The organism is Stenotrophomonas sp. Bg11-02 (assembly GCF_002836635.1).
Lineage (GTDB): Bacteria > Pseudomonadota > Gammaproteobacteria > Xanthomonadales > Xanthomonadaceae > Stenotrophomonas > Stenotrophomonas lacuserhaii.
The window spans coordinates 115,343-161,947 of the sequence record NZ_PJAY01000067.1 but is presented as its reverse complement, the minus strand read 5'-3'; the positions used below and the strand labels follow the sequence as shown (position 1 = coordinate 161,947).

Here is a 46,605-nt window from a genome sequence, read left to right as displayed (position 1 = left end):
GGGCGTTGAGCGCCATGGATGGCGCGAAACGAGGCCCGCATGGACGCAGTTTTTGCCGTCCCCCGACCAGCCCCACCGCCCGGCCCAGACCAAGGCTGTTGCACTGGAGCCACCCGCGAGGGGGTCCCACCCGTTCGACCAACCGGATTCAGACCGCCGTAGAAGAACGCAGCGCGGCAATCCGCTCATCCAGCGGCGGATGGCTCATCATCAGCTTGCGCAGGCCCTGCCCCATGCCGCCGGCAATACCGAACGCAGCGACCTGGCTCGGCAGCGTGCTCTGCCCATGGTTGACCTTCAGCCGCTCCAGCGCGGCAATCATCTTCTGCCGCCCGGCAAGCTGCGCACCGCCGGTATCAGCGCGGAACTCACGGTGACGCGAGAACCACATCGCGATCATGGTGGCGAAGATGCCGAACACCATTTCCAACACGAACACGATCACGAAATAACCGATACCCCGCCCGCCGCCTTCGCGGTTGCCGGACATAGCACTGTCGATCACCCCGCCAACCACCCGGGCCAGCACGATGACGAAGGTATTGAGCACGCCCTGAAGCAGCGCCATGGTGATCATGTCGCCGTTGGCGACGTGGGCGATTTCATGGCCCAGCACCGCTTCGGCCTCGTCTTCGCTCATGTGGTGCAGCAGGCCGGTGGACACCGCGACCAGCGCCTTGTTGCGGTTGGCACCGGTGGCGAATGCGTTGATTTCCGGGCCGTCGTACACCGCGACCTCCGGCATGCCGATACCCGCTTCGCGCGCCTGGCGCTCAACGGTCTTCAACAACCAGCGCTCGGTATCGTTGCGCGGCTCGGTGATCACCACCGCGCCGGTGGAACGCTTGGCCATCCACTTGGACAGCAGCAGCGAGATGAAAGAGCCTCCGAAACCAAAGATCGCCGCCATGACCAGCAGGCCGCTCATCTGGCCGGGATTGACCCCCAGCACCGACATCACGATACCGGCAAGGACCAGCACCGCAAGGTTGGTAAGAAGGAACAGGGCTATGCGACTGAACATGGGGAAAGTTGGCTCTGGAGAGGGTAACGTTGCTAAATCTGCGGTGACTTCAGCTTGAATTCAAGCGCCAACCTGACCGACGATTCAGCCAGCATGACGTCCCCCATTCATTGCGGCCGGTTCGCGCCCTCGCCCACCGGTCCGCTGCACGCTGGCTCCCTGCTCGCCGCCTTCGCGAGTTGGCTGTCCGCCCGTCACCACGGCGGGCGCTGGCTGCTGCGCGTGGAGGACGTGGATCCGCCGCGCACCGTCCCCGGTGCAGCGCAGTCACAGCTCGCCCTGCTGCGCCACCTGGGCCTGCACCCGGATGGCCCGGTGCTGTGGCAGAGCCAGCGCGAGGACGCCTACCAACACGCGCTGGATGCCCTGCTGGCCAGCGGCCAGGCGTTCGCCTGCCATTGCAGCCGGAGTGAGCTGGCTGCCAGCGGCGGCATCCACCACCGCTGCGTTGCACGCCATGCGCGCCCGGATCCTGCCATCCGCCTTCGCGTAGCACCCGCCAGCGTGGTGTCGTTCGAGGACATGCTGCGTGGCCCACAGCAGCAGGACGTCCATGCCGATGTCGGTGATTTCGTCCTGCGCCGCGCCGATGGCTGCTGGGCGTATCAGATGGCCGTGGTGGTGGACGATGCCGCGCAGGGCATCACCGAGGTGGTGCGCGGGGCGGACCTGCTCGATTCGACCGCGCGTCAGATCCTGCTGCAGCGGGCACTCGGGCTGCCCACCCCCACCTATGGCCACCTGCCGCTGTTGCTGGGTGCCGACGGCCGAAAACTGTCCAAGTCCGAAGCGGCGCAGACGGTGCACGAAGGCGACCCGATGGCCGTGCTGCGGCAGCTCTGGCAACTGCTGGGACAGCCCGCCGCTGCACTGGCCGGCGCGGCCACGCAGGCCGACCTGCTGCAGCGGGCTGCGGCGGCATTTGATCGCAGCAGGGTGCCCTTGCATGACATTTCATCGCGGCAGGCGCACAGCAGCCCGTGATGTTGCAGAATCCCCCTTCCCCCCACGTTTACGGAAACGCAGCATGACTCCACGCGTCGCACTGGTCACCGGCGGCACCGGCGGCATCGGTACCGCCATCTGCCAACGCCTGGCCGACCAGGGTCACCGGGTTGCCACCAACTACCGTGACCACGCCAAGGCGCTGGCCTGGCAGCAGGCCATGGCAGCTCGCGGCTTGGCGATCGCGATCTTCCCCGGCGATGTGTCCAGCCCGGAAAGTGCCGAGGCGATGGTGCGTGCCGTGGAAGCCGAGCTGGGACCGGTGGAGATCCTGGTCAACAACGCCGGCATCACCCGCGACACCACCTTCCATCGGATGCGCGCCGAGCAATGGCATGAGGTGATCAACACCAACCTCAACTCGGTCTTCAACGTGACCCGTCCGGTGATCGAGGGCATGCGCCGCCGCGGCTGGGGGCGGGTGATCCAGATCAGCTCGATCAACGGCCTGAAGGGCCAGTACGGGCAGGCCAACTATGCGGCGGCCAAGGCCGGCATGCACGGCTTCACCATCTCCCTGGCGCGCGAGAATGCCGGCTTCGGGATCACCGTCAACACCATTTCCCCGGGTTACGTGGCCACCGACATGGTCATGGCGGTGCCGGAGGAAGTACGCGCCAAGATCATCGCCGATATCCCGACCGGGCGGCTCGGAAAGCCGGAGGAAATCGCTTACGGCGTGTCCTTCCTGGTCAACGACGAAGCGGCCTGGATCACCGGCAGCAACCTGGACATCAACGGCGGCCACCACATGGGCTGGTGACCACCGCCCTGACTGCCCGCGCAGTGTGGCGCTCGCCGCACGCGCGGGGCCCGACAGGCCGTACCGCAGCGAAAATGCTGCGCAACATGAAAAGCCTTGCTGCGCAACATGATCGGCCCCGCAGGGCCCGCCACAAGGGCTTCCGGGCGTTGCAACGGGTGCTGCGCTGCGCCATGCTGGGCGTCTACTGTGACGAGTGCTTGCTTCATGGCTGCTACCCGCATCATCAAGAAGTATCCCAACCGCCGTCTGTACGACACCGAGATCTCCAGCTACATCACGATAGAGGATGTGCGCCAGTTGATCCTGGACGGCGAAGACTTCGAGGTCCGCGACGCCAAGAGCGGCGATGACCTGACCCGCTCGGTCCTGCTGCAGATCATCGCCGACCAGGAACAGGACGGCGAGCCGATGCTCTCCACCCAGCTGCTCAGCCAGCTGATCCGCTTCTATGGCGATTCCCTGCAGGGCTTCATGGGCAATTACCTGGAGCGCAGCATGCAGGTGTTCCTGGACCAGCAGCAGCAGTTCCGGCAGCAGATGGGCAACCTGCTCGGGCAGACGCCGTGGGCGATGATGAACCAGCTGACAGAACGCAACATGGAGCTGTGGCAGGAGTTCCAGCGCAGCATGGGAAGTGGCTTCGGGCCGCGCCCGGGCGGCACCTCCACCGGGACCGGTCCGCGGCCGGGCAGCGCGCCGGGCGGTGCCGCGCCGCGTTCGGGCAGCGGTCCCGGCGCTGCGCACAAGCCGACCGAAACCGCCGGCGGCACCGGCGGCAAGGGCCGCACGCGCTGATCCCGGCGCGGCCGCTGGCCTGATGCAGAACGGCGCGCCCTTGCGGACGCGCCGTTTTTCGTTACCGCACCAGCAGCCGGCGCTCAGCGCTTGGCGCGCACCCGCTCCACCTTGTAGCCCTTGGCCTTCAGCTTCTCCACCACGCCATCGCTGCCCAGCAGGTGCAGCGCGCCCACCACCACCAGCGTGCCGCCCTGCCCGGCCTGCAGGTGCGGCTCCAGCTTCGGCAGCCAGGCATCGTTGCGGTCGCTGTTGATGCGCTGATAGAGCTGCGGATACTGCCGCTTCATGTCCACCGCCATGCGGTTCCACATCAGCACGTCGTCGCCGCGCCGCCACGCATCGTGCAGCGCGCGGATCTCGGCATCGCCCTTGTCGGATTGTTCCAGCGCTTCTTCCACCATCTGCCGCTGTTCGGCGATGCTCATGCCGGCCAGCACGCCGATCTGTGTATTGATGGTTTCCAGGCCAAGGATCGGTTTTCCCGCCTTGGCGGCCCGGTCCATGAAGTGTTTGTCCAGCCCGAGCGCGGGGTCCAGCCCCATTTTCTGCATCTGCGCGATGCTGATGCTCAGCCCGACGAACCACGGCTTGAGACCCTGCATCTGCGCCAGCGGCAGCGGATTCTTCGTGGCGTATTCCTGCAGCCTGGCCCAGGTGGCATCGCCGAGGTCACGGCGCAGTTCGCTGCCATCGGTGCGCATTGCCGCCTGCACCATCCTGCCGGCCAGCTCCGGTGATTCCATGTCCTGCGCCGACAGTTCGAACACCACGCGCTGCGCTGCGTCGAAGGCGTTTTCAGCCTCGGCGGCCAGCGGGTAATCCTCCGGTCGCAGCAGGTGGAACGAGCCCAGCAGATAGACGCGGGCATCACCGGCACCGGTCACCTTCCACAGCAGCGGCACCGGTGCGGTGCGCGTGGCCGCCGGCTTGGGCGCGGCCACCGGCGTTGCCGCGATGGTGCTGAAGGCCGCAGCGAGCAGCAGCAGCGGGGCGATCATCCAGCGGGAGACGGAACGCTTCATGGCGCACTTTCCTTGGGCGGGTGGTAGGCGCGTTCGCCGGCCTCGATGCGCAGGTCCAGCCGGTTTTCCGGCGGTGCCAGCGGGCAGGTCGCGAACGGAGTGAACGCGCAGGGAGGATTGTAGGCGTGGTTGAAATCCACCAGCACATGGCCGTCGGCGCCGGGCGGGTCGGTGTCCAGGTAGCGTCCGGCCGGGTAGCTGCCGTGGCCGCTGGTGCGGTCGGCAAAGATCAGGAACAGTGGTGCACCGGGCTCGGCAATGGCCTCGACCCGGTAGGTCGTACCGTCATGCTTGAACTCCACCAGCCCGGCGTTGGGCATGGCGGTGGTCAGGCCGGTGATATCCACGATCGGCAGCGTTTTCCCGGCCGGGTGCGGCAGGAAGCGCGCGCGCACCTGCCACTGCGGTCCTCCCGGCCAGTAGTCCAGCCCGGTGAATCCGCTGCGCGAGGTGGCGTCGGCATGCTTGATGCGCAGCGCGAAGCGCTGTCCGCGCTGCAGCAGGCTGAGCTGCCCCTTGCCGTCATCGAAGGCGATGCGGGTGGGCTGCGGGTCGTGGTCGCTGTTGAACGCGATCGGTCCGGTCACCGCCGCCCCGTCCACGCTCAGCGGCACGCCGCGTTCGGGAGTGAACGACCAGCGCTGCCCCTGTCGGCTGACCATGCCCAGCTTGTCCGGCCCTGCGGCCAGGCGGATGCCACTGCCCGGCCCACGCCCGATGTAATGCGCCTTGTGCTCCAGCCAATGCAGGCCGACCAGCGCGGTCCAGCCATCCGGCGCGGTCAGCTCCTGATAGCGCTGCATCCGCCACTGCTGCTGTTGCCGTGCAAAGACCGGATCTTCCTGCACAGCCGGCGCCGCCGCGGGTGCCTTGCCATCACAGCCGCTCATCGCCAGTGCCAGCATCAGTCCGGCGCTGCTGTACCCCTTCCCCATGATCATCCCCTTCACCGTCCGCGCAGGAACCAGCGGTCGATCTCCGCCAGCGAAAAACGTGCCCAGGTCGGGCGCCCGTGGTTGCACTGGCCGGAGCGCTCGGTGATTTCCATGTCGCGCAGCAGCGCGTTCATTTCGGGCACCGTCAATCGCCGGTTGGCGCGCACCGCGCCGTGGCAGGCCATGGTGGACAGCAGTTCATCGCGCGCGGTGGCCACGCGCCGCGACTGGCCGTGTTCGCGCAGGTCGCCCAGTACGTCGCGCAGCAGGCCTTCCGGCTCGGCGTTGGCGAGCAGTGCCGGGATGCTGCGTACATGTAGCGCGCCGGGGCCGGCACGGGTCACGTCGAAGCCCAGTGCGGTCAAGGTCTCCGCCTCGCGTTCGGCGGTGTCGGCCTCGCGTTCGCCCACCGCCAGGGTGATCGGTACCAGCAGTGGCTGCGCATGCAGGCCGATGCCATCGTGGGCATTCTTCAGCCGTTCGTAGCCGATGCGCTCATGCGCGGCGTGCATGTCCACCACGATCAGGCCTTCGGCATTTTCGGCCAGGATGTAGATGCCATGCAGCTGTGCCACCGCGTAGCCCAGCGGTGGCACCCCGGCATCGGCGCTGGTCACCGGCAACCCACGTTCGGACGGCATCGGCGGCAGCGATTGCTGGCTGCCGGCAGGCCCGGCGTACAGCGCGGCGTAGGCCGCCGGCGCATCGGCCACCTGCAGGCCCAGCGGCGATTGCTGCGCGCCCCAGTTACCGTAGCCTCCACCACCGCCTCCGCTGCCCGGCTGGCCGCTTGACCATGGCGTCATCGCCTGCGGAAGGGCCTGCGCTTCGACACCGGCGCCGATCTCATGTGCGGCCATGCCGGCGCGGGTATCGGCCAGTGCGTCCTTCAGGGTGCGGTAGACGAAGTCATGCACGAGGCGCGAGTCGCGGAAGCGCACCTCGTGTTTGGCCGGGTGCACGTTGACATCCACCCGCGTCGGATCCAGTTCCAGGAACAGCACATACGCCGGCTGCCGGCCATGGAACAACACGTCGCCGTAAGCCATCTTCACTGCGTGCGCCACGCTGCGATCACGCACCGAGCGGCCATTGACGTACAGGTACTGCTGATCGGTGCTGGCGCGCGAATAGTGCGGCTGTGCGATCCAGCCGTGCAGGCGCAGCCCGGCACCGCTGTGGTCCACGCGCACGGCCTGGTTGGCGAAATCCTCGCCCAGCGTTTCCCCCAGGCGCGCATCCGAGTAGAGGTCGCCGGGTTTGTAGCGGCGCGAGGCTTTGCCATTGTGCGAAACGCGCAGTTCCACATCCGGGCGAGCCAGCGCCAACGAGCGCAGCCATTCTTCGATGTGCCCCAGTTCGGTACGCTCGGCGCGCAGGAACTTGCGCCGCGCCGGCACGTTGTAGAACAGTTCGCGGACTTCAACGGTGGTGCCCGGCGCATGCGCGCGCGGCAGCACTTCGCCCAGCTTTCCGCCTTCGATCTGCAACGCCGAGCCGTGCTCGTCCTGCGCGCGCCGGGAGGCGAGCGTGAAGCGGCTGACGGAGGCAATGGACGGCAGGGCCTCACCCCGGAAGCCAAGCGTAGCCACCGCTTCGAGGTCGTCCAGGCTGGCGATCTTGCTGGTGGCGTGGCGGGACACCGCCAGCGGCAACTGCTCGGCAGCGATGCCACTGCCGTTGTCGCGGATCCGGATCAGGCGCACGCCGCCTTCTTCCAGTTCGATATCGACGCGGGTGGCACCGGCATCGATCGCGTTCTCGACCAGTTCCTTGACCACCGAAGCCGGCCGCTCGACGACTTCGCCGGCGGCAATCTGGTTGATCAGGATCTCCGGCAGCGGACGGATGGTAGCGCTCATGCGCGTGCCCGCCTGCAGGCGTGGAGCACAGTGCGGATGGAGTGGGAAACAGAGGCTGACTTCATCCGCCGATGATAGCGGATGGGCGGCTCCGGCCGCGCCGCGCCGGTAGTGACGGCCGCTGTGGGTGACGACCGTTGGTCGTCACCGCTTCGCCGCTGCGCTCGCCGAGCATGGCTCGGCGCTACCGCGGCTACTTGCTGCCGCCGGCGACGGTGCTGGCCGCTTCCATCTCCGCCTGCGCACGCGCGGCGTACAGGGTTCCCGGGGGCGGCTGGCGGGTAAAGAACACATTGACGCCATCCAGCACGGCGGCGGCGATCTTGCGCTGGTACGCCGGATCCATCAGGCGGCGCTCCTCATCCGGATTGGAGATGAAGGCGGTTTCCACCAGCATCGCCGGCATGTCCGAGGTGCGCAGCACCGCGAAGTTCGCCCGTTCGATGTTCGGCTTGTGGTTGTTGCCGATCCGCTTCAGTCCGCCCAGCACATGGCTGGCAGCATCTTCGGAGGCCTTCATGTAACCGCTCTGCGCCAGGTCCAACAGCACGTTGGCCAGCGTGCCCTCGGTGCGCTGCAGGCTGACGCCGCCGATCAGGTCGGCCGCGTTTTCCTTGTCCGCCAGCCAGCGGGCGCGCTGCGATGAGGCGCCCTTGGTGGACAGCACGTACACCGACGAGCCTCGCGCAGCGCGGTTTTCCGCGGCATCGGCGTGGATCGAAATGAAGATGTCCGCCTTCGCCGCACGCGCTTTCTGTGCGCGCATGGGCAGCGGAATGAACACGTCGCTGTCGCGCGTCATGTAGGCCTTCAGGCCCGGCATCGCGTTGACCTGGCGGGCAAGCTCGCGTCCAACGGCCAGGGTGATGTCTTTCTCACGCTTGCCGCTGGGGCCCACGGCACCCGGATCCTGGCCGCCATGGCCGGGATCGATGGCCACCACCAGCGGACGCATGCCCGGCTTCATGCTCACACGCGCCACGTCGCTGGGCATGCTCGGACGCGGCGCGACCGGCGCGGTTTCCGGCGGCTGCGAGGTAGCGCCTGAAGGGGCGGCCGCAGCGCCGGTACGGGTCGGCATGGTGCCGGCGATGGTGGTACGCACCGGCGCCGGGGTCGGCTGGCCGGCCAGGATGGCGGCCGGCGAAGGCGTGGCGGCGCCGGTTCCGGCGCCGGTTCCGGCAACGGTGGCCGTGGTGGTGCTGGGCGGCGTTGCCGGTGCGGCCGGCGCAACGGCGGCAGCCGTGGCCTGCTGCTGGACCTGTGCGGTGAGCAGCGCGGTGGCCCGCGCGGCATCGCTGCGGGTCTGCGCGGCGTTCACTGCCGTGGCCGGCGGCGGGGTGGCCGCTGCCGTAGCTGCCGCAGGGATCGGCGCGCTCGCAGGCGGTGACATGTGGGCTGCCGTGGCCGGCGCATCGCCAGGCCATTCAATGACCAGCTTTGACTGCCCGCCCTGCTGCTGCATCTGCGGCTTGAACGGGGCCACGTTGTCGGCAAGGTCGAACACGACGCGGAAGGTGCCCGGCACCGGCTGGCCGGTACGCACCGCCGTGACCACGCCCTGCGCGACTGGCAGCTTCAGTCCGCGCACTGCCGAGGAGTCCGGAAAATCCACCACCAGGCGGTTCGGACCGGACAGCGCGATGGTCTTGTAGCCACCAGAACCGGCCAGCGAAATCTCGGCGCGGGTGCCGGTCGCACCGGTATCCAGGCGCACCTGGTTGATCTCACCCGCCCACGCGTCGGCACCCGCCAGGGCGAGTCCGGCAGCAGCACAGAGAGCAAGAGTTCGGAAGGGTAAGCGCATGGCTCAGGATTCAATCACTGCGCTGAACAGATTGCAAACCTTTTCCCTTAATAATCCGTAACTTTCATCAGTTTGTTACGGTCGATATACAGAAAGCGAAGCTAACTCGCCAGCTTCATGCAGTCGCTTCACCCAGGCTTCACCGGAATCGCTCAATGGAATGAGACTGGCGCGTCGGCCTTGGCCGGCCATTTCCAGTTCGAGCCGCAGATCCGTCGGCGGCAAGGCTCCTGCCCCGCGCTCCGGCCATTCCACCAGCCACAGCGAGGCGGCGCCCTCGTCCAGGCCCAGGAAGTCCAGTTCGGCCGCTCCACCGATCCGGTACAGGTCCATGTGCCAGGCCTCGCTGCCGTCGGCCAGCGGGTAGCGTTCCACCAGCGTATAGGTGGGACTGCGGATGGCACCGGTCACGCCCAGCGCACGCAACAGCGCGCGTGCGGTGGTCGATTTACCCGCGCCCAGGTCACCCTGCAGTTCAAGCAATGCCTGCGCCGGGCGGGTCGCCGCCAGCGCCTGGCCCAGCAGGTCGGTGTGCTCGGGAGTGGGGAGATGCAGTTCAAGCATGGACAGGATCCGGATTGCAGAGCCGGCGCAACGGCGCCAGCAGGTCGGTGGGAAGCAGGCCGCGCTGGCCGTCGGCAGCAGCGACATCGCCGGCCAGCCCGTGCAGCAGGGCGCCGCCGGCCGCGGCCTCGAACGGCGCCAGACCCTGCGCATGCAGGGCGGCAATGATGCCCGTGAGCAGGTCGCCCATGCCGCCGACCGCCATGCCGGGATTGCCCGCGCCGATTACGGCGGTATGCCCGTCCGGCGCCGCCACCAGGCTGCCCGCACCCTTCAAGACCACTACCGCATGGAAGCGCTCGGCCAGTGCAGTGGCCGCGGTGAAGCGGTCGGCCTGCACCGCAGCGGTGGTGGTCTGCAGCAGTCGCGCGGCCTCGCCGGGATGCGGGGTGAGGATCGCCTGCGGGAGGGCCTGCGGATCGCGCGCCAGCAGGTTCAGCGCATCGGCGTCGACCACCAGCGGCTTGCCGCTGTCGCGGGCATCACGCCACAGAGCCTGCGCCCAGTCGTCCTGCCCCAGCCCCGGCCCGATGGCGACGACGCTGGCCCGCTGCAGCAGCGCCTGCAGGTCCGCGTTGCAGTCCACCGCGTGGCTCATCGCTTCGGGCAGCCGTGCCAGCGCCGCGCCGATATGTTCGCCGCGCGTAGCCAGGCTGGCCAGGCCGGCACCGGCCCGCAGCGCCGCGTGCGCTGTCATCAGCAGGGCACCGCCGCTGCCATGGTTGCCGCCCACGCACAGCACATGTCCGGAGGTTCCTTTGTGGGCGTTGCGGCGACGCGGCGGCAACAATCCAGGCAGGCGGTCGCGCTGCCAGTAGTCGGCGGCCACGTGCACACCGCCCCATGCATCTGCAGGCAGCGGCAAGGTCGCCAGCTCGCACTGGCCGGCATGTTCCAGTCCCTCGCCGGTATGCAGTCCGCGATGGGCCACGATGAACTGCAGCGTCAGCGTGGCGCGCACCACCGCACCCGGCGCACTGCCGCGGTCGGCGTCGATGCCACTGGGCACATCCAGCGCGAATACGGGCGCAGCCTGCGCGTTGATCGCTTCAATGACCGCCTGCGCCGAAGCGCGCGGCGCCTGCCGCAGGCCCAGCCCGAACAGCGCATCGACAATCACATCGGCGCCGGGCAGGTGCCCCTCGAATGGGGTGCTGCATCCACCGGCGCGCGCCAGCTCGGCGGCGGCACGGGCACTCAGCGCGGTGGACGGCGATGTGCCCGGCAGGGTCAGCACGCTGACCTGGCGGCCGGCCTGCAGCGCATGCAGGGCCAGCACGCAGCCATCGCCGCCATTGTTGCCTGCCCCCACCACCACCGCGATGTGCCGGGCATCGGGCCAATGCTGCAGCAGGCACTGCCACGCGGCCTTGCCGGCGGCAGCCATCAACGACCAGCCGCCATCACCGGCCAGCGCGGAAGCGCGCGCATCCAATGAACGGGCGGCAGCGGAATCGAACAGAGCGGAAGGGTCCAGCATGCAGGGATTCTATACTTGCGGGCATGCATCCCGATTCCCCCCCCCTGCCCGCCGGCCTGGATCCGGCGCTCGCCGTCCAGCGCATCCGCGCCCTGGCGCGTGCGCATGGCTTCCAGCGCTGCGGCATCGCCGGGGTGGACCTGGCCGAAGACGAGGCGCACCTGGCGGACTGGCTGGGCCAGGGCCTGTACGGCACGATGGACTGGATGGCGCGGCACGGCACGCTGCGCGCGCGGCCGGCCGAACTGCTGCCCGGCACCGTGCGGGTGATCTCGCTGGGCATGGACTACAGCCACAAGGACGACACCGAAGCCTGGGCCACGCTGGCCGATCCGGGCCGTGCCTACGTCGCGCGCTACGCGCTGGGCCGCGATTACCACAAGCTGATGCGCAACCGGCTGCAGAAGCTGGCCGCGCAGATCAGCGATGAAGTGGCGCCGCTGGGTTTCCGCGTGTTCGTCGACTCCGCGCCGGTGCTGGAACGCGCGCTCGGCCGCGATGCCGGCCTGGGCTGGATCGGCAAGCACACCTGCCTGATCGATCGCCACGGCGGCTCCTGGTTTTTCCTTGGCGAGATCTACATCGACCTGCCGCTGCCGATCGACCAGCCTGCCAGCGCGCACTGCGGCACCTGCACCCGCTGCATCGAGGTGTGCCCCACCCAGGCCATCATCGCTCCACAGCGGCTGGATGCGCGGCGCTGTATTTCCTACCTGACCATCGAACACGACGGTGCCATCCCCGAGCCGATGCGACCGCTTATCGGCAACCGCATCTACGGCTGCGATGACTGCCAGCTGGTGTGCCCCTGGAACAAGTTTGCAAAGCGCACCGACGAAGCCGATTTCCGCGCACGCAACAACCTGGACCGCGCGCGCCTGGACGAGTTGTTCAGCTGGGACGAAGCGGAGTTCCTGCAGCGCACCGAAGGCAGCCCGATCCGCCGCAGTGGCCATGAGCGCTGGCTGCGCAACATCGCCGTGGCGCTGGGCAACGCACCGACCTCACCGCAGGTGGTGGAGGCGCTGGCTACCCGTAGCACGCACGATTCGGCGCTGGTGCGCGAACACGTGCAATGGGCGCTGGGGCAGCACGGCGCGGCGTGATCGCCCGCGTCCGACGTGCGACCATGGTGGCCTGATCCAGAAAGACCCGTTGAGTGCCCATGCAGCAGCGCAGCATCGATGTCCTCACTCCCAGCCAGCTCAACACGCTGGCGCGTGACCTGCTGGAAGGCAGTTTCCCGGCCATCTGGGTGGAGGCCGAACTCGGCAGCGTGGCGCGTCCCTCGTCAGGCCATATCTACTTCACCCTGAAGGACGCACGCGCACAGCTGCGCGCGGCGATGTTCCGGATGAAGGCGTCCACGCTGCGCTTCGTGCCCCGCGAGGGCATGCGCGTGCTGGTGCGCGGCCGGGTCACGCTGTACGACGCACGTGGCGAGTACCAGATGGTGATCGACCACATGGAAGAAGCCGGCGAAGGGGCCCTGCGCCGCGCCTTCGAGGAGCTGAAGGCACGGCTGGAAGCCGAAGGCCTGTTCGACCCGGCGCGCAAGCGCCCGCTGCCCGCCCACGTTCAGCGCCTGGCGGTGATCACCTCGCCTACCGGCGCGGCGGTGCGCGACGTATTGAGCGTGCTCGCCCGGCGCTTCCCGCTGCTCGAGGTCGACCTGCTGCCGTCGCTGGTGCAGGGCGATTCGGCGGCGCCGCAGATCACCCGCCTGCTGCAGGCCGCCGACGTCAGCGGCCGCTACGACGTAATCCTGCTGACCCGCGGTGGCGGCTCGCTGGAAGACCTGTGGGCGTTCAACGATGAAGCGTTGACCCGCGCGGTGGCCGGCAGCCGCACGCCGGTAGTGTCCGCGGTCGGTCACGAAACCGACTTCAGCCTCACTGACTTCGCAGCAGACCTGCGCGCGCCGACCCCGTCGGTGGCCGCCGAACTGCTGGTGCCCGACCAGCAGGACCTGGCCCGCCGCCTGCGGCGTGACGCAGCGCGCCTGCAGCAGCTGCACCGGCATGCGCTGGGCCAGGCGATGCAGCGCGCGGACCGCCTGCTGCTGCGGCTCAATGCCTGCAGCCCACAGGCCCGGCTGCAGCTGCTGCAACGGCGCCATGCCGACCTCGGCCGGCGCCTGCAGGCGGTACGCCAGCAGCAGGGGCAGCAACGTACGGCGCGCCTGCGGCATGCGGCGGCAGTGCTGCGCGGGTTCCATCCGCAGCGCCAGCTGGAAGGCCTGCAGCGCCGTCTGCTGGCCCTGCGCGGTCGCCCGCAGGCCGCAATACAGCGCCAACTGCAGAACGACGCGCTGCGCCTGCGTGGACTGGCCCGTTCCATGGAAGCGGTCAGCCCGCTGGCGACGGTGGCCCGTGGCTACAGCATCCTGACCCGTACCGACGATGGCCAGCTGGTCCGCAGCGTGAGCCAGGTCCAACCCGGCGACGCACTGCAGGCCAAGGTCGGCGATGGGGTCATCGACCTGCAGGTCACACGCACCCGGTCCTGACGGCCGCTGGCCGTCCTCCGCCCTACTGCCCCGCCTGCTCGCAGAACCGCTGGCGGTATTGCATCGCCTTGGGCATCAACGCCTGCAGGTTCTGGATGCGCGTGCCCGGATTGGGATGGGTTGAAGAGAACTCCGGCTGCGACTGCCCGCCGCTGGCCTGGCCCATGCGCTCCCACAGCGGCACTGCCTCGCGCGGATCAAAACACGCCGCCGCAGCCAGCATCAGGCCCACTTCATCGGCCTGCGTTTCATGGCCGCGCGCATACGGCAGCAGGTAGCCGTAGCCCATCGCCGCCATCACCATCTGCTGCTGTTGTGGGTCCATGCCACTGGCCGCACCGGCCATCTGGCCGATCTGGGTCAGCTTCTGCTGGGCCATGCGCTGCGCACCATGGCGCAACAGCGCATGGGCGATTTCATGCCCCATCACCACGGCCATCGCATCGCGCGTCTGCGCCACCGGCACCAGCCCGGTATACACCGCCATTTTGCCGCCCGGCAGGCAGAACGCATTGGCCTGGTCGGACTGGATCACGTTGACTTCCCAATCGAACCCGCGCGAGAAATGTCCCGGCTTCAGCCCATGTTCTTCAGCCAGCGCGGTTTCCACCACGTCGACCTTGGCAATCAGCCGCTGGGCGATCTCACGCACGTCGCGCGACACCTGCGCATTCGGGTCCAGCGGCCGCTCCTGCGCCAGGATCTCCTGGTAGGCCTGCAGGCCCAGCGCCTTTTCCTGATCCACGTCCAGGGTGCTGTCGATCAGCACCGACTCGCCGGTGTATGGATCCACCGACCGGTTGGAAAACCAGTAGAACGCGGCGTAGCCGGCGAAGGCCAGCAGCACCAGCCAACGGACATTGCCGAACAGGCCGCCGCGGCGCGGGCCCTGCTGCGAAGAACGGGAGAACGGATCGTTGCGCATCGATATGCGTCCTGGCCAGGCCCGCCGGGGCCGGCGGGTAACGGCTCATCCTAGCCCAGATGGCGTGCAGCTCAGATGCCGCGCACAAGCCGGAAGCCGATCCGCCCGCTGGTGGTGTCCGAATCCTGCGATTGCCGCCATGCCGCGCGGGTCTGTTCGGGGGCATTGGCCCAGTTGCCACCGCGGATCACCCGCGCGCGGCAGCCCGGATTGAACCAGGCCGCGCCATCGGACGGCGCACGCCGGTAACTGGCGTGCCAGCAGTCGGCGACCCATTCGCTGAGGTTGCCACCCATGTCATGCAGGCCCCAGGCATTGGGCTTGAACATCCCCACCGGCGCGGCGCCCCAGTAACCGTCGCCGTAGCCGATGAAGGCGTTGGCCCAACGCCGCCCGGTGGGCGAAACGTCCAGGCTGCCGGTGAAGTTGCCCGAGTCCGGCGGCGGCACCCCGGCCTCGCCCCAGGGATAACGGCCCGACGCCCCCGCGCGCGCCGCGTATTCGAACTCGGCCTCGCTCGGCAGCCGGTAGGAGCGCCCGGTCTGCTCTGACAGCCAGTTCGCATAGGCTTCGGCGTCACGCACGCTGACATGCATCACCGGCTGGTTGGCCAGCGCACGGCCGCCGTCGTAGTCCGATTGCCAGTCGACCCCGCTGCGGCGGATGAAGTTGCCGCTGCGCTCGTCATAGACAATGGAATGGCCTCGCCGGGTAGCCCGCGGGCGGGCATTGGCGGCCTTCACGAAACGGGCGAAATCGGCCACGGTGATCTCGGTCATCGCCATCGCGAAGCCGCGCTCGAAGCGCACGTAATGGGACGGTCGCTCGGCGTCGCTGGCACCGGGTTCGTGCAGCCCGGCGCCCATCTGGAAGCCACCATGCGGCACCACTTTCATCCGGGGTCCGCGTCCGCCATCGCGCAGCGGATCACTGAACACCTGGCCGGGGCGGAAGCTGCCGTAATGCGTGGCCAGCTCGATGCGCTCGCGCAACAGCGCCACGTCCGCATTGCCCGGCAGGGCGATGCGCATGGCCTGCTCCAGCTTCTCGCCGGCCGCCTTCAGGCCCTGTGGGGTGGCCAGATCCCGCAGCCCCTGCGCACGCAGCGTGGCCAGGGTAGCTGCACGGATCGCCTCGATCCGCTCGAAGGCATCGGCGATGGTCGTGGCGGCATCGCGCACCTTGCTGGCTTCGGCCAGCCAGGTGCCTGCGGCGGCGAAATCCCCGGCCCGTGCGGCGATCTCGGCCCGTCCGATCAGACCACTTTCGGCTGCTGCCAGGCCCTGTCGCGCACGCATGTTGTCGGGGTCCAGAGCGAGCGCTTCGCGGAAGTTGACCAGAGCGCCGTCGCCATCCTCGCCGATCCGCCCGGCGCGCAGGTCGTCTTCGCCGGCACGGTTGAACGCCACCGTGCGCTGGGCCACTTCCACCTGCCGCTGCAACGCACGCGCCTGCTCGCTGTCCGGGGCAATGGTCAGCAGTACCAGTGCGATCTGGGCCGCTTCGGCCAGTGCCATGCGCTGCTGCTGCGGTTGTGCCAGCAAGGTCCTGGCCTGCACCAGCAGTTGCCGCTGCGCGCGCTGCAGGCCATCGCGGGCGCGACGATCCTGCGGATCCTGCTCCAGCAGGGCCAGCCACAGCGGAATGGCCGAATCGCTGGTTTCAAACAGCTGGCCCTCACGCTGGGCCTGCTCGGCCCGGCGGCGCGCATCGGCGCGCTCGGCAGGGTCGATGGTCACAGGCGGCGGCGTCCAGCGCTGCACCGTTTCGGCTTCGTCCTGGCCGCCGATAGTCACCGTAGCTTCGCCACCGGCCTGGGCATCCTGCGCGCGCGGCGCCGGCTCGGCCGCTGTGGCAGCGGGCGCGCGTGGCGCCGGCGACGGCTCACCGCAGCCGGTCACCCCCAGCAGGCACAGGGCGGGCAACAGCAGGTACGGGCGCGGCAGACGCAAAACCAACTCCTTCAGGCCGGGGGTGCGGGCCGACGTTAGGCTATTCTCCCCTTCCTGAGCAAACGCGAGAAGTCGAACGCCCCGTGGCAATCTGGATCAACACCCCCGCAGAACTGCAGGCGCGGCAACAGCTGCGTCCCTCCCGCATCGGCCTGGACACCGAGTTCATCCGCGAGCGCACCTTCTGGCCGCAACTGGCCCTGGTGCAGATGGCCGTCGGCGATGAAGTCCTGCTGATCGATCCGCTGATCCCGGGCATGCCCGAGGCACTGGCGCCGTGGCTGACCGATACCTCCATCATCAAGGTGATGCACAGCGCCAGCGAAGACCTGGTGGCGTTCAAACACACCTGCGGCGTGCTGCCGCGGCCACTGTTCGATACCCAGATCGGCGCTTCGCTGGCGGGAATCGGCGGCGGCATGGGCTACCAGAAGCTGGTGCAGGAAATCACCGGCGTGGCACTGGCGAAGGGTGAAACGCGCTCGGACTGGATGCGCAGGCCGCTGTCGGATGCGCAGCTGCAGTATGCCGCCGACGACGTCGAGCACCTGTTCGCACTGCACGATGCCATCGTGGCGAAGCTGGAAGCGCAGGATCGCCAGCAGTGGCTGGCCGACGATGCCGAGCACCTGCTGGCCAGCGTGGAGCATGACGAAGAGCGCTGGCCCCACCTGGGCATGCGCTCGGCGCAGTTCCTGGATGCACCGGCGCAGCGCCGGCTGCTGCGCCTGCTGCGCTGGCGAGACCAGCAGGCACGTGCCAGCGACCGCCCGCGCAGCTGGATCCTGGACAACGAACTGGCCGCTACCCTCGCCCGCGTCCCGCCGGTGGACGAAGCGGCGCTGGGCAAGGTGTTCGACCAGTTCCCGAAGGCCCCGCGCAAGCTGGCAGGGGCGGTGTGGCAGGCGTTGACCACGCCGTTGGACGATGAAGCCGATGCGCCGCAGCTGCTGCAGGCTACCGATGCCAACAAGCAGGCGTTGAAGAAGCTGCAGGAAGCGGTAGCGCAGGTGAGCCAGTCACTGGGCCTGCCCGATGGCGTGCTGGCTTCGCGCAAGCACCTGGAAAGCTACCTGGGAAGCCGCATCTGGCCGGCCCCGCTGGCCGGCTGGCGGCAGCAGGTGCTGGAGCCGAAGCTGCAGCCGCTGCTGCCCTGACGGACGGTCCCCGGTGGGTGACGACCGCTCCACTGGTGGGTGACGACTACCCCACTGGTGGGTGACGACCGTTGGTCGTCACGCTCTCCGCGCCAGATCCTAAGCGGTGACGACCAACGGTCGTCACCCACTAAGCGAGCGCCACCGCAGCAGGCAATGACGGCCAGCGGCCGTCACTACCGATGCCGCGTTACCAGTTCATGTTCAGCGAAACACCCACGGTGCGCGGTTCGTTGTACACCGCTGCCATGTAGTTCTCGATCACGCCCTTGAGGTTCTTTTCATTGGTGATGTTGCGCGCGAACAGTGCCACCTCGTAGGCGCCGTAGCCGCCGGAGTAGCCCAGTTTCAGGCCGCCTTCGAAATCACCCTTGGAGTTGAATTCGGCCGTGTCGTACAGCACGAAGCTGGTATAGCCCTGCTTGTTCCAGTCAGTCGACACGAATACCGTGCCAGCGTCGCTCACCGGGAAATCGTAGCGGGCCGCCAGGTTGATGCCGTACTTCGGCGCGTTCGGCAGCGGATTGCCGTCGATCTGCGCGAAGGTATTGGCACCGACCTTGATGGTCGGGTCGTTCACGCTGCATACCACCACGCCGTTCAGCGCACACACCTGTGCGTACACCCGGTCATCCTGGATTTCGCTGTGCAGCAGGCTCACGCCCGCACTCAGGGTCAGGTTCGGAACCGGGCGCAGTTCCATGTCCGCCTCCAGGCCGTAGGCGCGTGCCTTGTCCGCATTGAACAGCACCCCATTGCCATCCGAATCGTTGCCGTTGAGCTGGATGTCGTTGACCTGGTAGGTGAAGGCCGTCGCGTTCAAGCGCAGGCGATTGTCCCACAGCGTGCTTTTGACGCCGGCTTCCCAGGACAGGATCGTCTCCGAATCGGCCGTGGTGAAGTCTGAGTTGAACACCGCCGAGCGGCCCTGGATGGTCGGTCCGCGGAAGCCGCGCGCGACCTTGGCATAGACGCCCACCTGGTCGTTGATCTGGTACATCGCGCTCAGGTCCCAGCTCGGCGTGGTGTCGCTCATCTCCACGTCGGTGCGGCCACGGTAGGTCACCGCACCGGCTGCGGTGTCGGCGGTCTTCAGCAGGCGGGTGCGCTTCTCGTCGCGGGTCTGGCGAAGGCCCGCGGTCAGCGTCAGCTGGTCGGTGGCCTTGTAGCTCAGCTGGCCGAAGCCGGCGACAGAGGTATTGGTATTGCGCAGGCGCACCCAGTTGTTGGGATTGCGCGCGGCGCCCTGCAGGAACCAGCCGCGCTGGTAGAAGTCGGTGATATCGCGGCCATCGAAGTAGAACAGGCCTGCCTGCCAGCTCAGGCGATCATCGCCCATGCTGGCCAGGCGCACCTCCTGGGTCCACTGGTCGAGATCGCGCACCTGGCCCATCGACTGGCCGAACCCATTGGGCACGCCATTGACCGGGAAGTTGGCGGCCGCGCCGCCATCGGTGTCGCCGCGGCTGTAGCCGGACGTGGTCTCGTAAGCAGTGATCGAGGTCAGTTCCACCGCGCCGAAATCATAGGTCGCCTTGAGCGAGCCACCGTAGGTCTTGTAGGCCTGCGGGTTGTTGGCGGCCTCGTCGTAGGCTACGCGGTCGCGGGCGGCGATCGGCTGGTTGGAGCCCTTGACCATGCCGCCGCGCAGGAACAGCGTGGAGGTTCCTTCATAGTCCCGCGCATGCGCCGAGGCCAGCACCGAGAGGTTTTCGGTGGGGGTCAGCAGCAGCTGCGCGCGCACGTTGCGATCGTCGAAGCCACCCATCGCATCCTTGCGCGGCGCCATCGTGCCATCGGCGCTGGCGCCGGCGTAGGTGTTGTCCACGTAATCATCGCGATGCTGGTACAGCGCAGACACGCGGAACGCCGCCACCTCGTTGATCGGGCCGCCCAGGCCGGCATCCACGGCGACGCTGTTGTTGGTTCCGTAGCTGGCATTGACCCGGCCGCTGGCGTCCTGGCTCGGCTTGATGCTGTCGAACTTGACGATGCCGGCGGTGGTGTTGCGACCGAACAGCGTGCCCTGCGGTCCACGCAGCACCTCGATCTGGTCCACGTCGAAGACCGGGTTTGACTTCAGCACCACGTGTTCCAGCACCACGTCGTCCTGGATGATGGACACCGGCTGGGAGGCACCCAGGTAGAAATCGATGTTGCCAAGGCCACGGATGTAGAAGCGCGGGAAGATGCGCCCGGTGGTGGTCTCGGCATAGAAGCCCGGCACTCGGCCGGACAGCGCCAACAGGGTGTCATCGCCGCCGGCGGTGTAGTCGCGCAGCTGCTCGCCCTGCACCACGCCGACCGACACCGGCACGTCCTGCAGGTTCTGCTCGCGGCGTTCGGCGGTCACGGTGATGGCATCCAGCGCAGTGGCGCTGGTCGGGGTGGCAGCCTGCTGCGCGAAGGCCGGGGCGACCAGGCCCACGGACAATGCGGCGCATGCCAGCGCCAACGGATGACGACGGAAGATTCGGTGGTTCAGATGCATGTACGGGACTCGAAGGAGCGTCCGTGCGGCCTGCGCGAGCCGGGCGGATGAGGAAATCAAAGCGCGCAGGCGCACAGTATGGCGGCCACGTTTCAATCCCGTGGCAGCCCCTCCCGCGTACCGCCCTGGTTACGCCGCCACCACCGTCCCACGCGCCAGCACGAAGCGCGCTGCGGCTTCGCGCAGCGACGCGGCCTGGGCGGTCATCGACTGCGCCGAGGCCGAGGTTTCCTCCACCAGCGCCGCGTTCTGCTGGGTGACCCCGTCCATCTGCACGATGCTCTGGTTGACCAGTTCGATGCCGGCGGCCTGCTCGCGCGATGCCGACGCAATGCCACCGATCGCCTCACCCAGTTCGCCCACCGCGGTTACCACCTGCTGGATGGTCTCGCCGGCCTGCGCTGCCAGCGCACTGCCGGTGCCGACCTGCTCCACCGATTCGTCGATCAGCCCCTTGATCTCGCGCGCCGCCTGCGCCGAGCGCTGCGCCAGCGTGCGGACTTCACTGGCGACCACGGCAAAACACGCCCTTCCTCACCGGCGCGGGCCGCTTCCACCGCCGCGTTCAGCGCAAGGATATTCGTCTGGAAGGCGATGCCATCGATCACCGTGGTGATGTCGGCGATGCGCCGCGAGGACGCTTCGATAAGGCGCATGGTGCGCTCCACCTCGGCCACCGCGTCACCGCCCCGGGATGCCACGCCGGTGGCCTGCACCGCCAGCTTGTCTGCGCGTACCGCGTGGTCCGCGCTCTGGCGCACCGCTGCGGTCATTTCTTCCATCGATGCGGCCGACTCTTCCAGGTTCGCTGCCTGCTGTTCGGTCCGGCGTGACAGGTCTTCGCTGGCCGAGGCGATTTCCGCCGCCGCCGCCGACACACCATCGGCCGAGCGCTGGATGCCGGCGATGATCGTGCCCAGGCTGGTCACGGTCTGGTTGGCGTCATCGCGCATTTCGGCGAACACGCCCTGGAAATCGCCTTCGATACGGCTGCGCAGGTCGCCCCGCGCCAGGTTGCGCAGCAGGTCGGACAGCGCCGCCAGGTTGTGGTCGGCCGTGGTCATCAGGGTGTTCAGTCCTTCCACCATGAGCCGGAAATCGTTGTCGAATGCTTCAGCGTCACCGCGCGCGCTGAAATCACCGGCTGCAGCAGCCGCGACCAGACGCTTGATCTCGCCGTTGATGGCCTGCAGGCGGGCGCGCACGCCGTTGACCGACGCACTGATCCGGGCCTTCTCGCCGGGCAGTTCCTGCATCGACGCCGACAGGTCACCGGTGGCGTACTCCTGTACCAGCTCGACCATCTCCAGCGTGGTGCGCACGTGGGCATCCACCAGCGCATTGGTGCCTTCCACCATGCTGCGGAATGCTCCCTGGAACGCGTGGGCATCGATGCGGTGGCTGATGGTGCCTTCGGCGTGGTGCTGGGCCATGCGATCCTGTGCGGCGGTAACGCTGCGCAGGGTCGACTGCATCTGCCGCATGGACGAAAGCAGGCGCCCCACTTCATCCGGGCGACGCTGCGGGATCTCGCGGTCCAGCCGGCCCGCTGCCACGTCCAGGGCCACCTGTTCGGCCTGCTGCAGGGGCCGGGCCAGCAACCGGCGCATGGCCAGCACGGTCGCGCCGATCACCGCCAGCAGGGCCAGTGCGGAAATGCCGGCGATCTGCAGCAGCAGCGTGCGCAGCACGTCCTGCAGCACCGACACCGGCTCCATGCCCAGCACCATCCAGCGCCACGGCGCGTGCGCCTGCGCGGAAACGAAGTAGCCGCGGGTGTCCTTGCCATCGGCGCTGCGCACCTGCAGCGTGGCCGATGCCCGGCGTCCTTCCAGCAACGCCTGCAGCAATGGCAGGTCTTCGGCGACCACGCGCTCGCTGATCCTGCCGCCTTCACCGGCGGGTGCGGCGATCACCTTGCCGAAGCCCTCGCCCGGGCGCGTATCGATGGCCATGAAGTAGCCGTCCTTGCCCAGCGTGGAATCATGCAGGCTGGCCTTCAGCGCGGCCAGCCCGGCCGACTGGTCCTGGCCGACGAAGGCGATGCCGACCACCGCACCGGCCGCATCCTTCAGCGGCATGTAGTGGGTCATGTAATCGGTGCCGAACAGGTGCGCCGGGCCACTGAAGGCTTCGCCGGCGATGATCTTCGAATACGCCAGGTGGGCATGGTCCAGCCTGGTGCCCAGCACGCGTTCACCGGCGGCATTGCGCAGCGAGGTCGCCACCCGCACGAAGTCATCACCATCGCGCACGAACACCGTGGCCACACCGCCGGTAGAGGCGGCGAAACGATCCACCGCCGCGTCATCCAGCGCCAGCGGGCTGCCCCCGAACATCAGTTGCGGAGCGACCTGGCCGGCCACCTCCACGCTGCGCGCGGTGTCCACGGCGGCATCGCCGGCCGGCAGCGAGGCACGGAACAGTTCGGCCATGTGCGCGGTGCTCTGGCTGAGGCTGCGGTCGTACAGCGCCACCGAATCCCGCATCAGGCTGGCCGAGGTATCCAGCCCGGCCTGCACGCGCGTCTGGTAGCTGGCGGCGGTCTGCCGGTAGATCAGCAGGGCCAGCAGCACGAAGGCCGCCGCAGTGATGGCTGCAAGCAGGATCGCCAGACGGGAGGAGATGGACAGCGTGGAACCGGTGGCGGCAGAAGTCGTCATCGAGAGGCACTTGATAGGAAGGGGGAACGCGTTGGGCGTCACACTTTTATCGGCACCGAAGTGGTCCTCTTTAGCCCCGGTCTGGCTAAATTTGCGCCATCGTTCAGTATCCAAGCGATTGATTTGCCGCGCATTGGGCGTGTAAGCGGTTACATCACCGGAGGGTCAACACGAGAGGACGACCCGCCCAAAACCGCTCCCGTCGTCCAGCGCGCTGATCGCGTGCAGGTGATCCAGCCGAAGGTCACGCACGCCATCGGCGCATTCCAGGCGCAGGAATTCTTCCTTGGCCGCTGTACTCACGGTGGTCAGCGCGCGCCCCTCCACCTGCGTGCCATCGGCCAGCTCCACCCGCAGGCGAAGGCGGCGCAGGCAGGCGATCTCCAGATGGTCGTGCAGGTCACAGGAAATCGGGCGGTAAGGTTCCATCGAATTTTCCCAGCGGTTGCTGCGCAGGCGCGTCGATGCCCCACTTTCTCTCCGCACGTGCGGGCTTGGCAAGCATCGGGCAGTTGGATAGACTCAGTTCCACTGTGGGGCCATAGCTCAGCTGGGAGAGCGCGTCGTTCGCATCGACGAGGTCAGGAGTTCGATCCTCCTTGGCTCCACCACGAATTGAAACGAAAAGCCCCGGGATCGCTCCCGGGGCTTTTTTTCGTTCAGGCCGGCTCGCCGCTGCCGTCCTTCCGATCGGGCTTCTTGGTGTGGTCATCGCGGACCTTCTGGTCCTGCTGTCCCTGGCGCTGCTTGGCCACGTCGTCCTGGCGCTGGTCCTGCTGGCTTTCCTGTACGCCGGCGCGGTCTTCCTGCTCGTTGTTTTCGGTACCCATTCTGCGTGCCTGCTCGTTGTGGTGTGTCGTGGCACTCCACGCTATCGGCGGCGCCGTGATGTGCAGATCACGAGGCCGTGGCCACCCGTTCAGCGTGGTTGGCGCTGTCACCTGCGCGCGGCACAATGGCGGTCCACACTGGCACAAGGATGTCCCATGCGCTTCGCCCTGCTGCTCCCTGTCCTGCTGCTCAGCGCGGGCTGTGCCCACCGCAGCGTCACCGCCCCGCCGATGACGGCCGCTGGCCTGATCACCCCGGCCGAAGCCGTGCATGCCGCCAACGATGATCCGCGCAACGGTATCAGTGGCACCTTCCTGGTCACCGTGCGCAATATCGACCTCACCGGGCACGGGCTGTACCTCAACAGCGAAACCGACTATCGCCACCAGGCCAACCTCACCGTGTGGCTCGCACCCGACCAGGCCGATGCGCTGCGGGCACAGCTGGACAACCTGCCACTGGAACGCCTGGTCAACCGCCGCCTGCTGGTGCAGGGCACGGCGCGCCGCGCGAAGATCGTCTTCAGCACGGATGGCATCCCCAGCGACAAGTATTACTACCAGACCCAGCTGCGCCTGAACGACCCGCGCCAGGTCCGCTTCGCGCCCTGAAACTGCTCTTTCCAGCTTGACCACCCGCTTGCCGAAGTTGCGTCCCCGCATCGCCAAGGCCTCGGGGTAGTGACGGCCGCTGGCCGTCATTGCCGGTCACGGCCAGCAGCGGCAGCACCGCATCGAAGACCTTGCCGCCCCACTTTTTTCGAGTAGACGTCGATGTCTGCCAGAACGGCTGCACCCATGCATGCTGCCAACAACGAAGGATCAAGCACTTGCGCGCGCAGCCGCGATGCGGAGACACCATTGTGAAGTTTTTTATTCAAAAAGCTTGCCCAAACCGCGTGAGCTCCGTAATATGCGCCTCCTCGGCAGCGACATCGCTGCCAACGAAACAAGTGGCCGAGTAGCTCAGTTGGTAGAGCAGGGGATTGAAAATCCCCGTGTCGGCGGTTCGATTCCGTCCTCGGCCACCATAGTTTTCGAAGGGTCTGCAGAAATGCAGGCCCTTTTTTTCGCCTGTTGCGCCGGCTCTGCGCGGATGGGCAGCGCGGCCTGCATTCAAATGCCGTCACATGGCGTCGTCGCTCAGTGCGCGTTCGTCATCGTAGTGGATCGATCCTGCAGGTAAGCGGCAGCTGCACCACCCGGCATTAATTCGTGCGCGGGCTTTCGAGCTCTCTCAGCCGCCGTTCGAGGCGTTGGAAGCGCCGTGATGCGAGCACGCAAGCGGCCTTGTCAGCCTGCAGGCGTCGCCTTGCAAGGCATATACGCAGCATATACGATTCGTATAACTTCAAAAGAGTTCCCCCCATGGGCATCGTCAACATCGACGACGAACTGCACGACCAGCTTCGCCGCGCCTGCACCGTCAGCCATCGCTCCATCAACGCCCAAGCCAACTTCTGGATCAAGATCGGCATGCTCTGCGAACTGCACCCGGAACTGAGCTACCAGCAGATCGTCGCCGAGCAGCTGCGCAGCGCCGGCGTGCAGACGCCGCGGCTGGCCGAGCGACACACATGAGCAAGTCCGCGCAGGAAATCGAACTGATGGCGCAATCCGGCGCGCTGCTGGCCCAGGTGTTCGACCACCTGGACACGCTGGACCTGCGCGGCCGCAGCACGATGGACATCAACGACCTGGTCGAGCGGATGATCGTCGACGACCTGCAGGCGCGTCCGGCCAGCAAGGGCCAGTACGACTTCCCGTTCGTGCTCAACGCCTCCATCGACGACGTGGTCTGCCATGGCGTGCCTTCTGCCGATGACGTGCTGCGCGAGGGGCAGATCGTCAATCTGGACATCACGCTGGAAAAGAACGGGTTCATCACCGATTCCAGCACCACCTATCTGGTCGGCGAGGTGCCCTACCCGGCCCGGCGGCTGGTGCAGGCTACTTACCAGGCCATGTGGAAAGGCATCGCCGCAGTACGTCCCGGCGCACATACCGGCGATATCGGCCATGCCATCGCCCGTTTCGCGCGCGAACAGGGCTATACCGTGGTCAAGGAATACTGCGGCCATGGCATTGGCCGTGAAATGCACGAAGAACCGCAGATCCTGCATTACGGCCATCGCGGTACCGGCGTGGAGCTGCAGGAAGGCATGGTGTTCACCATCGAACCGATGCTCAACCAGGGCAAGGCCGCGATCCGCCACCAGCCCGAGGCGTGGCCGGTGCATACCCGCGACGGCAAACTCTCCGCCCAGTTCGAACACACCGTGGCGGTTACATCCACCGGCATGCGCGTGCTGACCTTGCGCAAGGGCGAGCGCGCACCGAAGTAACGGCTTCAAGAGGCAGCCCCGCCGGGCCGGTTTCCCGCGTGTCCCCGCCCTGGGCGACGACACGCAGCAGCCTTTGGATCAGGCCGGACCGAACCCGCGGGTGGTCTTCTTCTCGTTCTTGTCCGCCTTCTTTTCCTTGGCGGTCTTGGCAGGTTTCTTCTTCTGCTCTTTCTTCTTGTCCAGACCCTTGCTCATTGCAGACTTCCTTTTGTCGGTAGCGACGGCGCGAGCATGCCACATCTGCCAGCTGCCAAGGCGCCGGGACGCCTTTCGCGACGTGCTTCACGTCACCCTCGGCGCGGCAACCGCTAAGCTCGAGCGGTCGCCACACGAGCCATGCCGATGCCAAACCTGCGTACCCTTCGCCGCGCCTGTGCCCTTGCCCTGCTGCTGCCGCTGGCCAGCCTCGCCCACGGCGCCGAACCGGTGCGCGCGGTGGCCGCGCTGGATATCGACCGCTATGCCGGGCAGTGGCACGAAATCGCCCATCTGCCGGTGTCCTTCCAGAAGAAATGCGTCGGCGACATCACCGCCACCTATGGGCTGCGCAGCGATGGCCGCATCTCGGTGCTCAACGGCTGCCGCGTGGAAGACGGCACACGCATCCAGGCCGAAGGCGTCGCTCGCCCGGTAAAGGGCGAACCAGGTCAGCTGGAGGTCCGCTTCGCCCCGGACTGGCTGTCCTGGGTGCCGCTGGTATGGGCCGATTACTGGGTGATCGCACTGGACCCGGACTACCAATGGGCGGTGGTCGGCGAGCCGGACCGCAAGTACCTGTGGATCCTGTCGCGCTCGCCGAGCATGCAACGCGGGCAGTTCGAAGCGCTCAAGGCGCGCGCCGAAGCGATGGGCTACGACCTGGCCCCGTTGAAGGTGCTCGCGCCACTGCGCTGATCCGCCGGCCGCGCCGCGTGCTGCCCAGGCCCGCCTGACGCCCCCGTGCCCGCACGCTGCCACTGGCAGCGGCGCGCGTTAATCTCTGGCGTTCAGGTGAATGCCTGTGCACGCCACCATACGCCGTAGTATCTTTCTCCCCACGCACCCCTTACGCGAGGACCTGCGCCATGCTCCGCCGCTTCCGTTCCATCCTGATCGTCCTGTCCGTCCTCGCCCTTGCCGCCTGTGGCGAAAAGGTGGTCAAACGCGTTTCCGAACCGGCCAGCAGCCTGCAGCAACTGACCGTCAACGCCGATGGCAGCTGGAAGGTGGCCCTGCGCCTGCAGAACTTCAGCTCCATGCCGATGCGCTTCGATGACATCGCCCTGAAGCTCTCGGTCGGCGATGCCGAGGCCGGCACGCTGAGCGCCAAGCCCGGCGTATCGATCGGCGGCACATCGGCCGATGTGATCGAACTGCAGCTGCAGCCAGCCGCACAGGCCCGCCTGATCGTGGCCGACGCACTGGCCAGCAACCACACCCTGGCCTATACGCTGGAAGGTTCGGTGTCGGCCACGCCGGAAGAGAAGAAGCAACGCACGTTCCAGATCAACAACCGCAGCACCCTCAACCACGCCCCGGGCCTGCCCGGCGTGTTGCGCTGAGGCGAGCACCGTCATCGCCGCGCCACGCCCCCGCCCCCTGATCGAGATGCTTCAACGATGAGCAGCTATACCGCCCCGCTTTCCGACCTGCGTTTCGCCCTGCACGACGTGCTCAAGGTCGAGCCGCTGTTCGCCCGCCTGGGCTTCACCGACGCCACCGCCGACGTAGTGGATGCCGTGCTGGAAGAAGCCGGCCGCTTCAGCGCCTCGGTGCTGGCACCGCTGAACAGCGTGGGCGATGAAGTGGGCTGCGTGCTCGACCAGGCCAGCGGCGAGGTCACCACCCCGCCCGGCTTCAAGGCGGCCTATGACCAGTTCGTGGAAGGCGGCTGGACCGGCCTGACCGCCTCGCCGGAAGTCGGTGGACAGGGCCTGCCGCACACTCTGGGCGTGCCGCTCAACGAGATGATCAACGGCGCCAACCTGGCCTGGGGCAACTTCCCACTGCTCTCGCATGGTGCGATCGAGGCGCTGAAACAGCATGGCGAAGCGTGGCAGCACGAGGCCTTCCTGAAGCCGCTGATCGAAGGCCGCTGGACCGGCACCATGTGCCTGACCGAACCGCACTGCGGCACCGACCTGGGCCTGTTGAAGACCAAGGCCGAGCCGAACCCGGACGGCAGCTACCGCATCACCGGCACCAAGATCTTCATCACCGCCGGCGAGCACGACCTGACCGACAACATCGTGCATCTGGTGCTGGCCAAGCTGCCCGACGCGCCCCCGGGTGCGAAGGGCATTTCGCTGTTCGTCACCCCGAAGTTCAAGGTCGACCGCGAAGGGAACGTCGGCGAGCGCAACGCACTGCGCTGCGGTTCGATCGAACACAAGATGGGCATCAAGGGATCGGTCACCTGCGTGATGAACTTCGACGGCGCCGAAGGTTACCTGGTCGGCCAGCCGCACAAAGGCCTGCAGGCAATGTTCACCATGATGAACACCGCACGCCTGGGGGTGGGCCTGCAGGGCATCGGCCTGTCCGAGCGCGCCTACCAGAACGCGCTGAAGTATTCGCGCGAGCGCCTGCAGTCGCGTTCGCTGAGCGGGGCCAAGTTCCCGGACAAGCCGGCCGACCCGATCCTGGTGCACCCGGACGTGCGCCGCATGCTTCTGACGATCAAATCACTGGTGGAAGGCAGCCGCCTGCTGGCCCTGCACGCGGCGACCCTGATCGACGTGGCGCACAGCGCGCAGGACCCGGCCGAGCGCGAACGCGCAGACACCCTGGTGAGCTTCCTGACGCCTATTTCCAAGGCATGCCAGACCGAATGGGGCATCGAGAACACCTACAACGCGCTGCAGTGCTTTGGTGGCCATGGCTACATCCGCGAACACGGCATGGAGCAGCTGGCCCGCGATGCGCGCATCACCACGTTGTATGAAGGCACCACCGGGATCCAGGCGCTGGACCTGATCGGCCGCAAGACCGCCTCCAGCCAGGGCGCGGGCCTGAAGCTGTTCCTGGCCGAGATCGAAACGTTCGCCAAGGCGCATGAGAGTGATGAGGCGCTGGCGGAGTTCATCGCACCGCTGCGGGCGAAGGCTGCCGAATGGGGTGGGCTGACGATGGACGTGCTGAAACGCGCGGCCGCCAACCCGGATGAGCTGGGTGCCGCCAGCCACGATTACCTGTTCTATTCCGGGTATGTGGTGCTGGCGTACTGGTGGGCCCGCAGCGTGGCCGCAGCCGATGCCAGCAGCCAGACGGCCGCGTTCAAACAGGCCAAGCGGGAGACCGCGCGGTTCTACTTCGCGCGCGTGCTGCCGCGCACGCTGGGCCACGCCGCCGCCATCCAGGCCGGTGCGGATTCGCTGATGGCGATGGACGAGGCGCGCTTCGGCGCCTGAGCGGGGGAAGGGCGTGACGACCAACGGTCGTCACTACCGGGAGCAGTGGTAGCGCCGAGCCATGCTCGGCGAGCGCAGCGGCGTGACGACCAACGGTCGTCACCCACCAGGGCTGGCACTCACCAGAACAGGAGCATGGCGGCCAGCGGCCGTCACTGCCGGGTTCGGCGTCGGGGAATACACAAAATGCAAACATTCGGGTATAAGCTGTTATCCCGATGGAGACAGACACTACACGCTTGGGTCTGATCACTACCGGAGCTGCCTTTCCCGCTCCGGACGCCGGGTCATCGCCCGAGCCCAGCCCCCTGCACCGCCCCGGCAGCGTCCGCCTGCTTTCCCTTGATGCCCATGGCCGGGTCCTTGACTGGATCAACTGGCAGGATGCCTCCTGCCTGTATGCACGTGGCGCAGTGGCCTGGACCCTGGGCGACCCCTGCCTGCACATCCATGGCGGGACCAACCGGCTGAGCGGGCTGCGCAGCGGCCTGGACCTGCATCCGATCATCGCCACGCGTGGCCATGCGCGTTCCCGCGCCCCCGACCCCACCCCCAACCTCACCAACGCCGCGCTGTTCGCGCGGGATGCGCATCTTTGCCTGTACTGCGGCCAACAGCATTCACGACCGGTTCTCACCCGCGACCACGTGATGCCGCTGTCCAAGGGCGGCCTGGACGTCTGGGAAAACGTGGTCACCGCCTGCTTCCACTGCAACTCGCGCAAGAGCAACCGGACCCCGCAGCAGGCGGGAATGCCCTTGCTGGCCGTGCCTTTCCGGCCGAGCTGGATCGAACACCTGATCCTCTCCAACCGCAATATCCTGGCCGACCAGATGACGTTCCTGAAGGCACAGCTGCCGAAGAAGTCCAAGCTTTCCGCGTGAATCCGCGTGCACCAAAACTCACTGCGCGATCACGCGTGTCGGGGTCTGCTTGCTCCACCCCGGTTTGAGCGCGAAAATAGCCGGTCAGCACAAGTACGAACATGATGATCGACTCTGCCCGCTATCCCCGCCTCTCGCGCATCCAGACACCGGAAGAACTGCGCACGTTCGACGAATCCGAACTGAGGGCCATCGCCGACGAATTGCGCGCCTACCTGATCGAATCGGTCGGCCGCAGCGGGGGGCACTTTGCTGCCGGCCTGGGCGTCATCGAACTCACCGTGGCGCTGCACTACCTGTACCAGACGCCGCATGACCAGCTGGTCTGGGATGTAGGCCACCAGACCTACCCGCACAAGATCCTCACCGGCCGCCGCGACCAGATCCACACGGTCAAGCAGAAGGACGGCGTGGCGCCGTTCCCGAAGCGCGAGGAAAGCGAGTTCGACACCTTTGGCGTCGGCCATTCGTCGACCTCCATTTCCGCCGCGCTGGGCATGGCCATCGCACGCCAGCGCGAAGGCGATGACCGTCGCGTGGTGGCGGTGATCGGCGATGGCGCGATGACCGCCGGCATGGCGTTCGAAGCACTGATGCACGCCGGCGGCATGGAACCGGAACCGAACCTGCTGGTGATCCTCAACGACAACAACATGTCGATCTCCGAGGCCGTCGGCGGGCTGACCAAGGTGCTCGGCCGCGCCACCGGCAGCCGCACGCTCAATGCGCTGCGCGAAGGCGGCAAGAAGATCCTCGGTGACAAGCGCAACAACCCGGCGCGGTTCGTCAAACGCTGGGAAGAACACTGGAAGGGCATGTTCGTGCCCTCCACCATGTTCGAAGAGATGGGCTTCCACTACACCGGCCCGATCGACGGCCATGACATGCCGGCCCTGCTGTCCACGCTGAAGACGCTGCGGACGCTGAAAGGCCCGAAGCTGCTGCACGTGCTGACCACCAAGGGCAAGGGCTACGAGCCGGCCGAAGGCGACCAGATCGGCTATCACGCGGTGGGTCCGTTCGACCCGGTGAAGGGCCTGGTGGCCAAGGGCGGGGCGAAGAAGCCGACCTACACCGATGTGTTCAGTGACTGGCTGTGCGACGCCGCTGCCGCCGATCCGCGCATGCACGCCATCACCCCGGCAATGCGCGAAGGCTCCGGCCTGGTGCGCTTCAGCCGCGAGTATCCAGAACGCTACTTCGATGTGGCCATTGCCGAACAACACGCAGTGACGCTGGCCGCCGGCATGGCGACCCAGGGTGCAAAGCCGGTGGTGGCGATCTACTCCACCTTCCTGCAGCGCGCCTACGACCAGCTGGTGCACGACGTGGCGATCCAGAAGCTGGATGTGCTGTTCGCCATCGACCGCGCCGGCGTGGTCGGCCCGGACGGCGCCACCCATGCCGGCAACCTGGACCTGAGCTTCCTGCGCTGCGTGCCGAACATGGTGGTGATGGCCCCGTCAAACGAGGCCGAATGCCGGCAGATGCTCAGCACCGGCCTGCAGTACGCCGGCCCGGCCGCGGTGCGCTACCCGCGCGGCAGCGGCACCGGCGTGGACGCTGGCAGCGATCTGTCCACCCTGCCGATCGGCAAGGGCGAGATCGGCGTGGAAGGCAGCCGCGTGGCCCTGCTGGCCTTCGGCAGCACCGTGCCGGCGGCCGAGGAAGTGGGCCGTGCACTCGGCCTGACCGTGGTCAACATGCGCTTCATCAAGCCACTGGATCGCGAGCTGGTGCTGCAGCTGGCCGCACGCCACGAGGGCTTCGTCACCATCGAAGACAACGTGGTGGCTGGCGGTGCCGGCTCGGCCGTGGCCGAACTGCTGAGCGCCGAGGACGTGCTGAAGTCGATCCTGCACCTGGGCCTGCCCGACAGCTTCCAGCATCACGCCAGCCGCGAAGACCTGCTGGGCGAAGCAGGCATCGATGCGGCGGGTATCCGTGCAGCCGTACTGAAGCGCTGGCCGACCTTGCAGGCCGGCAGCGCGCCGCTGAGCGCGGCGGGCTGACCACGGTACTGACGGCCACTGGCCGTCAGCTGTTGCCGGGTGGGTGACGACCAACAGTCGTCACGCGCTGGCCGCTGCGCTCGCCGAGCATGGCTCGGCGCTACCACGGTACTGACGGCCGCTGGCCGTCAGCTTTTGCCGGGGTGGGTGACGACCGTCGGTCGTCACGCTCTGGCCGCTGCGCGGGCAGACAACCTGCGCGGTCAACGCACCATGAACTGCCCGCGGCAGCCATTGCTGACCCATACGCCGTTGTTATCCCAGCCCCAGCTCTGGCCTTCGATGCAGGCCGTGCCGGACTTCTGCTTCACCAGACGGGCATCCTGGCGGATGGTGACGTTGCACCGGCGCTGGCGACGATCATTGGAATCGCAGTCGATCACCTGGCCGGACGAACCCCAGCCATTGCCGTTGCCATTGCCACCGCCCCAGTTGCCCCCGCCGTGGCCGGGTCGCGACGGACGCCCACGTTCACCGACGAACTCCGCGCGGCAGCCATTGCTGACCCAGACGCCATCGCGCGACTGACCCCAGCTGCGGCCTTCCACGCAGGCGGCACCAGACAGCTGGCGGACCAGCCGTGCGCGGCCGTCCAGACGGCATTCCTGATTGCGGTTCTTGACCGACTCACAGCGGATCGTATTGCCCCCGTCGTAGCCATGGCGATCACCGTCGCGATACTGCGCCTGCGCGGAGCCGGCAACGCCGGCACCAACCAGCAAGGGGAGACAGACGGCCCACAGCATCGAAGGGCGGCGCGAAACAGACAGTTCCTGGGTCATCGTGGTGCGTCCTGGTGTGGCGGATGAGCCGAGCATGGCGCAACCGGAGGGCCGCGCAAAGATGGCCCGCATACCCTCGGTCGCTGCCCATTCAAGTAGGCGAGCGGAAGCTGAACAGGTTCACCCGATCTGCGCGCCGGCACTCTGCGCCCCGGCGTCAACCGTAGCTGACGGTATCGACGAAGGCGTCGCTGACCTCCACGCGCACCGAGCAGGCCTGCCCGGTACGGGTGTGCAGCTCACGGGCCAGCGCATCGGCGAAATCGAACGCCGCACTGCCCTCGTGGAAGGAAATGGCTTCCGGCTTCTGCGGATGCAGCACGCGCCAATGGCGCTGCTCGTTCTGGACGCGGATCAACATAAGGTCTCTCTCTCCATGATCGGACGGAGTGCCAACCAGATCGACGATCGCGGGTAGCAGCCTTGCCACCCCTGTTCTTCGCCTGACCCATGACACCAACGGCCCCCGCCAGTTACGGAGGCTAGGACATATTCGAGTCGCACGGCATCAGGGTTTTCTGAAATTTCAATCGAAGCGGAGTACCTCCACGACCGTGCCAAAGGCAGCCACCTGCACCGTCACCGCTGTGCCGGTCTGGCCGTGATGGTCCAGGGCCAGCGCCGCGGCGGCATCGAAAGCCTCTTTTCCGCAGATGAAATTCCGCGAACGCTCCCAGCTGGGATGCACGACACGCCAGTGGCGGCTGATGTTCTGGACGACGATGACCATGGGCGGGCTCTGGATTGCAGCGGGGGCGCCATAAGCGACAGCGCCATGCATGCAGCCTAGGTCGCCGCCCTTGGACGACCCATCGTTCCGGTCTGAATTGCCCTGCCCTCACATGACTGACGCTGTTCACAAGCCCGCTTCCGCGATGCTTGTCACGGCGCTTTAACCATTTCACACTACGTACACCTTAGGGGGCCCCTTCCACATGCGCACCTTTCTGTACCAGCGTCCTTCCCTGCTCAAGTTCTACTTCGGCGCCAGCTATGTGATCCTCGTCGAGGAGCTGATCCGCGCATCGTTGTTCTGACACGGCGGTGGACGCCGCGCCCGGCGCATTGAACAATCACCGGCTCTCCTGCCTGCGTGAGTGTTCCATGTCCGACCTGCCTGCCCTGCCCGTCCTGCAACCCGGCCGCTACCGCCATTTCAAAGGCGGCCTGTACGAGGTCGTGGACGTGGTCCGCAGCAGTGAGACCCTGCAGCCGATGGTGCTTTACCGCGCACTGTATGGCGAAGGCGGCCTATGGGTGCGCCCCTATGCGATGTTCGTGGAGCAGGTGGACCTCGCCGGCGGTAGCCAGCCGCGTTTCGCCCGCCTCGACGATTGACCGTCAGGCCGACAGCGCCGCATGATCGGCGCATCTTCTGGCGGATGTCCCGATGCGTAGCGCGTGCCTGGCCCTGATGGTTTGTTCCATCCTCTTCGTCAGTGGTGCCGTGCAGGCACAACAGACCGACGAACCGCCGTCGTTTGATCGCCCCGGCATCGGCCTGGGCACCGGCATCGTGCCGCGCGGCGCGCTGGCACTGGAGCTGGGACTTCCCTCCCATGAACGTGATCGCGATGCCGATGGTCTTCGCACCGAACAGCTCTCCGGCGAGGTGACGCTGCGCACCGGCCTGTTTGAACGCTGGGAACTGCAGTTTTCCGGATCGCCCTGGCAGCGCCAGCGCAGCCGTTTACCCGGCATGGCCAGCACGCGCACACAAGGCGGCGGCGATGCACAGCTCGCCCTGAAGTGGGCACCGCCCACCGGTAGCGAGACCGACCGCTGGGCACTGCTGGGGTCGGCCACGGTGGCACGCGGCGATGCGGCGCTCAGCGAGGGGCGCCAGTACGCGCTGGCGGGCAGTTATGAGCATGACTTCAGCGACCACTGGACCGGTGCACTGTATGCCAGCCACAGCCGCGGTGACGGCGAGCGCAGCACGGTGTGGTCGCCCAGCGTATCGCTGGCCCTCACGCCCCGGCTGTCTGCATTCGTGGAGGCTGGGGTGACCAAGGAACACGGCGAGCCACGGGAAACGGTGGCCGGTGGCGGGGTGACCTGGATGTGGACCGATCGGGTCCAGCTTGATGCATCGCTTGATGCCGGACTGGATGCCCACAGCCCGGACCTGCAGGCCGGGCTCGGGATTTCCGCGTACTTCGATTAAGCGTACCGACGAGGGTCAGCACGTCAGCCAGGCTTTACCACGGTGCGAACATGGTGACCCCTACGATGACCAGCACCACGGCCAACGCGATCATCAGGTAATGGCTCTGGCGCCAGGACGGTTTCGGTTTTCCAGGGGTATTCATGGGTAGTGCTCCAATGCGTTGGCTTACCCCCACAGAGTGCGTTACAGCCGGCATCGACGAAGTGCACGCCGCGTGCAGGCCGCGTCAGCATCATGCGCTCCCCGCCTGCACGAAAAAGGCCCGCGCTTCACGGCGCGGGCCTCTCGTTTCTGCCTCACTGCGGCTTTATCTGCGGGTGCCGTCCAGCCAGTTCGGTCCCTTGTTCTTCAGGAAGAAGATGTAGACCACCAGCGACACCGCGATTACCGCGGTGATGTAGATGACGAACTCATTCACCCGACCGGCCTTCAGCGCGCCCTGGTACAGCAGCGGCGCGGTGCCGCCGAACAGCGAGTTGGCCAGCGCGTAGCCCAGGCCGACGCCCAGTGCGCGGATGTGCGCCGGGAACAGTTCAGCCTTCACCACCGCGTTGATCGACGTATAACCGGTCAGGATGACGAAACCGGTGGCCAGGATGAGGAACGCCGACAGCGCCGAGGTCTGCTGCGGCAGTGCGGTGACCAGGTACCAGGTGTACAGCACGCCACCGACACCGAAGAACACCAGCAGGCTCTTGCGACCGATGCGGTCGGACAACAGGCCACCCAGCGGCTGCAGCAGCATCAGGAAGGTCAATACACCCAGGTTGATCAGCGTGCCGGTGATCACATCGTCGCCGGCGAAGGCGGTCTGGATCATCTTCGGGCCGTTGATGGTGTAGGTGTAGAACGCGACCGTACCACCGGCGGTGATCAGGAAGCACAGCAGCAGCGGGCGCCACTGGTTGACGAACAGTTCGCGCATCGAACCACTGGCCTTGGCCTTGCCATCCTTCGCTGCTTCGATCGATTCCGCGCTCAGCGATTCATCCATCGTACGACGCAGCCAGAACACCACCAGCGCCCCGATACCACCGATGCCGAAGGCCACGCGCCAGCCCCATTCGGAAACGTGCGAAGTGTCCCAGGACAGCAGCATCACCAGCAGCACGGCCTGGGCCAGGACGTGACCACCCACCAGGGTGACGTAATGGAAGGAGGACAGGAAACCGCGCCAGCCGGGCACGGCCGCTTCGGACATGTAAGTGGCACTGGCGCCATACTCACCGCCGGTGGCGAAGCCCTGCAGCAGGCGTGCGAACAGCAGGATCACCGCCGCCCAGATGCCGATGGACGCCGCAGTGGGCGCGATGGCGATCAGGAAGGAACAGGCGGCCATCACGCTGACCGATACGGTAAGCGCCAGGCGGCGGCCGTAACGGTCGGCGAACCGTCCGAAGTACCACGCACCGATGGGACGCATGAGGAAGGTGGCGGCGAAGATGCCCCAGATGTACATCGTGGAGTTCTTGTCGTCGGCCGAGAAGAACTGCGATTCGAAGTACTTGGCGAACACCGAATAGACGTAGACGTCGTACCACTCGACCAGGTTGCCGGCCGAGCCTTTCAGCGTATTGGACACCGAACGTTTCAGCGCGGCGCGCTCCGAAACGGGCGATGCCGCGGTGGATTGGGAAATGCTCATGGGGGAAAACGGCCCTCAGGTTGAGCCCCCTCGGGAGGGGGGCATTGGATCCGGCGCTGCCGGCGACGCGCAATGGCGCCGCCAGCTGGATTGCCGAGGCAAGTACCTTACCTGAGGACGACGTGAAACACCGTTACACCTTCGGGCTATGGCATTTACCGGTCGGCTGCTCCCGCGACCGGTCGATTTTCGCTGAATGCGCGACTGTGCAGATCGTGGACACCACGTTGATGTGGGCGGGCGCATTCTGTCATTCGTTACCAGCGCGTGAGTGCGCCGAGCACCTCTTCCCATGCCGCAGCTGTCAGAGGAATTGAAAGTCCAGGAAAGGATGACCGCCGTAGGCGCCCTCCAGGTGCTGGATGCGGCAGCGGGCGCGTCATTGGACCGCATCACCCGCTTGGCGGCCTTCGCATTCGACACACCGGTGGCCTTCGTTTCCATCGTCGGCGTGGATAACCAGCGCTTCATCTCACGGGTCGGGCTGGAGATCAGCGGAACCGACATCCGCTCTTCCGTCTGCTCCTATACCATCACCTCCCCTGACGTGATGGTGGTCAGCGACCTGCGCGCCGATCCGCGATTCGTGGAAAACGGCCTGGTCTGCGGTCCACCGCATCTTCGCTTCTATGCAGGCGCGCCGTTGATCGCCAAGAACGGCGTGGCAATCGGCGCCATCTGCGTCATGGGCGCCGAACCGCGCGAGCTCAGCGAAGACGAACGCCAGCACCTGAAAACGCTCGCCGCCATGGCGATGAGCCAGTTGGAACTGCGGCGCCTGTCCGGCCGCCAGGATCCGGTCAGCGGGCTTTCCAACCGCCACCAGTTCCATATCGACTATGACGGGCTGGTAGCGCGCGCAACCTCCGGAACGATGTACGCGGTCATGCTGGACGTGCTGGACGTGCCGCGTCTGGACGAAGCCGGCCAGGCACTCGGCCTGCCGCCGCTGGAGGCGATGATCCACCGCTCCGGTGTGCGTCTGCGCGTGGCGTTGGAAGACATCACCGACATCTATCACGTCGGCGTGAGCCGCTTTGCGTTCCTGATCGACCTGCCCTCGCCCGACGACGTGGAGGCGCTGTTGCTGGAGTTGAAGCAGCGGGTCATCCGCCCGGTAATGGCCGCCGCGGTGCCGATGTCGCCACAGTTCCATGCCGGCATCTGCGCCTTCGATCCCAGCACCGACAGCAGTAATGACGTGCTGCGCAAGCTGCTGGTGGGCGTGCAGGCGGCGATCAGCAGCCGCCACGATTTCTGCTGGTATTCCGAGCGCCGCGACGAGCTTCTGCGGCGTGGCTACCGGCTGGCCGCCGATGCCGAACGCGGCCTGCGCCGTGAAGAGTTCTATCTGCTGTTCCAGCCGCGCGTGGATACGCAGACCGGCGCGGTGGTGTCGGCCGAAGCGCTGATCCGCTGGAACCATCCGCGGCTGGGTCCCGTCGGCCCGGCCGAGTTCATTCCGGTGTTCGAACGCACTGCGCTGATGCCGGCGGTCAGCGACTGGGTGGTGGACGCGGCGCTGGATCAGCTGGCGGCGTGGCAGCGCGAGGGTCTTTCGTTGGGGATGTCGATCAACCTGGCCGCGTCCGACCTGTCCACCGAAGGCATGGCCGAGCGTCTACTGCAGAAGCTGGCCGCGCGTGGCCTGCCCCCGAACCTGCTGGAAATCGAGATCACCGAAGGCGAATGGCTGCGCGCCAATACGGTCGCCGGCGACCAGCTGGCGTGCCTGGCCGGGGTGGGCGTACGCGTGGCGATCGATGACTTCGGCAGCGGCTACAGCAACTTCGGCTATCTCTCACGGCTGCCGATTTCCACCATCAAGATGGACAAATCACTGGTGGACCACCTGGCCGATGACCCGGGCGCACGGCTGAAGGCGAAGGCCATCATCGAGCTGGCCAAGGGCCTGGGCTACACCACCGTGGCCGAAGGCGTGGAAAGCCTGGAGCAGCAGCAGGTGCTGACCGAACTGGGCTGTGACCAGCTGCAGGGGTACCTGTTCGCCGAACCCCTGGCGGCGCACGAACTGGCGTCGATGATGGCCCGGTAGTGAGGGCCGCCTTCGGTGGGTGACGACCGTTGGTCGTCACGCTCTCGGCCTGCCGCTGCGCTCGCCGAGCACGGCTCGCGCTACCAACAAAACGAAAAAGGCCCGCGCATTGCTGCACGAGCCTCTTCTTCACCACAGTGGTCGGGACGGCCGGATTCGAACCGACGACCCTCTGCCCCCCAGGCAGATGCGCTACCAGGCTGCGCTACGCCCCGAATATCTGCGATGTTGCCCCGCCGTTGAAGCGGGCCGTGAAGTATAGCGGATCAACGCGAAAAAAGAATCAGCGGCGAAGCAGTTGCAGCACTTCTTCCAGTTCCACGCGGACCTGCTTGATGATCTGCTGGCTGAGCGCGGCTTCGCCACGCGCATCGGCGCCATCCAGCCGCAACCGCGCCCCGCCGATCGTATAGCCCTGTTCGTACAGCAGGCTGCGGATCTGCCGGATCATCAGCACGTCATGGCGCTGGTAATAGCGACGGTTGCCGCGACGTTTGGCCGGCTCCAGGCTGGGAAATTCTGTTTCCCAGTAACGCAGCACGTGCGGCTTGACGTCGCACAGCTCACTGACCTCACCGATGGTGAAGTAGCGCTTGGCCGGTATCGGCGGAAGCTCTCTGTTACTGCCCGGATCCAGCATACGCTTCCACCCTTTCCTTGAGCTTCTGGCCCGGACGGAAGGTGACTACCGTGCGGGCGGAAATCGGAATTTCCTCACCGGTCTTCGGGTTGCGACCCGGGCGCTGGTTCTTGCGCCGCAGGTCGAAGTTGCCAAAGCCGGACAGCTTTACCTGACGTCCATGTTGCAACGCTTCACGCAGCACATCGAAGAACGCATCGACGAATTCCTTGGCCTCACGCTTGTTCAAGCCGACTTCGTCGAACAGTTTTTCGGCCATTTCAGCCTTGGTCAGTGCCATCGCCTGCTTACCCCTGGGTGCTGCCCGCTCAACCGCGGATCCGGGCGTGGTGTTCACGCTCGATGGCAGCGACCACCTCGGTCACCACCGCGTCCACGTCGCGGTCCGTCAGAGTGCGCGACTTGTCCTGCAAAATCAAGCCCATAGCGAGACTCTTGAAGCCCGGCTCGACCCCCTGCCCGACATATCGGTCGAACAGGTTCAGCTCGCGCAGCAGGGGCCCGGCGGCCAGTCGGACCGTAGCGGCCAGATCGGTCCAGGCGACCGCATCGGGGGCCAGCACGGCCAGGTCGCGACGCACCGCCGGGAAACGCGAAAGCTCGCTGGCACGCGGCAGTTCGCGGGCGGCCAACGGCGCCAGGTCCAGCTCCAGGGCGTAGACGTCCACATCGATGTCCATCGCCTTGGCCAGGCGCGGGTGGATCTGCCCGATCCAGCCCAGGCGGACATCGCCGCGGTAGACATCGGCCGAACGCGCCGGATGCCCGTAGGGCTGGGCCGAGGGCTTGAAGCTCAGCTCGGCGCCACTGGCGGCGGCCAGTGCTTCCAGGTCGCCCTTCAGGTCGTGGAAGTCGACCTTGCGTGCGGCCACGCCCCACTGCTCGGCGTCGGCGTCACCACAGACCACGGCGGCCACGCGCTGGGTTTCCAGCGGCGCCGGCGCGCCTTCACCGGCCTGCGCGGCAAACGCGCGGCCGATCTCGAACAGGCGCACGCGGCCGGCCTGGCGGGCCACGTTGCGGCCCAGCGTGGCGACCAGGCCCGGCAGCAGCGCCGGACGCATCACCGCCAGTTCGGCCGACAGCGGATTGGCCAGCGGCACCAGGTTGTCGACCAGCTGCCACTGCTGCAGCAGCTGCGCATCGACGAAGGCGAAGTTGATGGTTTCCTGCAGCTCGCGCGCCAGCAGCTGGCGTCGCTCGCTGAGTTCTTCCAGGCGGGTTTCGCTGGGCATCGCCACGCGCGCGGCGCCGCCGGGCAGCGTGGTCGGGATCTGCTCGTAGCCGTGGATACGGGCCAGTTCTTCGATCAGGTCTTCTTCAATGGCGATGTCGAAACGACGGCTCGGTGCGGTGACCTGCCACCCCTCGCCCGCTGCCGCCACCTCCATGCCCAGCGCGCGCAGGATGCGCTCCACTTCGGCGTCTTCGATGGTGATGCCCAGCACGCGTGTGATGCGTGCGCGGCGCAGCATGATCGGCGCCGGCGACGGCAGGTCGTCTGCGCGCAGCGCTTCGGTCACCGCAGAAGCGGTGCCGCCAGCCAGTTCCAGCACCAGCGCGGTGGCGTGCTCGATGGCCGCACGCGGCAGCGCCGGGTCCACGCCCCGTTCGAAGCGATGGCCGGCATCGGTGTGCAGGCCCAGCTTGCGGCCGCGGCCCATGATCGCCGCAGGCGCGAAGTGCGCCGCTTCCAGGAAGACATCGGTGGTGGCGTCCGTCACGCGGGTGTCGAAGCCGCCCATCAGGCCGGCCAGGCCGACCGGACGGTCCGCATCGGTGATCACCAGGAAGCTGTCGTCCAGCGCGGCGTCGCGGCCATCCAGCAGCTTCAGGGCTTCGCCCGCGCGCGAACGGCGCACGCCGATCGGCCCGCTCAGCGTGGCGAGGTCGTAGGCATGCATCGGCTGGCCAAGATCGAGCATCACGTATTGGGTGATGTCCACCAGCAGCGACACCGGACGCACGCCACTGCGGCGCAGGCGCTCGGCCATCCACAGCGGGGTCCTGGCGGCGGCATTGACCCCTTCGATGACCCGGCCCAGATAGCGCGGCGCTTCGGCGCCGGCATTGAGTTCGATCGCCAGCTCACGCGAGCCGGTGGCCGGCACCGCATCGGCGGCGAACGGCACCACCTCGCTGCGGGTGGCCGCGGCCACGTCGAACGCAATACCGCGCACGCTGAAGCAGTCGGCGCGGTTGGGGGTCAGCTTGATCTCGATGCTGCTGTCGGGCAGGCCGAGATACTCGACCAGCCCCTGCCCCAACGGTGCGTCATCGGGCAGTTCGAACAGGCCCGACGCGTCGCTGTCCAGGCCCAGTTCCTTGGCCGAACACAGCATGCCGTTGGAGTCCACGCCACGCAGTTTGGCGGCGCTGATCTTCAACGCGCCGATCTGTGCACCGACCATCGCCAGCGGCGCGACCAGGCCCGGACGCGCGTTCGGCGCGCCGCAGACGATCTGCAGCAGTTCGCCGCGGCCGGCATCGACCTGGCAGATCTGCAGGCGGTCGGCTTCGGGGTGGCGCACGGCCTCCACGATGCGAGCGACGACCACGTGATCCAGGCCACCGCCGAGCGCGTCGACCTCTTCCACTTCCAGGCCGATGGCGGTCAGCACGGCGCTGAGCTCATCGCGCGAGGCGGTGGTGGGAACATGGCTGCGCAGCCAGTTTTCAGAGAATTTCATGTTGTTGCGTCCTCGTTGACGACCAGCGGTCGTCACTACCGATAGTGTTTACGCGAACTGCTTCAGGAAGCGCACGTCGTTCTCGAAGAACGCGCGCAGGTCGTTCACGCCGTAGCGCAGCATCGCGAACCGCTCCACGCCCAAGCCGAAGGCGAAGCCGGTGTAACGCTCCGGGTCGATGCCAACGCTGCGCAGCACGTTCGGGTGCACCATGCCGCAGCCCAGCACTTCCAGCCAGCGGGTGCTGCCATCGGGCTGCTGCCAGGCGATGTCCACTTCCGCACCCGGTTCAACGAAGGGGAAGTAGCTGGGACGGAAACGCATCTCGAAATCGCGCTCGAAGAACGCGCGCACGAACTCGGACAGCGTGCCCTTGAGATCGGCGAAATTGGAATGCTCGTCCACCAGCAGGCCTTCGACCTGGTGGAACATCGGCGAATGGGTCTGGTCGCTGTCGCTGCGGTAGACCTTGCCGGCGGCGATCATGCGCAGCGGTGGCGCGTGCTCGCCCATGTAGCGCACCTGCACCCCGGAGGTATGCGTGCGCAGCAGGCGGCCATCGCCAAAGTAGAAGGTGTCGTGCATCGCACGCGCCGGATGATGCGGCGGGAAGTTCAGCGCTTCGAAGTTGTGCCAGTCGTCCTCGATTTCCGGGCCTTCGGACAGCTCGTAGCCCAGGCGGCCGAAGATCTCGGTGATGCGCTCCAGCGTGCGGGTCACCGGGTGCAACCCACCACGGCCACCGCGACGGCCCGGCAGGGTGATGTCGATGGCTTCAGCGGACAGGCGCGCATCCAGGGCGGCGTCTTCGAGTACCGCCTTGCGCTCGGCCAGCGCCGTGGTCAGCGTGTCGCGCGCGCGGTTGATCGCTTCGCCGGCGGCCTTGCGCTCGTCGGCCGGCAAGGCGCCAAGCTGTTTCAGCTGCGAGGTGATGCTGCCACTCTTGCCCAGCAGGGCCACGCGCAGCTGTTCCAGCGCATCGGGGCTCTGGGCGGCAGCCACATCGGCCAGCGCCTGGGCGGTCAGGGATTGGATGTCACTCATGGGTGCCGGAACCTCGGGTCGGATATGCCCTCGCGATGCGCGAAGGGCCGACCCCCGTCGCCACCGCTGTCCGGCCGCCGCGCGTTGCGCTGGCCACCGCACAAAAAAGAATGGGGAAGGACTTGCGCCCTTCCCCATGCATTGCCTTACCTGCGGGCGTTGCGTCAACGGCAACGACCGAGGAGGACTTATGCCGCCAGAGCGCCCTTGGCTTTTTCAGCCAGCGCGGCAAAACCGGCCGCGTCGTGCACGGCGATGTCTGCCAGCACCTTGCGGTCCAGGGTGATGCCAGCCTTCAGCAGGCCGTTCATGAAACGGCTGTAGCTCAGGCCATTGATGCGGGCCGCGGCATTGATACGGGTGATCCACAGCGAGCGGAAATTACGCTTCTTCTGCTTACGACCGATGTACGCGTACTGCTGGGCCTTGATGACGGCCTGCTTGGCAACGCGGAAGACCTTGCGACGGGCATTGTAGTAGCCCTTCGCCAGAGTCAGGATTTTCTTGTGGCGGCGACGCGCCTGTACGCCACGCTTTACTCGTGCCATGTGTCAGTTCCTCAGAGGTAAGGGAGCATGCGGTCCAGACGGCCGGCGTCTTCTGCGCGGACGTGATTCGTCTGACGCAGGTTACGCTTACGCTTGGTCGCTTTCTTCGTGAGGATATGGCTACGGTTGGCGTGGCCGCACTTGTACTTGCCCGAGGCGGTCTTGCGGAAACGCTTGGCCGCCGCCCGGTTGGTCTTGATCTTGGGCATTGCTATGTCCTTGATGGGATTTGACCCTGGTTTCTGACTGATCTGGCGGTGGCCTGGGCCACTCTTTCCGTCCTGCCATGATCCGCGTACGACCCCTCCTGATGGGTCGAGCCGGCAATCATACAGGGGAAATGGGCCTCGGGCAACGCCCCGGCATGCCATGACGAAGACCGGGGGCCAAAAAGCAGAAAGGCGCCAGCGGCGCCCTCCTCCCGTTGCATTCAGCTGCCAGGCGCCCGCGAGGGGCAGCCCGTGCCGCCTTATGTCTTCTTCTTCGGAGCAATCATCATCACCATCTGGCGGCCTTCCAGGCGCGGACGGGATTCGATCACGATGTCCTCGCCCAGATCGGTTTCGATCCGGTTGGCCATCTCGCGACCCAGTTCCTGATGGCTCATTTCACGGCCACGGAAGCGGATGTTGACCTTGATCTTGTCGCCCTCTTCGAGGAAACCGCGCATCTTGCGCAGCTTGATCTGGTAGTCGCCCTCGTCCGTGACCGGACGGAACTTCACTTCCTTGATCTCGACCTGCTTGCTCTTCTTCTTGGCTTCGCTGGCTTTCTTCTGGGCTTCGAACTTGAACTTGCCGAAGTCCATCACCTTGCACACCGGCGGATCGGCCTGCGGCTGGATTTCAACCAGGTCCAGGCCTTCTTCCTCGGCCATCGCCAAGGCTTCGTCGCGCGTCAGCACGCCGATCATTTCGCCGTCGCTGCCGATCACGCGTACGCGCGGCACGCGGATTTCCTGATTCTTGCGGTTCTGTTTGTTGTCAGGGGTACTGATATTGCAATCTCCCAAGGGTATCGAACCGGTCCGCGCGCCATTGCACACGGACCGGACCTTTGATTACGCGCCCTCGGCCTGCAGCCGTTCAATGAAGGCCTGGAGACTCATGCTGCCCAGGTCCTCGCCGGAACGCGTACGCACCGCCACGGCGCCGTTTTCCTTTTCGCGGTCACCAATGACCAGCAGGTACGGCACGCGCTGAAGCGTGTGCTCGCGAATCTTATAACCGATCTTCTCATTACGCAAATCGGCGACCACGCGGAAGCCTTGATCCGCAAGGGATTTGCGCACCTCGCTCACGTATTCAGCCTGGGCATCGGTAATGTTGGCCACCACCACCTGGGTCGGGGCCAGCCAGGCCGGGAACTGGCCGGCGTGGTGCTCGATCAGGATGCCGATGAAGCGCTCCATCGAACCGACGATCGCCCGGTGCAGCATGACCGGGTGCTTCTTCTGGCTGTTCTCATCCACGTACTCGGCGCCGAGGCGGCCGGGCATCATGAAATCGACCTGCATGGTGCCCAGCTGCCAGGTACGGCCGATGGCGTCCTTCAGGTGGTATTCGATCTTCGGGCCGTAGAAAGCGCCCTCGCCCGGCAGTTCCTGCCATTCCACGCCGCAGCTGGACAGCGCCGAGCGCAGCGCGCCCTCGGCCTTGTCCCACGTTGCGTCGTCGCCCAGGCGCGATTCCGGACGCAGCGCGATCTTGATCTGGATGTCCTCGAAGCCGAAGTGCTGGTACACCGCCAGCGCCTGCTGGTGGAACGCGGTTACTTCGCCTTCGATCTGCGATTCGGTGCAGAACACATGGCCGTCGTCCTGGGTGAAGCCACGCACGCGCAGGATGCCGTGCAGCGCGCCGGACGGCTCGTTGCGATGGCATGAACCGAATTCACCGTAGCGGATCGGCAGGTCGCGATAGCTGTGCAGGCCCTGGTTGAACACCTGGATGTGGCCCGGGCAGTTCATCGGCTTCACCGCATAGGTGCGCTTCTCCGATTCGGTGAAGAACATGTTCTCCTTGTAGTTGTCCCAGTGCCCGGACTGCTTCCACAGCGACACATCCAGGATCTGCGGGCAGCGCACTTCGCCATAGCCGCTGTTGCGGTAGACGCGGCGCATGTACTGCTCCACCACCTGCCACAGCGCCCAGCCCTTGGGGTGCCAGAACACCAGGCCCGGCGCCTCCTCCTGCAGGTGGAACAGGTCCTGCTGCTTGCCGATGCGACGGTGGTCGCGCATTTCTGCTTCTTCGATGCGCTTGATGTACGCATCGAGCTGCTTCTTGTCGGCCCAGGCGGTACCGTAGATGCGCTGCAGCTGCTCGTTCTGCGCATCACCGCGCCAGTACGCACCGGAAATGCGGGTCAGCTTGAAGGCCTTCAGGAAGCGCGTGTTGGGCACGTGCGGGCCGCGGCACATGTCCACGTATTCCTGGTGGTAATACATGCCCATGGCCTGGATGTCCGGCGACATGTCCTCGATCAGGCGCAGCTTGTAGTCCTCGCCACGCGCCCTGAAAATTTCCACGACTTCAGCGCGCGGGGTCACCTTCTTGACCACGTCGTAGTCCTGGGCGATCAACTCGCCCATGCGCTTTTCGATCGCCG

General features: G+C 66.7%; 40 protein-coding genes, 3 tRNA genes and 2 pseudogenes (1 of these 45 running past the window's edge). 19 read left to right on the top strand and 26 right to left on the bottom strand.

Going from position 1 to position 46,605, the window contains the following annotated elements; translation table 11 throughout:
- Positions 1–148 precede the first annotated feature (148 nt).
- The gene (htpX, locus tag CXG43_RS15810; protein ID WP_101100769.1) at positions 149–1,024 is read right to left on the bottom strand and encodes a protease HtpX; all 876 of its coding nucleotides are present in this window, start codon (positions 1,022–1,024) and stop codon (positions 149–151) included.
- Positions 1,025–1,117: 93 nt separating this feature from the next.
- Between htpX and gluQRS the strand changes: the two are divergent.
- From gluQRS to phaR, 3 genes and pseudogenes are all read left to right on the top strand, one after another.
- Positions 1,118–2,055, top strand: a pseudogene (gene gluQRS / locus CXG43_RS15805) (tRNA glutamyl-Q(34) synthetase GluQRS).
- Positions 2,052–2,792 carry a beta-ketoacyl-ACP reductase gene (locus tag CXG43_RS15800; RefSeq protein WP_101100767.1) on the top strand — a complete coding sequence of 247 codons (741 nt, stop codon included), beginning with the start codon at positions 2,052–2,054 and terminating at the stop codon, positions 2,790–2,792. Before gluQRS ends, CXG43_RS15800 begins: the two are co-directional and overlap by 4 nt.
- Positions 2,793–2,999: 207 nt before the next feature.
- Positions 3,000–3,590 (top strand): polyhydroxyalkanoate synthesis repressor PhaR, encoded by a 591-nt coding sequence (gene phaR / locus CXG43_RS15795; RefSeq protein ID WP_101100766.1) that lies wholly within the window; start codon positions 3,000–3,002, stop codon positions 3,588–3,590.
- Positions 3,591–3,673: 83 nt separating this feature from the next.
- On the opposite strand, the gene CXG43_RS15790 is transcribed toward phaR, so the two are convergent.
- The 6 genes from CXG43_RS15790 to CXG43_RS15765 all read right to left on the bottom strand — a co-directional run bounded on the left by CXG43_RS15790 (position 3,674) and on the right by CXG43_RS15765 (position 11,263).
- Positions 3,674–4,615 (bottom strand): TraB/GumN family protein, encoded by a 942-nt coding sequence (locus CXG43_RS15790; protein WP_101100765.1) that lies wholly within the window; start codon positions 4,613–4,615, stop codon positions 3,674–3,676.
- Entirely contained in the window at positions 4,612–5,550 is a 939-nt protein-coding gene (locus CXG43_RS15785) for a DUF1684 domain-containing protein (protein WP_101100784.1), read from the bottom strand. The genes CXG43_RS15790 and CXG43_RS15785 overlap by 4 nt, the downstream gene beginning before the upstream one ends.
- Positions 5,551–5,561: 11 nt before the next feature.
- Positions 5,562–7,412 (bottom strand): DNA mismatch repair endonuclease MutL, encoded by a 1,851-nt coding sequence (gene mutL, locus CXG43_RS15780; protein ID WP_101100764.1) that lies wholly within the window; start codon positions 7,410–7,412, stop codon positions 5,562–5,564.
- 193 nt (positions 7,413–7,605) lie between these two features.
- Positions 7,606–9,219 (bottom strand): N-acetylmuramoyl-L-alanine amidase, encoded by a 1,614-nt coding sequence (locus CXG43_RS15775; RefSeq protein ID WP_101100763.1) that lies wholly within the window; start codon positions 9,217–9,219, stop codon positions 7,606–7,608.
- A 75-nt stretch (positions 9,220–9,294) separates the two neighbouring features.
- Positions 9,295–9,783 (bottom strand): tRNA (adenosine(37)-N6)-threonylcarbamoyltransferase complex ATPase subunit type 1 TsaE, encoded by a 489-nt coding sequence (gene tsaE / locus CXG43_RS15770; protein ID WP_101100762.1) that lies wholly within the window; start codon positions 9,781–9,783, stop codon positions 9,295–9,297.
- The gene (locus CXG43_RS15765) at positions 9,776–11,263 is read right to left on the bottom strand and encodes an NAD(P)H-hydrate dehydratase (RefSeq protein WP_101100761.1); all 1,488 of its coding nucleotides are present in this window, start codon (positions 11,261–11,263) and stop codon (positions 9,776–9,778) included. The genes tsaE and CXG43_RS15765 overlap by 8 nt, the downstream gene beginning before the upstream one ends.
- Positions 11,264–11,286: 23 nt before the next feature.
- On the opposite strand from CXG43_RS15765, the gene queG reads away from it, so the two are divergent.
- Both queG and xseA read left to right on the top strand, forming a co-directional pair.
- Positions 11,287–12,369, top strand: coding sequence for a tRNA epoxyqueuosine(34) reductase QueG (gene queG, locus CXG43_RS15760; protein WP_101100760.1), 1,083 nt, complete (start codon positions 11,287–11,289; stop codon positions 12,367–12,369).
- A gap of 59 nt (positions 12,370–12,428) precedes the next feature.
- Entirely contained in the window at positions 12,429–13,772 is a 1,344-nt protein-coding gene (gene xseA / locus CXG43_RS15755) for an exodeoxyribonuclease VII large subunit (RefSeq protein ID WP_101100759.1), read from the top strand.
- 22 nt (positions 13,773–13,794) lie between these two features.
- Here xseA and CXG43_RS15750 read toward each other — a convergent pair whose 3' ends face one another.
- Both CXG43_RS15750 and CXG43_RS15745 read right to left on the bottom strand, forming a co-directional pair.
- A complete protein-coding gene (locus tag CXG43_RS15750) occupies positions 13,795–14,697 on the bottom strand; it encodes a M48 family metallopeptidase (RefSeq protein ID WP_101100758.1) in 903 nt (300 codons plus the stop codon).
- A gap of 71 nt (positions 14,698–14,768) precedes the next feature.
- A complete protein-coding gene (locus CXG43_RS15745) occupies positions 14,769–16,649 on the bottom strand; it encodes a formylglycine-generating enzyme family protein (RefSeq protein ID WP_232767840.1) in 1,881 nt (626 codons plus the stop codon).
- 83 nt (positions 16,650–16,732) lie between these two features.
- On the opposite strand from CXG43_RS15745, the gene rnd reads away from it, so the two are divergent.
- Complete coding sequence (gene rnd, locus CXG43_RS15740; RefSeq protein ID WP_101100757.1) at positions 16,733–17,806, top strand: ribonuclease D; 1,074 nt, start codon at positions 16,733–16,735, stop codon at positions 17,804–17,806.
- Positions 17,807–17,996: 190 nt separating this feature from the next.
- Here the strand turns inward: rnd and CXG43_RS15735 are convergent, their stop codons facing one another.
- The 3 genes and pseudogenes from CXG43_RS15735 to CXG43_RS15720 form a co-directional block, all read right to left on the bottom strand.
- Positions 17,997–20,297, bottom strand: a complete 2,301-nt coding sequence (locus CXG43_RS15735) for a TonB-dependent receptor (protein ID WP_101100756.1) — start codon at positions 20,295–20,297, stop codon at positions 17,997–17,999.
- A gap of 129 nt (positions 20,298–20,426) precedes the next feature.
- Positions 20,427–22,960: pseudogene (locus CXG43_RS19485) on the bottom strand (Cache 3/Cache 2 fusion domain-containing protein).
- A 165-nt stretch (positions 22,961–23,125) separates the two neighbouring features.
- Positions 23,126–23,389, bottom strand: a complete 264-nt coding sequence (locus tag CXG43_RS15720; RefSeq protein ID WP_101100753.1) for a Rho-binding antiterminator — start codon at positions 23,387–23,389, stop codon at positions 23,126–23,128.
- A gap of 106 nt (positions 23,390–23,495) precedes the next feature.
- Between CXG43_RS15720 and CXG43_RS15715 the strand changes: the two genes are divergently transcribed.
- Positions 23,496–23,571, top strand: a tRNA-Ala gene (locus CXG43_RS15715).
- 48 nt (positions 23,572–23,619) lie between these two features.
- Here CXG43_RS15715 and CXG43_RS19315 read toward each other — a convergent pair.
- Positions 23,620–23,790 carry a hypothetical protein gene (locus tag CXG43_RS19315; protein ID WP_182656706.1) on the bottom strand — a complete coding sequence of 57 codons (171 nt, stop codon included), beginning with the start codon at positions 23,788–23,790 and terminating at the stop codon, positions 23,620–23,622.
- A gap of 156 nt (positions 23,791–23,946) precedes the next feature.
- Here CXG43_RS19315 and CXG43_RS15710 point away from each other — a divergent pair, with 156 nt between their 5' ends.
- The 9 genes from CXG43_RS15710 (at position 23,947) to dxs (ending at position 32,420) form a co-directional block, all read left to right on the top strand.
- Positions 23,947–24,402: a hypothetical protein gene (locus tag CXG43_RS15710; RefSeq protein ID WP_101100752.1), complete on the top strand. Its 456-nt coding sequence runs from the start codon at positions 23,947–23,949 to the stop codon at positions 24,400–24,402.
- A gap of 343 nt (positions 24,403–24,745) precedes the next feature.
- Positions 24,746–24,821, top strand: a tRNA-Phe gene (locus CXG43_RS15705).
- Between the two features lie 337 nt (positions 24,822–25,158).
- Positions 25,159–25,371 carry a ParD-like family protein gene (locus tag CXG43_RS15700; RefSeq protein ID WP_042612050.1) on the top strand — a complete coding sequence of 71 codons (213 nt, stop codon included), beginning with the start codon at positions 25,159–25,161 and terminating at the stop codon, positions 25,369–25,371.
- Positions 25,368–26,135, top strand: coding sequence for a type I methionyl aminopeptidase (gene map, locus CXG43_RS15695; RefSeq protein ID WP_101100751.1), 768 nt, complete (start codon positions 25,368–25,370; stop codon positions 26,133–26,135). Before CXG43_RS15700 ends, map begins: the two co-directional genes overlap by 4 nt.
- 342 nt (positions 26,136–26,477) lie before the next feature.
- Positions 26,478–27,029, top strand: coding sequence for a lipocalin family protein (locus CXG43_RS15690; RefSeq protein WP_101100750.1), 552 nt, complete (start codon positions 26,478–26,480; stop codon positions 27,027–27,029).
- Between the two features lie 170 nt (positions 27,030–27,199).
- Entirely contained in the window at positions 27,200–27,676 is a 477-nt protein-coding gene (locus tag CXG43_RS15685; protein ID WP_101100749.1) for an LEA type 2 family protein, read from the top strand.
- 57 nt (positions 27,677–27,733) lie between these two features.
- Positions 27,734–29,524 carry an acyl-CoA dehydrogenase C-terminal domain-containing protein gene (locus CXG43_RS15680; RefSeq protein ID WP_101100748.1) on the top strand — a complete coding sequence of 597 codons (1,791 nt, stop codon included), beginning with the start codon at positions 27,734–27,736 and terminating at the stop codon, positions 29,522–29,524.
- Between the two features lie 218 nt (positions 29,525–29,742).
- The gene (locus CXG43_RS15675) at positions 29,743–30,408 is read left to right on the top strand and encodes an HNH endonuclease (protein WP_057507973.1); all 666 of its coding nucleotides are present in this window, start codon (positions 29,743–29,745) and stop codon (positions 30,406–30,408) included.
- Positions 30,409–30,512: 104 nt separating this feature from the next.
- Positions 30,513–32,420: a 1-deoxy-D-xylulose-5-phosphate synthase gene (gene dxs / locus CXG43_RS15670; protein ID WP_101100782.1), complete on the top strand. Its 1,908-nt coding sequence runs from the start codon at positions 30,513–30,515 to the stop codon at positions 32,418–32,420.
- A gap of 203 nt (positions 32,421–32,623) precedes the next feature.
- Here the strand turns inward: dxs and CXG43_RS15665 are convergent, their stop codons facing one another.
- From CXG43_RS15665 to CXG43_RS15655, 3 genes are all read right to left on the bottom strand, one after another.
- Complete coding sequence (locus tag CXG43_RS15665; RefSeq protein ID WP_232767838.1) at positions 32,624–33,202, bottom strand: DUF3011 domain-containing protein; 579 nt, start codon at positions 33,200–33,202, stop codon at positions 32,624–32,626.
- A 157-nt stretch (positions 33,203–33,359) separates the two neighbouring features.
- Positions 33,360–33,563 (bottom strand): hypothetical protein, encoded by a 204-nt coding sequence (locus CXG43_RS15660; protein ID WP_042612980.1) that lies wholly within the window; start codon positions 33,561–33,563, stop codon positions 33,360–33,362.
- A gap of 165 nt (positions 33,564–33,728) precedes the next feature.
- Entirely contained in the window at positions 33,729–33,932 is a 204-nt protein-coding gene (locus CXG43_RS15655) for a hypothetical protein (RefSeq protein ID WP_101100747.1), read from the bottom strand.
- 374 nt (positions 33,933–34,306) lie between these two features.
- Between CXG43_RS15655 and CXG43_RS15650 the strand changes: the two genes are divergently transcribed.
- Positions 34,307–34,540, top strand: a complete 234-nt coding sequence (locus tag CXG43_RS15650; RefSeq protein ID WP_101100746.1) for a DUF1653 domain-containing protein — start codon at positions 34,307–34,309, stop codon at positions 34,538–34,540.
- A gap of 52 nt (positions 34,541–34,592) precedes the next feature.
- Complete coding sequence (locus CXG43_RS15645) at positions 34,593–35,369, top strand: transporter (protein WP_101100745.1); 777 nt, start codon at positions 34,593–34,595, stop codon at positions 35,367–35,369.
- Positions 35,370–35,679: 310 nt separating this feature from the next.
- On the opposite strand, the gene CXG43_RS15640 is transcribed toward CXG43_RS15645, so the two are convergent.
- A complete protein-coding gene (locus CXG43_RS15640) occupies positions 35,680–37,017 on the bottom strand; it encodes an MFS transporter (RefSeq protein WP_101100744.1) in 1,338 nt (445 codons plus the stop codon).
- Positions 37,018–37,348: 331 nt separating this feature from the next.
- Here CXG43_RS15640 and CXG43_RS15635 point away from each other — a divergent pair, with 331 nt between their 5' ends.
- Positions 37,349–39,073, top strand: a complete 1,725-nt coding sequence (locus CXG43_RS15635; protein ID WP_220550371.1) for a sensor domain-containing phosphodiesterase — start codon at positions 37,349–37,351, stop codon at positions 39,071–39,073.
- A 138-nt stretch (positions 39,074–39,211) separates the two neighbouring features.
- Here CXG43_RS15635 and CXG43_RS15630 read toward each other — a convergent pair.
- The 9 genes from CXG43_RS15630 to thrS form a co-directional block, all read right to left on the bottom strand.
- Positions 39,212–39,288, bottom strand: a tRNA-Pro gene (locus CXG43_RS15630).
- A 68-nt stretch (positions 39,289–39,356) separates the two neighbouring features.
- Positions 39,357–39,713 (bottom strand): MerR family transcriptional regulator, encoded by a 357-nt coding sequence (locus CXG43_RS15625; RefSeq protein WP_042612987.1) that lies wholly within the window; start codon positions 39,711–39,713, stop codon positions 39,357–39,359.
- Positions 39,694–39,993 (bottom strand): integration host factor subunit alpha, encoded by a 300-nt coding sequence (locus CXG43_RS15620; RefSeq protein ID WP_042612988.1) that lies wholly within the window; start codon positions 39,991–39,993, stop codon positions 39,694–39,696. The genes CXG43_RS15625 and CXG43_RS15620 overlap by 20 nt, the downstream gene beginning before the upstream one ends.
- Before the next feature lie 28 nt (positions 39,994–40,021).
- Entirely contained in the window at positions 40,022–42,403 is a 2,382-nt protein-coding gene (gene pheT / locus CXG43_RS15615; RefSeq protein ID WP_101100743.1) for a phenylalanine--tRNA ligase subunit beta, read from the bottom strand.
- A gap of 48 nt (positions 42,404–42,451) precedes the next feature.
- Complete coding sequence (locus CXG43_RS15610; RefSeq protein WP_042612989.1) at positions 42,452–43,447, bottom strand: phenylalanine--tRNA ligase subunit alpha; 996 nt, start codon at positions 43,445–43,447, stop codon at positions 42,452–42,454.
- A 188-nt stretch (positions 43,448–43,635) separates the two neighbouring features.
- Complete coding sequence (gene rplT / locus CXG43_RS15605; RefSeq protein WP_003484828.1) at positions 43,636–43,995, bottom strand: 50S ribosomal protein L20; 360 nt, start codon at positions 43,993–43,995, stop codon at positions 43,636–43,638.
- A gap of 11 nt (positions 43,996–44,006) precedes the next feature.
- The gene (rpmI, locus tag CXG43_RS15600) at positions 44,007–44,204 is read right to left on the bottom strand and encodes a 50S ribosomal protein L35 (RefSeq protein ID WP_002811096.1); all 198 of its coding nucleotides are present in this window, start codon (positions 44,202–44,204) and stop codon (positions 44,007–44,009) included.
- A gap of 260 nt (positions 44,205–44,464) precedes the next feature.
- On the bottom strand, positions 44,465–44,992 hold the full coding sequence (gene infC / locus CXG43_RS15595; protein WP_309689600.1) for a translation initiation factor IF-3: 528 nt from the start codon (positions 44,990–44,992) through the stop codon (positions 44,465–44,467).
- A gap of 63 nt (positions 44,993–45,055) precedes the next feature.
- On the bottom strand, positions 45,056–46,605 hold the 3' portion of the coding sequence (gene thrS, locus CXG43_RS15590; protein ID WP_101100742.1) for a threonine--tRNA ligase. The gene runs 352 nt beyond the window's last position; only the last 1,550 of its 1,902 coding nucleotides appear in the window; its start codon lies off the right edge, out of view; it ends in the stop codon at positions 45,056–45,058.

Excerpts from the sequence above, each read along its gene's own strand:
- CXG43_RS15700 (WP_042612050.1), top strand. The coding sequence starts at position 25,159 with ATGGGCATCGTCAACATCGACGACGAACTGCACGACCAGCTTCGCCGC.
- CXG43_RS15720 (WP_101100753.1), bottom strand. The coding sequence starts at position 23,389 with ATGGAACCTTACCGCCCGATTTCCTGTGACCTGCACGACCATCTGGAG.
- CXG43_RS15750 (WP_101100758.1), bottom strand. The coding sequence starts at position 14,697 with ATGCGCAACGATCCGTTCTCCCGTTCTTCGCAGCAGGGCCCGCGCCGC.
- queG (WP_101100760.1), top strand. The coding sequence starts at position 11,287 with ATGCATCCCGATTCCCCCCCCCTGCCCGCCGGCCTGGATCCGGCGCTC.
- CXG43_RS15710 (WP_101100752.1), top strand. The coding sequence starts at position 23,947 with ATGCGCTTCGCCCTGCTGCTCCCTGTCCTGCTGCTCAGCGCGGGCTGT.
- map (WP_101100751.1), top strand. The coding sequence starts at position 25,368 with ATGAGCAAGTCCGCGCAGGAAATCGAACTGATGGCGCAATCCGGCGCG.
- CXG43_RS15785 (WP_101100784.1), bottom strand. The coding sequence starts at position 5,550 with ATGGGGAAGGGGTACAGCAGCGCCGGACTGATGCTGGCACTGGCGATG.
- tsaE (WP_101100762.1), bottom strand. The coding sequence starts at position 9,783 with ATGCTTGAACTGCATCTCCCCACTCCCGAGCACACCGACCTGCTGGGC.
- CXG43_RS15680 (WP_101100748.1), top strand. The coding sequence starts at position 27,734 with ATGAGCAGCTATACCGCCCCGCTTTCCGACCTGCGTTTCGCCCTGCAC.
- CXG43_RS15610 (WP_042612989.1), bottom strand. The coding sequence starts at position 43,447 with ATGAGTGACATCCAATCCCTGACCGCCCAGGCGCTGGCCGATGTGGCT.
- rplT (WP_003484828.1), bottom strand. The coding sequence starts at position 43,995 with ATGGCACGAGTAAAGCGTGGCGTACAGGCGCGTCGCCGCCACAAGAAA.
- xseA (WP_101100759.1), top strand. The coding sequence starts at position 12,429 with ATGCAGCAGCGCAGCATCGATGTCCTCACTCCCAGCCAGCTCAACACG.
- rpmI (WP_002811096.1), bottom strand. The coding sequence starts at position 44,204 with ATGCCCAAGATCAAGACCAACCGGGCGGCGGCCAAGCGTTTCCGCAAG.
- CXG43_RS19315 (WP_182656706.1), bottom strand. The coding sequence starts at position 23,790 with ATGGGTACCGAAAACAACGAGCAGGAAGACCGCGCCGGCGTACAGGAA.
- CXG43_RS15675 (WP_057507973.1), top strand. The coding sequence starts at position 29,743 with ATGGAGACAGACACTACACGCTTGGGTCTGATCACTACCGGAGCTGCC.
- CXG43_RS15800 (WP_101100767.1), top strand. The coding sequence starts at position 2,052 with ATGACTCCACGCGTCGCACTGGTCACCGGCGGCACCGGCGGCATCGGT.
- pheT (WP_101100743.1), bottom strand. The coding sequence starts at position 42,403 with ATGAAATTCTCTGAAAACTGGCTGCGCAGCCATGTTCCCACCACCGCC.
- CXG43_RS15655 (WP_101100747.1), bottom strand. The coding sequence starts at position 33,932 with ATGGTCATCGTCGTCCAGAACATCAGCCGCCACTGGCGTGTCGTGCAT.
- CXG43_RS15640 (WP_101100744.1), bottom strand. The coding sequence starts at position 37,017 with ATGAGCATTTCCCAATCCACCGCGGCATCGCCCGTTTCGGAGCGCGCC.
- CXG43_RS15775 (WP_101100763.1), bottom strand. The coding sequence starts at position 9,219 with ATGCGCTTACCCTTCCGAACTCTTGCTCTCTGTGCTGCTGCCGGACTC.
- mutL (WP_101100764.1), bottom strand. The coding sequence starts at position 7,412 with ATGAGCGCTACCATCCGTCCGCTGCCGGAGATCCTGATCAACCAGATT.
- CXG43_RS15665 (WP_232767838.1), bottom strand. The coding sequence starts at position 33,202 with ATGACCCAGGAACTGTCTGTTTCGCGCCGCCCTTCGATGCTGTGGGCC.
- htpX (WP_101100769.1), bottom strand. The coding sequence starts at position 1,024 with ATGTTCAGTCGCATAGCCCTGTTCCTTCTTACCAACCTTGCGGTGCTG.
- CXG43_RS15635 (WP_220550371.1), top strand. The coding sequence starts at position 37,349 with ATGACCGCCGTAGGCGCCCTCCAGGTGCTGGATGCGGCAGCGGGCGCG.
- CXG43_RS15625 (WP_042612987.1), bottom strand. The coding sequence starts at position 39,713 with ATGCTGGATCCGGGCAGTAACAGAGAGCTTCCGCCGATACCGGCCAAG.
- CXG43_RS15765 (WP_101100761.1), bottom strand. The coding sequence starts at position 11,263 with ATGCTGGACCCTTCCGCTCTGTTCGATTCCGCTGCCGCCCGTTCATTG.
- CXG43_RS15620 (WP_042612988.1), bottom strand. The coding sequence starts at position 39,993 with ATGGCACTGACCAAGGCTGAAATGGCCGAAAAACTGTTCGACGAAGTC.
- CXG43_RS15645 (WP_101100745.1), top strand. The coding sequence starts at position 34,593 with ATGCGTAGCGCGTGCCTGGCCCTGATGGTTTGTTCCATCCTCTTCGTC.
- CXG43_RS15735 (WP_101100756.1), bottom strand. The coding sequence starts at position 20,297 with ATGCATCTGAACCACCGAATCTTCCGTCGTCATCCGTTGGCGCTGGCA.
- CXG43_RS15685 (WP_101100749.1), top strand. The coding sequence starts at position 27,200 with ATGCTCCGCCGCTTCCGTTCCATCCTGATCGTCCTGTCCGTCCTCGCC.
- CXG43_RS15650 (WP_101100746.1), top strand. The coding sequence starts at position 34,307 with ATGTCCGACCTGCCTGCCCTGCCCGTCCTGCAACCCGGCCGCTACCGC.
- CXG43_RS15660 (WP_042612980.1), bottom strand. The coding sequence starts at position 33,563 with ATGTTGATCCGCGTCCAGAACGAGCAGCGCCATTGGCGCGTGCTGCAT.
- CXG43_RS15690 (WP_101100750.1), top strand. The coding sequence starts at position 26,478 with ATGCCAAACCTGCGTACCCTTCGCCGCGCCTGTGCCCTTGCCCTGCTG.
- dxs (WP_101100782.1), top strand. The coding sequence starts at position 30,513 with ATGATCGACTCTGCCCGCTATCCCCGCCTCTCGCGCATCCAGACACCG.
- CXG43_RS15790 (WP_101100765.1), bottom strand. The coding sequence starts at position 4,615 with ATGAAGCGTTCCGTCTCCCGCTGGATGATCGCCCCGCTGCTGCTGCTC.
- phaR (WP_101100766.1), top strand. The coding sequence starts at position 3,000 with ATGGCTGCTACCCGCATCATCAAGAAGTATCCCAACCGCCGTCTGTAC.